The organism is Citricoccus sp., assembly GCF_035445025.1.
In the GTDB taxonomy this organism is placed as follows: Bacteria; Actinomycetota; Actinomycetes; order Actinomycetales; family Micrococcaceae; genus Citricoccus.
Window position 1 is genome coordinate 46,502 of sequence record NZ_DAOMPX010000007.1, and the last position, 40,820, is coordinate 87,321.

The following is a 40,820-nucleotide window of genomic DNA, read 5'->3' on the forward strand; positions in this document are numbered from 1 at the left end:
GCCGGCTGCGGCCAAGCCCGCAGCGGCTCCGGCAGCCAAGCCGGCGGCAACTCCGGCAGCGGCCAAGCCGGCGCCCAAGCCGTCGATGCCGAAGCCGGCCCCCAAGCCCGGTGCGGCCCCGAAGCCCGGCCCCAAGCCGGGCGGCAGGAAGTAAGGCCGGCATCACACCTTCGGTCCGGCATCCCCGGACCGTCCAGATCGGCCCCGTGCACGGCGGGGCCCATGCAGCACTGTCCCGCCCCGGCGGGCAGCCAACACGAAGGAGAACGGCAGCCATGCCGAAGATGAAGACCCACAGCGGAGCCAAGAAGCGCTTCCGCGTGACCGGTTCCGGCAAGCTGATGCGTCAGCAGGCCAACCGCCGCCACTACCTGGAGCACAAGCCCTCCACGCTGACGCGCCGTCTGGCCAGCGACCAGCTGGTCTCGAAGTCCAGCGTCAAGACCATCAAGCGGATGCTCGGCATCTGAGAATCCCCGTGGCCTGAGGGCCGCAATCCAGCCAGCCGCCGCGCGGAGCGTCCCGCGGACGGCATCGATTTCGAAGGAGTACGCACGTGGCACGTGTGAAGCGGGCAGTCAATGCCCACAAGAAGCGCCGGGTGGTCCTTGACCGCGCCTCCGGTTACCGCGGTCAGCGTTCCCGCCTTTACCGCAAGGCCAAGGAACAGCTGCTGCACTCGTATGTCTACAACTACCAGCACCGCAAGAAGCGCAAGGGCGACTTCCGCCGGCTGTGGATCACCCGCATCAACGCCGCCTCCCGCGCCAACGGCATGACCTACAACCGCTTCATGCAGGGCCTGAAGCTGGCCGGCATCGAGGTGGACCGCCGCATGCTCGCCGAGCTGGCCGTGTCCGACGCCGCCGCCTTCGCCACCCTGGTGACCGCGGCCCGCGCGGCCCTGCCCGCGGACGTCAACGCCCCGGTTGCCGCCAAGTAGGCATTCCGGACTCCGTCCGCCGGGCGAGGCATCGCCCGCGCCCTCGCGACAGGACACCATGAACGAGCGCCCTGACCAGGACGTGATGACCAACCCCCGGGCTGACCGGGTGCGCAGGGTCGCACGGCTGGCGGGGCGCTCGTCGCGTCAGCGGGAGGGGTTGTTCCTCGCCGAGGGTCCCCAGCCGGCCCGCGAGGCGCTGCGCGCACACCTGGGCCTGCTCGGATCCCCCCAGTGGGCACCGGGTGACGTCGTGGAGGCGGTGTACGTCTCGACGAGGCTGGCCGATCGTCATCCGGACCTGACCGCCCTGGCAGCTGAGGCAGCCCGCGCGGGGGTCCCGGTGCGGCAGGCCAGTGACGAGGTGCTGACGGCCATGAGCGACGCGGTCACCGGGCAGGACGTCTTGGCCGTGTGCCGGATCCCCGAGTCCTCGGCGGAGTCGGTGCTCGCCGGTCTCACCGGCCAGCCGCGCCTGGCGGCCGTCCTGTGCCGGGTCCAGGACCCCGGCAATGCGGGGACCATCCTGCGCGCGGCCGATGCCGCCGGGGCCGACGTCGTGGTGTTCACGGCCGGCTCGGTGGACCTGTTCAACCCCAAGGTGGTGCGTTCCACCGCCGGATCGCTGTTCCACCTGCCCGTCGTGACCGGGGCGGACCTGCCTGCGGCCGGTGCGCTGCTGTCCGGCCGCGGACTCCAGTTGCTGGCCGCGGACGGGTACGGCACCGTGGTCCTGGACCGGCCTCCGCGGGGCCTGCTGGCGCGGCCCACCGCCTGGCTGTTCGGGAACGAGGCCCAGGGATTGTCACCGGCGGAACTGTCCCTGGCCGCCGAACGGGTGGCGGTGCCCCTCTACGGCAGGGCGGAGTCGCTGAACGTCGCCACGGCGGCGACCGTGTGCCTCTACGCCTCGGCCATGTCCCAGCACGCGGACCGGTCCTGACGTCCCGGCCGGCGACAGCACGAAGGGCGCCCCGAGGGGCGCCCTTCGTCGTCCCGCCGACGTGCCGGAATCAGACCCTGCTGCCGCGGCGGCGCGTGATGGCCTGCCAGATGAAGGCCACGATGATGCCACCGATGATGGCGAACACCCAGGTCCAGAAGCTCCAGAAGCTCTCGTTCAGGTCGAGGCCGAACAGCAGGCCACCGATCCAGCCTCCCAGCATGGCGCCCAGGATGCCGGTGACCAGCGCCCCCAGCCAGCCCCCTCCCTGGTCGCCGGGGAGGATGAGGCGCGCGATCGCCCCTGCGATCAGGCCCATGATGATCCAGCTGATGATGCTCATGATGTGTCCCCTTCGTGCTCGCCGTGCAGTGCGCTGACAGGGATAGTGTCAGCCGGGATGCACGGGCCCGTCCACGGTTGGCGGGCTGGACCGGACGGGCCATCGCCGGTGCCCCGGGCCGGCGGACTGCATGGCCCGCACGGTGCGGCATCGCCACACGTCAGCTGGGGGTTGCCGCGGATCGGGGACGCAACAGCAGCAGGGACAGCACGCACCCGACGGCGGCGAGGACGGCCCCGGCACCGGCCGGCACCTGGAGCCCGGCACCGGCGGAGATGACCGCCGCACCCACCCAGGCGCCCATGGCATTGGCCAGGTTGAGCGCCGAGTGGTTCAGGGCCCCGGACAACTGCGGCGCGTGCGGGGCGGCGTCCACGAGCAGCACCTGCAGGGAGGGGACCAGGGCCGAGGCGGCGGTGGCGGCGGCCAGCAGGGGGACCAACGAGAGCACCCACCACGGTGCGGTGACACTGAAGAGGGCCAGGGCCACGGCCACGGTCCCGAGCATCCACTGCAGGGTGCGGGTGGCCGACCGGTCGGACCAGGCCCCGCCCAGCAGGGTGCCGGCCACCATGCCGAGTCCGTAGAGGGCCATGATGACCGGGACCAGCCGCTCCGGCAGTCCGCCGATCTCCACGAACACCGGGGCGATGTAGGTGTACAGCGCGAACATGCCCGCGAACCCGATGGTGCCCACCAGCACGGCCCGCCACAGTGCGCCGGAGCGCAGCGCGGTCAGTTCACCGCGCACCGAGGTGCCGGCCGGTGCCGGGATGGCCGGGACCAGCCAGGCGACGGCGGCGATCGTCGCGGTTCCGAAGACTCCGGTGAGGATGAACATCCACCGCCAGCCCGCACTCTGTCCGAGCCAGGTGGCCACGGGCACGCCCACCAGGTTGGCCACGGACAGGCCCGCCATCACCCAGGCGGTGGCCTGGCCCCGGCGGGCCGGACCCGCCAGGTGAGCGGCCGCCAGGGCCGCGGCCGAGAAATACGCGCCGTGGGGGAGACCCGAGATGAAGCGGGCCACGAGCATGGTGGCGAAGTCCGGTGCCAGCAGGCTCGCGGCATGGCCGATGACGAACATGGCCATGAGGGAGAGCGCCGAGACCTTCCGGTCCACTCGGGCCAGGCCCGCCGCCAGCAGGGGCGCGCCGACGACGACGCCCAGGGCGTAGGCCGAGATCAGGATGCCGCCGGCGGGAAGGTCGACCTCGAGATCGGCCACCGCCTGGGGCAGCAGCCCCATGATCGCGAACTCGGTGGTGCCGATCGCGAACCCGCCCAGGGCCAGCGCCAGGATTCCCGGCAGGATACGGCGGGGCCGGGCGGGCCGGGCAGGTGGGGCGGAGGGGTCGGCGGCAGTGGGGAGCACCATTCCAGCCTACGGGCCAGGCCTCCGCGCGACCGGCCTAGGATCGGGACCATGACTGAACTCACGTCCACGTCCACCCCGGCTGCCGAGGCGGGAGCACGACCTCGAGGCCCCCGACCCGTCATGGGGGCCGCGGTGCTGGACCGGCTGGACCGTCCGACCCGGCTGCTGGTGGGACGGCGCAGCTCGCCCGAGGGCCTGGCCGGCCTCTGGGAGTTCCCGGGCGGCAAGGTCGAGCCCGGAGAGGACCCCCGGTCCGCCCTGCGGAGGGAGGTCCGGGAGGAATTGGGCGTGGACGTCCGCCTGGACCGCGAGGTGGCGGCAGCTCACCCCGAGGGCTGGCTGCTGGGCAACGGGGCCAGGATGCGGGTGTTCACGGCGGTCATCGAGCGGGGCGAGGCGCGTCCGCTGCAGGACCACGACCTGCTCGAGTGGCGCGCACTGGACCGGGACCGGCTCCAGGAACTGGAGTGGATCCCGGCCGACCGGCCGATCGTCGACGCGCTGGTGGAGATGCTGCGGGACGGACCGTGAGGGTGCCGGCTCAGAACAGTGCCGGCTGCGGAGAGTGCTGCGGAGAGTGCTGGGAAGACCGCCCGGGAACCCCGCGCGCGGTGGCCCTGGCCGACCCCTCCCCGTCCGCCGCGGTGATCCGGTGGGCGCCGCTGCGGTCCAGGCCGTGGCGGCGGGCGGCCGCGGTGGTGCGGCGGCCCAGGGCCTTCCGGTAGGAGGGTGCCGCATAGGAACCCCGGGCGTAGAGGGTGCGGTAGCCCTCGAGCAGTTCCGGATGGTCACGGGCGATCCAGTCCAGGTACCACTGACGGGCCCCGGGCCGCAGGTGCAGGGCACCGGCCAGCACCGACCGTGCCCCGGCAGCGGCCAACGCCGCCATGAGCTCCTCCACCTGCCGGTCGCTGTCCGTCAGCCAGGGCAGCAACGGCATGGCCATGACCGTGACGTCCGCCCCCGCCGAGGCCAGCCTCTCGATCAGCCGCAGGCGCGCCGCCGGGCTCGGCGTCCCCGGTTCGACCTGCTGTGCGAGGCCGGGATCGAGCATGGCCAGGGACACCGACACCTGCACGGGCACCTGACGCGAGGCCGCGGAGAGCAGGTCCAGGTCACGGTCCAGCAGCGTGCCCTTGGTCAGGATGGAGAACGGCGTGCCGGTGTCCGCCAGGGCGGTGATGATGCCGGGCATCAGCCGGTACCGGCCCTCGGCCCGCTGGTACGGGTCGGTGTTGGTGCCCAGCGCCACCAGCTCTCGTGTCCATCCGGGGCGGCCCAGTTCCCGGCGCAGCAGCTCGGGGGTGTTCACCTTCACCACGATCTGCCGGTCGAAGTCGGCCCCCGGGTCGAGGTCGAGGTACTCGTGGGTGCTGCGCGCATAGCAGTAGCGGCAGGCGTGGGTGCATCCCCGGTACGGGTTGACCGTCCACCGGAACGGCATGGGCGAGGAGTCCGGGACCCGGTTCAGGGCCGACTTGGACACGACCTCGTGGAAGGTGATCCCGGCGAAGTCCGGGGTGGTGATGGAACGCTGCAGGCCGGAGAGCGGCAGCAGGGCGGCTGGCGCGGCCGGAGTGCCGTCGCCGTCCTGACCGGTTCCGTCCCCGGCCTGCAGTGCCTGCGCTTCCCATCGCATGGACCGATTAGAACACATGTTCGAATCATGGTGCAAGGAAGGTGTCAGGAACGAGCGTGGGAACCCGGGGGCCGGCGCGTGGTGCCGTCCGTGCTGGTGAGAGTGAGGTCAGGCGCGCCGGCGCGGCCAGCGCACCGGGCGCTCGCGGTACCCGCCGGCCTCCAGTCCCGCGCGGCGCTCGAAGACGTTGCGGGAGGCGGTGTCCCCGGTGCGCAGCAGCGACCAGCCGACCGCCGCCGCGTACAGCACCAGGAACGGCAGCCCCGCGCACCAGGCGTACTGGGTGGCGTGCCGGGACTCATGGGCCAGCAGTTGCGGGGTGATGACCGTCCGGGCCCGGAACAGGACGACGTTGCCGACCGTGAACGCCCCGCCGTCCGGGAACGGCCACCGGTACCCGGTGGCCAGGACCAGCCCCAGCGGTCCCCGCCGCACGGAGCACCCGGAGCCCAGGGCCAGGACCAGTCCCAGGGGCGTCGTCAGGTTGATCGCGTTCCACCACCGCCGCAGCGCCAACCGCGCCGGGAGGCGGTCCGGCCCACGCCCGGGCAGCCGGCCGGCCCGGTCTTCGGACCGGACCGGCCGGCGTCGGGAAGTGTGACCGGCCATGCCGTCCAGCCTAGGTGCCCGGGGCGGTCCACTAGACTGGCCGGGGCCTTCTTCCCGAGTGGCCCACCCCGTGTCCGAACCCACCGCAGCATGAAGGTCGTTGCCCGCCATGACGGAAACCCCCCAGGACCTGGCCGAGACCCCGGTCGAGCAGCCGGACGGAACCACCGAGCAGGTCGCACCCGAGATCTCCCCGGCCGACGAGATGGCCGTGGGCGCCGCCGTGGAGGCCGCGCTCCAGGCCTTCTCCGCCGCCGCCGACCTCGACCAGCTCAAGGCCGCCCGCCTGGCCCACACGGGGGAGAAGGCGCCGCTCACCCTGGCCAACCGCTCCATCGGCAAGCTGCCCAAGGACCAGAAGTCCACGGCCGGCAAGCTCATGGGCGGCGCCCGCAAGGCGATGGAGTCCGCGCTCGCCGCCCGCACCGAGGTGCTGGAGGAGGAGCGCGCGGCCCGGTTGCTCGTCGAGGAGACGGTGGACGTCACCGCGGCGGTCCGCCGTCGTCGCGTGGGCGCCCGCCACCCGCTGTCGGTGCTGCAGGAGCGGGTCTCGGACATCTTCATCGGCATGGGCTGGGAGATCGCCGAGGGCCCGGAACTGGAATCGGAGTGGTACAACTTCGACGCCCTGAACTTCAAGCCGGACCACCCGGCCCGCGAGATGCAGGACACCTTCTTCGTGGACCCGCCCGAGGCCCACCTGGTGCTGCGCACCCACACCTCGCCGGTGCAGATGCGCGCCATGCTCGGGCGCGGTGCACCGGTGTACGTGCTGTGCCCCGGCCGGACCTTCCGCACCGATGAGCTCGACGCCACCCACACGCCGGTGTTCCACCAGTTCGAGGGACTGGCCGTGGACAAGGGTCTGACGATGGCCGACCTGCGGGGCACCCTCGAGTACTTCGCCCGGCAGATGTTCGGCCCGGAGGCGAGGATCCGGCTGCGCCCGAACTTCTTCCCGTTCACCGAGCCCAGTGCCGAGATGGACATCTGGCACCCCGGGGCCAAGGGCGGGCCGCAGTGGATCGAATGGGGCGGTTGCGGCATGGTCCACCCCAACCTGCTGCGCGCCGCCGGCCTGGACCCCGAGGTCTACTCGGGCTTCGCCTTCGGCATGGGCGTCGAGCGCACCCTGATGTTCCGCAATGAGGTCCCGGACATGCACGACATGATCGAGGGCGACGTCCGCTTCTCCCAGCACTTCGGAATGGAGATCTGATCACCCATGCGCATCCCGCTGTCATGGCTCCGTGAGTACGCGCAGGTCCCGGCGGACGCCACCGCCGAGGACGTCATGGCCGACCTGGTGAGGGTCGGCCTCGAGGAGGAGGACGTCCACCGTCCGCTGGACGGGATGTCCGGACCGATCGTGGTGGGTGAGGTGCTCGAGAAGGTGCCCGAGCCGCAGTCCAACGGCAAGACCATCAACTGGTGCCAGGTCCGGGTGGCCCCCGAGGGCCGGCCGCAGCCGCTGTCCGGCGAGGGCATCGACCCCTCCGGCGTCCAGGGCATCGTGTGCGGCGCGGACAACTTCGAGGTGGGGGACAAGGTCATCGTCACCCTGCCCGGGGCCGTGCTGCCCGGGGACTTCCGGATCTCCCCGCGCAAGACCTACGGGCACGTGTCCGCCGGCATGATCGCCTCCGCCCGCGAGCTCGGCCTCGGCGAGGACCACGACGGCATCATCGTGCTCTCATCCCTCGGCTTCTCCCCGGAGCACGGCAACGACCCCGAGGCCGGCACCGACGTGTTCGACCTGCTGCACCTGCGCGACGAGGCCGCGGAGATCAACGTCACGGCGGACCGCGGCTACGCCTTCTCCATCCGCGGCGTGGCCCGGGAGTACAGCCTGGCCACCGGTACCCCGTTCACGGACCCGGCCTCCCTGGTCACCGCCCCGGAGGCCGACGGTGACGGCTACCCCGTCCGCCTCGAGGACCGGGCGCCCATCTACGGGGTGCCCGGCTGCGACCGCTTCGTGGCCCGCACCGTGACGGGCATCGACCCGACCCGGCCGACCCCGCCGTGGATGAGCGCTCGCCTGCGCCTGGCCGGCATGCGGTCGATCTCCCTGGCCGTGGACATCTCCAACTACGTCATGTGGGAGCTGGGCCAGCCGCTGCACTTCTACGACGCCGACACCCTGCAGGGTGACATCGTGGTCCGCCGGGCCCAGGAGGGCGAGCGGCTGACCACGCTGGACGGCAAGGACCGCGCGCTCTCCGCGGAGGACCTGCTGATCACCGACGACCGTGGGCCCATCGGCCTGGCCGGCGTCATGGGCGGCGGGGAGACCGAGGTCTCCGAGGCCACCACCACCGTGCTGATCGAGTCCGCGCACTTCGACCCGGTGTCCATGGGCCGGACCCGCCGCCGGCACCGGTTGCCCTCCGAGGCCTCCAAGCGCAACGAGCGCGGCGTGGACTGGGAGGTCGCGGACGAGGCCGCCGAGCGCGCCGTCCAGCTGCTCGTCGAGCTCGCCGGGGGGACCCCCGGCCCGGGCATCACGGACGTCGGCACCCGGCCCGAGCCGACCGTCGTCGAGCTGCCGGCATCCTTCCCCGCGGCCGTGATGGGTGTGGAGTACACCGAGGAGCAGATCGAGCGGACCCTGACGGACCTGGGGGCCACGGTGGAGAAGACCACCGCGGCACGGCCGGGTCCCGACGGCGGCGCCGCCGGGACGGTCTTCACCGTCACCTCGCCGCCGTGGCGCTCCGACCTGGAGATCCGGGAGGACCTGGTCGAGGAGATCGGCCGGCTGGTCGGTTACGACGAGATCCCCTCCACCGTGCCGGTGGCGCCTCCCGGGCGCGGGCTGACCCGGCCCCAGGCGGACCGCCGCCGCGTGCTGCAGGGCCTGGCCGATGCCGGTCTGACCGAGGTGCTGGCCTACCCCTTCGTCTCCGCGGCCCAGAACCGGTTCTTCGGGTCCGCCACCGCCGAGGAGGGCGAGGCCCAGCGCATGGTGCACCTGGCCAACCCGATCTCCGCGGAGTTCGGCTACCTGCGCACCTCACTGCTGCCCGGCCTGCTGGAGATCGCCCGGCGCAACCACTCCCGCGGCTTCCGCGACCTGGCCCTGTACGAGTCCGGTTCGGTGTTCCTGCCCGGTGAGCACCTGGGCAGCGCCTCGATCCCCCCGCTGGGGGCGCGGCCCGCCGACGAGGTGCTGGCCGGCCTCGAGGCGGGCATCCCCGACCAGCCGCGCCACGTGGCGGCCGTGTTCACCGGCCACGACTCGGTCGCGGGGCCCGGTCACGCCCCGCGGGCCTGGGACTGGCAGGACGCGATCGGGACCGCGCTGGACGTGGGGGCGCTCCTGGGCGTGGAGCTGACCGTGACCCAGGGCCATCACCAGGCGTTCCACCCCGGACGCACCGCCCGGCTGTCCCTGGCCGGCGGTGACGGCACCGTCGTCGGGGTGGCCGGCGAGTTGCTGCCCACGTGGCTCGAGTCCGCGGACCTGCCGGCCCGGACCGTGGCCCTGGAGCTGGACCTGGATGCGCTGATCGCGGCCGCCGCAGGCGTGGTGGTGGCCCAGACGCTCTCCACCTTCCCCCCGACCAGCCAGGACGTGGCACTCGTGGTGCCGGCCGACACCGTGGCCGCGGAGGTGCTGGCCACCCTGCGCGAGGGCGCCGGGGAGCTGCTGGAGGACATCTCCCTGTTCGACGTGTATGCCGGACCGGGCGTGCCGGAGGGGCAGAAGTCCCTGGCGTTCTCGCTGCGGTTCCGCGCCCCGGACCGGACCCTGACCGCAGACGAGGCCTCCGGGGCCCGCGCCGCGGCCACAGCCCTGGCCGCCGAGCGCCACGGCGCCGTCCAGCGCTGAACCGGGCGGGTCGACGTCGTGACCGGGCCGGGGTGGCACGTGGTGGTCACCGGCCCTCGCGCCGGTGACCAGCGGCGCGAGGCCCTGGACTACCTGGCGGTGTCCCTGGGGCACCGGCCGGGCACCTTCGAGGTGGAGCACCGCTGCCCGGCCTGCGGGTCCGCCGAGCACGGAGCCCCGGTCCTGCGGTACAGCAGGCTGGCGCTCCGCCGGCACGGCCCGGACGCCGTGGACCCGGCCCGTGCGCTGCCGGCCGTGAGTTTCAGCCGGTCCCGCGGCTGGCTCGCCACGGCCTGGCTGGACGCCGCCCTGGTCGCGGACGGATGGCGGATCGGCGTGGACATCGAGGAGCTGGGGTCCTCGGCGTTCGCGACGGCGGACGAGCTCGGTGCCGTCGGCTTCTCGGTGGCCGAGGCCTCGGCCATCGCCGGTTTGCCTCCCGCCGACCGGCCCCTGGCGCGGGCACGGCTCTGGTCGGCGAAGGAGGCCCTGGTCAAGGCCCGGGGGACCGGCTTCCGGGGTGATCCGGCGGGGGTGCCGCTGGTCCCCGCCGATGAGGGACCCGATGATCCCGACGTCGAGGACCCCGGGCTGACGTGGGCGGTTCCGGGGGCGCCGGGGGCGGTGGTCTCGGCGGACCCGTACTGGCCCGGGGGATCCGCGCCCGAGGGGCTGGTCGGTGCCGTGGTGGTGCTACCACCAAGTAGTTAGCAGGTTTGTTAACTCCCTCGTCATGACCCACTGGGGCCTGTGTGTACGATGTGCTCAGACCACGACCACGGACACTGACATGCGGCCGGCGGCACTCTGATCTGCCCGGGCCGGTGGGAGGAACACCTTATGGCGGAAGCATCCGGCAACAACGCCGACCGGCCGTACCGGCAGTACCTGGACGACGTCCTCGCCGCGGCCTCGCCGGGGCTCGAGGAGGTCGTCAACTCCAAGGCCTTCGGGCACATGCTCTCCCAGACCGCCGGTAACCTGGTGGCCCTGCACCGGCTCGGCAATGACGCCCTGGACCTGGTGATCCGCAACGCCCGGCTGGCCGGCCGCTCCGACGTCACCTCCCTGCACCGCCAGCTGTCCCGCAACGAGGACAAGCTCGAGATGGTCCTGGAGAGCGTGGAGCGGCTCGAGGACGAACTGGCCGAGGAGCGCCGCCGCAACGCCGCCCTCGTGGAGGAGGCCGCCGAGCGCGACGCCGCGGCCCCGGCCCGGCCCGCCCGCCGGACCTCCCGGTCCACGGGTGCCGCGTCCCGGTCCACCACCGGCGACGCCGACCAGGGGAAGTGATCGGCGTGGCGTCGATGTTCCGGGACATGCTCCGCCTGCCCGCCACGCTCCTGGAGTACTCGAACATCCAGCTGACGACGCCGGACGCGGTCGTGGGCGCCACGCCCAAGGACGTGGTGTGGACCTACCGCAAGACCACCCTGTACCGGTACCGGAGCAATCGGCGCACCCATCCGGTGCCGATCCTGCTGACGTTCGCCCTGATCAACCGGCCCGACATCTTCGACCTGCGGCCCGGCAACTCCTTCGTGGAGTTCCTGCTGGCGGAGGGCTTCGACGTCTACCTCGTGGACTGGGGCTACGCGGACGAGGAGGACGCGGACACCGGCCTGGAGGACTACGCCCTGACCTACCTGCCCCGGGCCGTCCGGGAGGTACGGCGCAGCAGCGGCGCCGAGGAGATCACGCTGATCGGCTGGTGCATCGGCGCGGCGCTCAGCGGAATGTACCTGTCCGTGACTCCCGATGCCCCGGTGCGCAACTGGGTCCCGCTGACCATGCCCTTCGACGCCAGCAACTCCACCTACGAGGCCATGCTCGGCAACGAGGAGCTCGACACCGACTGGCTGGAGCAGCACGCCGCGTACCTGCCGGGCGCGTACGTGGACACGGTGAACAAGTTGCTGAAGCCCGTGCCGAATTACATCGGGACTCCGCTGCGGCTGTTCCGCCAGGTCCAGGACGGCACCGCGGACAAGGCCTCGTACCAGCCGATGGCCAAGTGGGTGGCCGACAACCCGAACTTCGCCATGCGCGCCTTCCGGCAGTGGGTGACCTGGGTCTACAAGGAGAACCGGCTGGCCACCGGCCGCATCCGCCTGCGGGGGCACCGGGTGGACCTGTCCAGGATCCAGCAGTCCATCCTGGTCGTGACCGCCTCGAGGGACCACATCGCGCCCCGTGACGGGACCCTGCCGCTGCTCGACGTCCTGACGAGCCCGGACGTGGACCACCTCGACGGGGTCGGTGGCCACATCGGCCTGATGGCCGGTTCCCGCGCCAAGGGGGACATCTGGCCCCGCATCCGTGACTGGCTCGAACCCCGCAGCCAGGACCGCCGCTCCGACTGACTGTCGGACGTACCATCCCATCCCCGGAGGAGAGCCACTTGACAGCTCAGAACCAGACCAACGGAGTCCGCGGCAGCAAGCTGGCCGATCGCGTGGCCCTCGTCACCGGCGGCACGCGCGGCATCGGCGCCGCCATCGCCCGCAGCCTGGCGCAGCAGGGGGCCGCGGTGGCCCTCGGCTACGGCGGTGACACGGGCCGCGCCGAGCAGTTCCTCCGGGAGATGCAGGAGACCTTCCCGGAGGGGCGGTTCTCGATCCACCAGGGCAACGTGGCCAAGGCCGATGACTGCCGGGCGACGATCGACGCCGTGGTCGCCGAGCACGGCAAGCTCGACATCCTGGTCAACAACGCCGGGATCACCCGTGACAAGACCGTCCTGAAGATGGAGGACGACGACTGGGACGCCGTCATCCAGGTCAACCTCTCCGGCACGTTCTACATGGCCCAGGCCGCGCTGAAGCACATGCTGGAACGGGGCACCGGACGGATCGTCAACGTGTCCTCGATCATCGGCGAGATGGGCAACATCGGGCAGGCCAACTACGCCGCCTCGAAGTCCGGCCTGTTCGGGCTGACGAAGACGCTGGCGCGGGAGGCGATCTTCCACCTGCAGCGGGCCGGCAAGCTCAACGACGACTCGATCGGCGTCACCGTCAACACGGTCACTCCGGGCTACGTCAACACGGAGATGGTCGAGGCGGTCCCGGAGAAGGTCCTGGAGAAGATCAAGGGCAACATCCCCATGGCCCGGCTGGCCCACCCCGACGAGATCGCGCGCGTGGTGCACTTCCTCGTGGCCGACAAGTCCTCCTACATCACCGGGCAGATCTGGGGCGTCAACGGCGGCATGGACATGTGAGACGGTGGCCTGCAGTACCGGCTTGCAGAGGTTAGCAAGACCCTGCTAACTTTGTTAACGCAGGCAGGTCCACCGCTGCCATCGACATCAACCCAAGGAGACATCATGGCTGCTGCCAACCCCAATGCCACCAACGCTGCCGCTGACAACGCCAACCGCATGGCCGAGGAGGCCACCAAGCGCTTCGAGGAGAACACCGAGCGCATGAAGGAGTTCAACTCCGCCGTGGCCGAGTCCACCAAGGCCGGCAGCCGCACCGTTGTCGACAACTACGAGAAGGCCGCCAAGTCCTTCTTCGAGATGCAGCGCCAGATCGCCGGCACCTCCCAGAACGAGTGGATGAAGAACACCGCGAACACCCAGATCCAGTTCTCGGAGGAAGTCACCAACGCCTGGATCAAGGCTGCCCGCGAACTGCTCAAGTGACCCGGTCGGCGTCCTGCCGATCCTGCGCTGACGAACGGCCCCGTCGAGTTTCGACGGGGCCGTTCGACGTCTGGACCATAGACGATGGGGCCGTTCGACGTTTGGACCATAGACAATCCCGTACTGGCGCGTAGGATTCAACGTCAAGTGACGCGCGTCACCCGCTCGTCACCCGCTCGTCATCCGCACGACACATGAGCCATGTTTCCCAAGGAGTCCCCGTGTACACCTCGTCTCATCGTCCCGCCACCCCCGGCATCACCGATTCCCTCATCTCCGGCACCTTCGGCACCTGGACAGCACTGAACAAGTTCGCCCTCGACTACTGGAGGGACGCCTGGCAGCGAGGGGCGACCCCGCTGGACGTGGCCGGTGACTTCGTCACGTGGGTGTCCGCCATGTCCGACCGGCGCCGCCCGCCGTGGGCCCACCAGAACACGGTCCTGCGCGAGTGGCCCATTGCCCGCCTGCGTGACTTCTCCGCGGCGGACGCGCCCGCGGACATCCTGCCCACGGTGATCCTGCCGCCGCAGGCGGGCCACGACTCGAGCATCGTCGACTTCGCCGACACCCAGAGCCAGGTCATCACGGGCCGGGACAACGGCTGTTCCCGGATCCTGGTCCTCGAGTGGATCGGTGCCACCCAGGAGACCAAGGACACGGGTATCGACGACTACATGGCCCTGTTGCGGGAGGTCACCGACCTCCTGGGGGGCAAGGTCAACATCGTCGGTGACTGCCAGGGTGGCTGGCTGGCCACGATCTTCGCGGCCACGCACCCGGAGCGGGTGAACACGCTGGCCATCGCCGGCGCCCCGATCGACTTCCACGCGGGAGAGCCGCTGATCCATGAGTGGCTCCAGCACCTCACCCCGAGGGGTGACCTGTCGTACTACCGTTCGGTCGTGGAGGCCAATGACGGCGTCCTGCCGGGGCGGTTCCTGCTGGACGGCTTCAAGGCCCTGCAGCCGGACCAGGAGGTCAGCCGCGTGCTCGAGCTGGCGACCCACCTGCGCGATCCCGAGCACATGGAGCGCTACCGCAAGTTCGAGGACTGGTTCCAGTGGACCCAGGACCTGCCCGGCGCCTTCTACCTGTGGGTCGTCGAGCACCTGTTCATGCGCAACTCCCTGACCAAGCGCCAGCTCGAGGTCGAGGGCAAGATCGTGGACCTGGCCAACATCTCGTGCCCGCTGTTCCTGATGGCCGGACAGACGGACCACATCACCCCCGCGGACCAGGTCTGGGCACTGGCGGACCACGTCTCCACCCCCGCCGACCGGATCGGCCGGCAGTCCTCCGAGAGCGGCCACCTGGGCCTGTTCATGGGCCGCGACTCGCTGGAGAACCACTGGAAGGTCATCTTCGCCGAGATGGGGGCCCTGTCCAACAGGACGCCGGAGGACGATCCCGAGGTCCTGACCGATGAGCCGACCCACAAGCGCCCCACCCGGCGGGGACCGCGCAAGGCCGCCACGAAGGTCTCGGTCGCCCAGGCGGTCCCCACCGGTTCCGTCGACTGACGCGCTCTCAGCCCGGGCTGGCTGCGCCGGCCGGGTCGTCGCCCTCAGGGCCGGCGTCCCGGCCGGCGTCACCCTCGTTCGCGCGGACGAACGACCGGTAGATCTCCGTCAGGGAGGCCCGCTGGGCCGTGGTGAGCTCGCTGGCGGCCTGGATGGCCGCCTCCAGGCCACTGACGGTTCCGCCGCCCTCGCCCGGCCCGTAGAGGTCGTGCACGTTCACCCCCAGTGCCGTGGCGATCCCGGCGGCCACGGCCTCGGAGGGGGCGCGCAGCCCGCGCTCGATCTGGGACAGGTAGGGGTTCGATATCCCCACCATGGCCGAGACCTGTCGCATGGACATGTCGGCCAGCTTGCGTTGCTGGCGGATGTACGCGCCCGCCAGCCGGCGTTGTTCCTGAGTGCTCACGCATCCATCTTACGAAGTCCCGCGCCGCGGGGACGTGGGGAAGGGCGGCAGGCTCTGCTGGCAGAGCCAGGGGCGCAGCACCTCGGAGGCGTGCCCGGCGGGGTGGCCCGCCGCCGCGGCGTGCCGGTCGGCGTGGGCGAGGAACATCGCGGTGTCCACGGTGGCATGCCGGTGCTCGCGGACCCAGGCGCGCAGCAGCTCCGCGAATACCTCCTCGCCGAGATCCTGGCGCAGAGCGAACAGGGCCATGGCGCCACGCTTGTAGATGCGGTCGTCGAACATCAGCTCGGGGCCGGGGTCGGCCACCACGAGGTCCTGGTCCTTACCGGACAGGCCCCGCCAGGCGGTGCGGGCGTAGGAGGACAGGGCACCGCGGCCGGACTCGGCGCCCCACAGCCACTCGCTGTAGCAGGCGAAGCCCTCGTGGAGCCAGATGTCCTTCCACTGACGCAGCGTCAGGGCGTTGCCGAACCACTGATGGGCCAGCTCATGGGCCACGAGACGTTCGGCGGCCCACGACCCGGTCAGGTGGTTCGAGCCGAAGATGGACAGAGAGGCGGCCTCGAGGGGGATCTCGAGCGGGTCGTCCGTGACGACGGCGGTGTAGCGGGCGAAGGGGTACGGGCCGAAGTGCCAGCTGAAGCAGGCCATCATCTCCGTCTGCAGGCCCAGCACCGCCTGGGCGCGGTCCTGCAGCGCCGGGGAGGCGGCCAGGAAGACCGGCGCGGCGTGGTCCGGCCACTCCTCGTGGCGCCCATCCTGCTGCCTCTCGTCCCGCCCGGGCAGCAGCCCGTCCAGCAGGCCCTGGACCGCCTCGCGGACGGGCCCCGGGGCGGGGCGCCGGCCGGGGGTCCGCTCGGGCACGGCCACCAGCTGGTACCGGCCGATCTGCACCGTGACGAGGTAGGTGGGCGCAGGCTCGCGCAGCTCCCAGGTCCATTCCTCGCGCGAGGACCGGCGGCGGTGCCCGGTGGGCAACCCGTTGCAGACCGGGAGGTAACCCGCGTCGGTGCTGATGGTGAAGTGGTAGGTCGACTTCACCGAGGGGTGGTCCACGCAGGGGAACCAGGTGGACGCCCCGTTGGGCTGACCGGCCACCAGCACGCCGTCCTCCAGTTCCTCCCAGCCGATCTCGCCCCAGGTGCCGTGCATCATCCGCGGGACCCCCGAGTAGGTGACCTGCAGGGTCAGGGGAGTGCCGGCGTCCAGCGGCGAGGCCAGGTCGATCACGAGCCTGCTGTTGCGCGTGGCGTACTTGGTGACCTTCACGGAACGGTCCCGGGAGACCGCCGTGACCCGGGTCGCCGAGAGGCCGTGCAGGTCCAGCTCGATCCTCTTGGCCCGGTTCAGCAGGGTGCCCTCGAGACGCGCCGTGCCCGAGACCCGGTTGGCGGCCAGCTTCACCTCGAGGGTGAGGTCGTAGTGGCCGACGCCGTAGTCCGGGGTTCCCGATCCGGGGAGGTAGGGATCGGGGATGGCCGGTCTGACGTCACTCACGGGTGGGTCTGCTCCTGACGGTCTCGGGGGTGGTCCTGGGCGGGCCGGTCTGATGGATCCGCGGCGGTCCGGGCCGCGGCCTTCTGCGCCTTCGCGGCCCTCGCCGCAACAGCCCGGGCCGCCTTGGCCTCCCGGCGTTCCAGGCGCGTGATCGCGGCGGCCAGGCCCTTCACCTTCGGGCCCTTCCACGGTGCCACCGGGTTGCCGATCCACCAGGTGTGTCCCGGCACCATCTCACCGCGCATCACCAGCGATCCGGCACCCACGGTACCGCCGTCACCGATCGAGGCGGCCGGGAGGATGACGGAGTTCGGTCCCAGGGTCGCGCCGTCGCCGAGCCGGACGGTGTCGATCGACATCACCCGGTCGTGGAACAGGTGGGTCTGGACCACGCAGCCGCGGTTGACGGTGGAGGAGTCACCCAGGGTGACCAGGTCCGCCTCCGGGAGCCAGTAGGACTCACACCACACACCGTGGCCGATCCTCGCACCCAGTGCCCGCAGCCACCACACGAGTGACGGCGTTCCCGAGGACAACCGGCCGAACCAGGGGGCGGAGACCATCTCGATGAACGTGTCCACCACCTCGTTCCGCCAGATGAACGAGCTCCACAACGGGTGCTCGCCGGCAGTGATCCGGCCGACGAGGACCTTCTTGGCAAGCACCGAGGACCCGGCGGCCAGCGCGCCGGCCAGCATCAGCACCACTCCGCCCAGCAGCACGGGCAGCCACCAGCCACCCGGGCCGGCCCCCTCTGCGGCCCCACCGCCGAGCTGGGCCAGTCCCTCCAGGGCGAGGGCCACGAGGACGGCGATGACGGTGGAGACCCAGACCGGGATGCTGCGGAGCAGTTCCCATCCGGTGCGGGCGCGCTTGAGGGCGGCCGGGGGGTCGTAGGTCAGGGCATCCTCGGCCTCGACCTCGGTCCGTCGCAACCGGACGGGCGGGGAACCGAGCCAGGAGGAGCCGGCCTTGGTCTTCTTCGGCGTGGCGGACAATACCGCCACGAGGGAGTTCCTGGACAGCTTGCGGCCGGCGGCCACCATGCCGGAGTTGCCCACGAACGACTTCCGGCCGACCCGGGCCTGGCCCACGTACATCCAGCCGCGCTGGAGCTCGTAGGAACCCACCATCGTGTCGTCCGCCAGGAAGGCGTCATCCCCGATCTGGGTCAGGGCGGGCTGCAGGATGACGGTCGAGGCCTCGACGTTGGTGCCCACCTCGGCGCCCAGCCAGCGCAGCCACACCGGGGTGAAACGGGAGGCATAGAGCGGGAACAACAGGTCCCGCGCCGTGTCCATCACCCGCTCGGTGGCCCAGAGCTGCCAGCCGACCCGCGAGCGCACGGCGTGGTAGCCCTCGCTCACGCCCACCGAGAGCAACCGGACGACGACCACGGTGAAGGCCATGTTCAGCCCGAACCACACGATCGCGAGCAGGGGGCTGACCGCCAGCAGGCGCCAGCCGGAGCCGAAGAGCGTCTCGGGGGCCGCCCCGGCGCCACCGGGCTGCCAGTCGGGCCACCAGGTGAGCGACCACAGCCCCAGCAGGGCGGCCAGCGCGGCCGCGGCGAACGGCAGCAGCGCCACGAACCCGGACCCGACGGCGGACAGGGCGAGCCAGCCGGTGGCCCGCGGCGGGTCGATGTTCGGCCCGGAGTACTTGGCCTTGCCCAGGCGCTGGGCCGGGGACCCGGCGTAGTCGAGCCCGTCCTTGACGCGGCCGGACACGGTGGACCCGGGCTGGACCCGGGCGCCCGTGCCGATCGAGGCCCCGGGCATCAGCGTGGAGCGGGACCCGATCACGGCGTCCGGGCCGATGCTGATCCTGCCGATGTGCACGACGTCCCCGTCGATCCAGTATCCGGACAGGTCGACCTCGGGCTCCACGGAGGAGCCGTCCCCGAGCTCGAGCAGGCCGGTCACGGGCGGCACCGAGTGCAGGTCGACGTTCCTGCCGATCCGGGCACCGAGCAGCCGGGCGTAGGTGGGCACCCAGAGCGCTCCGCCCAGGGAGACGGGGTCCACCAGGTCGGAGACGTGCTGGGCGAGCCAGAGGCGCAGGTGGACCTTGCCGGAGCGCGGGTAGGATCCCGGGATCACCCCGCGCAGCAGCCACCGGGCGGCCACGACCGAGATGAGCATGCGGCCCGGCGGGGCCACGAAGACCAGCCAGGCGGCCAGGATCCACCACCAGGACACGGTGGGGGCCCCGGGCAGGATGCCCCAGCCGGCCGCCAGGTTCGACCCGGCGGCCAGGTACACCACCCAGCGCATGGCCACGAGGATCACCAGCGGGATGCCCATCAGGGTCTGGAAGACCTGGGCCTTGCGCGTGGTGCGGACCACGGGCCGCGGTTCGACCGGCTCGGCCGGCTCGACCGGACGGCCGTCGTTGCCGGTGACGGCCTCCAGCAGGGCACCGGCCCGCGGGTGCGCATAGATGTCCCGCACGGTGACGGTGGGATAGCGGACGCGCAGGCGGGAGACGAGTTGGGCGGCGGCCAGCGATCCGCCGCCGGAGGTGAAGAAGTCGGTGTCCAGGTCATCCGGGGCGACGCCGAGCACCTCGGTCCACTGGGACAGCACCCAGCCGCCGGGGGACCCCGGGTCCACGGGCAGGTCCGCGTTCGGTCCGGACCCGGAATGCCCCGAGCCCTGTCCGGCCTGGCCGGGCAGGGGCCAGGGCAGTGCCTTGCGGTCCACCTTGCCGGAGGTCTTGGTCGGCAGGGTCTCGACGGTCACCAGCCGGGGCACGAGCGCCCCGGGCAGCTCGGCCTCGAGCCGGGTCCGGAAGGCCTTCAGGTCGGGTTCCGGGGCCGACGGTGACATGGCCAGATAGCCGATGAGCAGCTGGGTCCCGGCCGGTGCCGTCTGGACGGCCGCCGCGCCGCCGGCGACGCCGGGCAGGGACTGCAGGGCGGCGTCGATCTCGCCGAGTTCGATGCGGCGTCCGCCGAGCTTGACCTGTTCATCGGCCCGGCCGGCGAACAGCAGGCCCTCCGGGTCCCACACCACGAGGTCACCGGAGCGGTAGGCGCGGTCCCAGCCAAGGGTGGGCATCGGGGCGTACTTCTCGGCGTCCTTGGCCGGGTCCAGGTAGCGGGCCAGGCCCACGCCGCCGATGATCAGCTCACCGGTCTGGCCCTCGGCCACGGGGATCCCGGTGGTCGGGTCCACGACGGCCAGGTCCCAGCCGTCCAGGGGCAGGCCGATGCGCACCGGGCCCGTGCCGTCCATCCGGGCGGCGCTGGCCACGACGGTGGCCTCCGTGGGGCCGTAGGTGTTCCACAGCTCCCGGTCGTCCTCGGCGAGGCGGGCCGCCAGCTCGGGCGGGCAGGCCTCGCCGCCGAAGATCAGCAGGCGGACGTTCTCCAGGGCCTCCGGGGGCCACAGGGCGGCCAGGGTGGGCACGGTGGAGACCACGTTGATGGACCGGGACACCAGCCAGGGCCCGAGGTCCATGCCGGAGCGCACCAGTGACCGGGGCGCGGGGACCAGGCAGGCGCCGGAGCGCCAGGCCAGCCACATCTCCTCACACGAGGCATCGAACGCCACGGAGAGTCCGGCCAGCACCCGGTCGCCCGGGCCGAGCGGATCGTCCGGAAGGAAGATCCGCGCCTCCGCGTCCACGAAGGCCGCCGCGCTGCGGTGGCTGACGGCGACGCCCTTCGGGGTGCCGGTGGATCCGGACGTGAAGATGATCCAGGCGTCGTCTCCGGGCTCCGCCGGCCGTGCTGCGGGGAACGGCTTGGGCCGGGCCGAGGAGGTCCGGACCGTGCCCCCGCCGCTGAGGATGGCGGCCACCCGGGCCTCGGAGAACACCAGGCGCGCCCGTTCCTCGGGGTCATCGGCGTCCACGGGCACGTAGGCCGCACCGATGTAGAGCGTGGCCAGGATGGAGACGTAGAGGTCCACCGTGCCGGAGGGGATCCGGATGCCGATCCGGTCCCCGGCGCCAAGGCCGGCCTCGTGCAGGGCACGCCCCGTGGCCTTGACCTCGTCCAGCAGCTCGGCATACGACAGGACGGTCTCCCCGTCGTCGAGCGCCGGGGCCTCCGGGTGCTGTTCTGCGGTGGACACGAGCACGTCCACGAGGGTGCGGACCGGAGGAGCCTTGGCGGCGGCGGGCAACTGGGGCTGGTGCGTGGACACGGCGGGGCTCGGCCTGCTCTCGTCAGAGGTGGATGCTGGGAAACGACAAAAGAATGCGTGCCAGTTTATCGTGTTTCCGCCCCACCGGCCCGGTGGTGCGTGTCACTGGGGCAGGAGCAGGGACTTCCCCGTGGTCCTCCGCCCCTCCAGATCCTGATGGGCACGGCCCGCCTCCGCCAGCGGGTAGGTGGCGCCCACCCGGAAGGACAGCGAGCCGTCGTCGAGCGCGGAGAACAGCTCCCGGGCCCGCCAGCGGGTCTCCTCGGCGGTGCGAGTGTAGAACGCCAGCGACGGGCGCGTGACGAACAGTGACCCGGCGGCGTTGAGACGCTGCAGGTCGAAGGGAGGCACCTGGCCCGAGGAGCCGCCGAACAGCACGAGCATGCCCCGGACCCGCAGGGACCGCAGGGACTCCTCGAAGGTGTCCTTGCCGACGCCGTCGAACACCACGTGCACGCCCTCACCGCCGGTGAGCTCGCGGACCCGGTCCGCGAAGCCGGAGTAGTCGAGGACCTCGCTGGCACCGGCCTGCCGGGACAGCTCCTTCTTCTCGTCCGAGGACGCGGTGGTGATCACGGTGGCGCCCAGGGACACGCACAACTGGGTGAGCAGGAGTCCGACGCCCCCGGCCCCAGCATGGATCAGCACCGTGTGCCCGGTCTCCACCGGGAAGGTGGAGCGGCACAGGTAGTGGGCGGTCATCCCCTGCAGGGGGATCGCCGCCGCCGTGACGGGATCCACGCCGGACGGGACCGGCAGGAGCTGCTCGGCCGGTGCGGTGAAGAACTCGGCGTAGGTGCCCGAACCGGCGGCGGTGGCGACGAGGTCGCCGACGGAGACCCCGTTCCCGACGCCGGAGCCCACGGCCACGACCGTGCCCGATCCCTCCGAGCCCGGGACGAACGGGTGCGGCATCCGGTAGACGCCGGACCGCTGGTAGGTCTCGATGAAGTTCAGGCCGGCTGCCGCGGTGCGCACGAGCACCTGACCGGAGGCGGGGGAGGGAACGGGGACCTCGGTCCAGCGCAGGACCTCGGGACCGCCGGAGGCGTCGACGCGGATGGCGTGCTGGGTGGTGGGCACAGGGTTCACCGTCATGGTGCCCACCGTAGTCGTGGGCACCGACCGGTGCGAGGGTCCGGATCCACGATGGCCCTGTCTGCATAAATATTGGCAGGTCTGCATACTTCCCCTATCATGGGCGCATGAGCCTGAAAGTCGCCGTGTCCGGAGCCAGTGGCTACGCCGGGGGAGAGGTCCTGCGCCTGCTGCTGGGCCATCCCGAGGTCGAGATCGGGGCCATCACGGCCCACTCGAACGCCGGGGAACGCCTCGGTGCCCTGCAGCCGCACCTGCACGCGCTCGCCGACCGGGTGCTCCAGGAGACCACCGCCGAAGTGCTCTCGGGGCATGACGTCGTCTTCCTCGCCCTGCCGCACGGGGCCAGTGGCGGCATCGCCTCCGAACTAGAGGCCCGCTCACCGGGCACCCTCGTGGTGGACGCCGGGGCGGACCACCGGCTGGAGTCCGCCGAGGCCTGGCAGCGGTTCTACGGTTCCGGGCACGCCGGGACCTGGCCGTACGGCCTGCCCGAACTGCCCGGACAGCGGGAGCGGCTGACCGGCGCCACCAGGATCGCCGTCCCGGGCTGCTACCCCACCACCTCCCTGCTGGCCCTGGCCCCCGGGTTCACCGCGGGGCTGCTCGAGCCGCGGGACGTGGTGATCGTGGCCGCGTCCGGGACCTCCGGGGCCGGCAAGTCGCTCAAGCCCCACCTCCTGGGCAGCGAGGCCATGGGGTCGATGAGCCCCTACGGCGTGGGCGGGGGCCACCGCCACACCCCCGAGATCGAACAGGGGCTGTCCCAGGCCGCCGGGGAACCCGTCACCATCTCCTTCACCCCCACCCTGGCGCCGATGCCCCGGGGGATCCTGGCCACGGCCACCGCACGCTACCGTCCGGGGGTCTCCGCCGAGCAGATCCGGGCGGCGTGGCAGCGGGCCTACGACCACGAGGCCTTCGTGCACCTGCTGCCGGAGGGCCAGTGGCCGACCACCGGCTCGGTCCTGGGCTCGAACCACGTGGTGATGCAGTTGGCCGTGGACGAACACGCCGGACGCGTCATCGTCACCGCCGCCCTCGACAACCTCGCCAAGGGCACCGCCGGAGGCGCCATCCAGTCCATGAACCTCGCCCTCGGCCTCCCGGAGGACTCGGGCCTGACCCAACAGGGGGTTGCACCATGAGCGTCACCAGTGCACTCGGCTTCCGCGCGTCCGGCGTGGCCGCCGGACTGAAGTCGACCGGGAGACCGGACGTCGCCGTCGTCGTCAACGAGGGTCCGGACCGCCACGCGGCCGCCGTCTTCACCACCAACCGCGTGGCCGCCGCCCCGGTGCAGTGGTCCCGGCAGGCCGTCAGCGACGGCCGGGCCGATGCCGTGGTGCTGAACTCCGGCGGGGCGAACGCCTGCACGGGCGCACCCGGCTTCCAGGACACCCATGCCACGGCCGAGCGCGCGGCAGAGCTGCTGGGCGTCTCCGCCGGAGACGTCCTGGTGTGCTCGACCGGGCTGATCGGGGAGCGACTGCCCATGGACCGGCTGCTGACCGGCGTCCAGGACGCCGTCGACGCCCTGTCCGCCGACGGGGGGCCGGCCTCGGCCGAGGCGATCATGACCACGGACACCGTGCCGAAGACCCACGCGATCGGCGGGGACGGTTACACGATCGGCGGCATGGCCAAGGGGGCGGGCATGCTGGCCCCGGGGCTGGCCACCATGCTCGTGGTGCTGACCACGGACGCCGTGCTGGAACCCGGCACCCTGGACGGTCTCCTGCGCGAGGCCACGCGCACCACCTTCGAGCGGGCGGACTCCGACGGGTGCATGTCCACCAACGACACCGTCATCCTGCTCTCCTCCGGGGCCTCGGGCACCACCCCCGAGCCAGGTGAATTCCAGGAGCGGCTGCGGGCGGTCTGCGCCGACCTGGCCCGCCGGCTCATCGGCGACGCCGAGGGAGCCAGCCACGACATCGCCGTCGAGGTGGTCAACGCCGCCTCGGAACAGGACGCGGAGGAGGTCGGCCGCGCCGTGGCCCGGTCCAACCTGTTCAAGACCGCGATCTTCGGCAAGGACCCCAACTGGGGCCGCGTGCTCTCCGCCGTGGGCACCACGCGGGCCGCGTTCGAGCCGGAGGACCTGGACGTGGCCATGAACGGCGTGCAGATCTGCCGCGGCGGCGGCATCGGTGAGCCGCGCGAGCTGGTCGACCTCGAACCCCGCGAGGTGCACGTGCTCATCGACCTGCACGCCGGGGACCAGCGCGCCACCATCTGGACCAACGACCTCACGCACGAGTACGTGCATGAGAACTCCGCCTATTCGAGCTGAGGGAGCGACCGTGACCGCACAGGAAGCCACCGGACCGGACCGGGACCGGGCGACCGCCAAGGCCGGGGTGCTGATCGAGGCCCTGCCCTGGATCCAGCGCTTCGCCGGGACCACCATGGTCATCAAGTACGGCGGCAACGCCATGGTCTCCGAACCGCTGCGCCGGGCCTTCGCCGAGGACATCGTCTTCCTGCACCACTGCGGGATCCACCCCGTGGTGGTCCACGGCGGCGGGCCGCAGATCAACGCCATGTTGGACCGGCTCGGCATCGACTCCGAGTTCCGCGGTGGGTTGCGCGTGACCACGGCCGAGGCCATGGACGTGGTGCGGATGGTGCTGACCGGGCAGGTGGGCCGCGAGCTGGTCGGACTGGTCAACGGCCACGGCCCCTACGCGGTCGGGATGTCCGGTGAGGACGCCGCGCTCTTCCGGGCCGTGCGCACCGGCACGGAGGTGGACGGCGAGGACGTCGACCTCGGGCTGGTGGGTGAGGTCACCGGCGTCAATCCCGTGGCCATCCGCGACCTGATCGACAACGGCCGGATCCCGGTCGTGTCCTCCGTGGCCCCGGAGATCGGCCCGGACGGCGTCCCCACCGGGGACGTGCTCAACGTCAACGCGGACACGGCGGCCGCCGCGCTGGCCGTCGCGCTGGGCGCGGCCAAGCTCGTGGTGCTCACGGACGTGGAGGGACTGTACGCGAACTGGCCGGACCGGGACTCACTGGTGTCCTCCATGACGGCCTCCGAGCTGCGGGCGATGCTGCCCGGGCTGCAGTCCGGGATGATCCCGAAGATGACCGCCTGCCTGAACGCCGTGGACGGTGGGGTCCCGCAGGCCCACATCGTGGACGGACGCGAGCCGCACTCGATGCTGCTGGAGATCTTCACCGCAGCCGGGGTGGGCACCCAGGTGCTGCCCGACGCCCCCACTGAGACAGGAGCCCCATGACCTCGCCCGACTCCAACGCCGGTTACCTCGACCGCTACGGCCACGCGCTGACCGGGGTCTTCGGCGCACCCAGCACGGTCCTGGTCCGCGGCGAGGGTGCCAGCGTCTGGGACGCCGACGGCCGGCGCTACACCGACTTCCTCGGTGGGATCGCCGTCAACGCGCTCGGCCACGCCCACCCGGCCCTCGTGCAGGCGGTGACCACGCAGCTCGCGACGCTGGGACACGTCTCCAACCTCTTCACCTCCGGCCCGCAGGTCGACCTGGCGGAGCGGCTGCTGGAGCTGTCCCGCGCGCCGGAGGGTTCCACCGTGTTCTTCGCGAACTCGGGCTCCGAGGCCAACGAGGCCGCCCTGAAGCTGGCCCGACGCCACGGTGGCGAGGACCCGTCCGGCCGGCGCACCCGGGTCATCGCACTGCGCAACGCCTTCCACGGCCGCACGATGGGTGCGCTGTCCATGACCTACAAGCACACCTACCGCGAGCCGTTCGAACCACTCGTGCCGGGCATCGAGTTCATCGAGGGCGGGGACGTGGAGGCGCTGCGCGAGGCCGTGGACGAGACCGTGGCCGCCGTCGTCATCGAACCGGTCCAGGGCGAGTCCGGGGTGCACGGCTGGCCGGCCGGGTACCTCCAGGCGGCGCGGGACCTCACCCGCGAGCACGGGGCCCTGCTGATCTTCGACGAGGTCCAGACCGGCGTCGGGCGGACCGGTCACTGGTTCGCCCATCAGTCCCCGCAGGTCACGGGGCAGGATGACCCGGTGATCCCGGACGCCATGACGCTGGCCAAGGGCCTGGGCGGGGGCATCCCGATCGGCGCGATGGTCAGCTTCGGTGCGCGGACCTCCTCCCTGCTGACCGCCGGACAGCACGGCACCACCTTCGGCGGCAACCCCGTGGCGACCGCTGCCGCCCTGGCGGTGCTGGGCGTCATCCAGGACGAGGACCTGCTGGCCCACGTGCGGCGCCTCGGCGCACGCCTCGCGGAGGCCCTGCGGGGTCTCGGCCTCGTCACCGGGGTGCGCCAGTACGGGCTGCTGGTCGGCGTGGACGTCACCGCCCCGGCCGGGTCCCCGGTGCCCGACGGCGGCCTGGCGCCGGCCATGGTGCGCGCCGGCCTGCGGGCAGGGTACCTGCTCAACGCCACGGGGCCGGACACGCTGCGCCTGGCACCGCCGCTGGTGATCGGCGACGACCTGGTCGACGCCCTGATCGCCGACCTCCCGAGCATCCACGCCGCCGCGCTGGCGGAGGCCCCGGCCCCGTCCGGCCAGGGCGGTTCCGACCTGAGAACCCAGGAGACCCACTGATGAGCCCTGCACCGGTCCACACACCGAATCCCGCCCTGCGCCACTTCCTGGTGGACACCGACCTGACGCCCGCCGAGCAGTCCGAGGTGCTGGACCTGGCCCAGGAGATGAAGGCCGACCGGTTCCTGCACCGGCCCCTGGCCGGGCCGCAGACCGGGATCGTCTTCTTCGACAAGACCTCCACCCGGACCCGGGTGTCCTTCGCCGCCGGGATCGCCGACCTCGGCGGCCAGCCGTTGATCGTGAACCCCGGTGAGTCCCAGCTGGGGCACAAGGAGACCATCGCGGACACGGCCGCCGTGCTGTCCCGGATGGTGTCCGTGATCGTGTGGCGCACCTACGCCCAGTCCGGCCTCCAGGAGATGGCCGAGAACGCCACCGTCCCGGTGATCAACGCCCTCTCGGATGACTACCACCCGTGCCAGTTGCTGGCCGACCTGCTGACGGTGCGTGAGCACAAGGGCCGCACCCAGGGCCTGGTCATGACCTACCTGGGCGATGCGGCCAACAACATGGCCAACTCCTACCTGCTGGCCGGGGTGACGGCGGGGATGCACGTGCGCATCGCCGGGCCCGGGTCCTACCTCCCGGACCCGGCGGTCGTGGCCGCGGCGGAGGAGCGCGCGGCACAGACGGGCGGGTCGGTGCTGGTCACCACGGACGCCGTGCGGGCGCTGTCCGGGGCCGACGTCGTCGTCACCGACACCTGGATCTCGATGGGCCAGGAGGCCGAGAAGGAACAGCGCCAGGACCTGTTCCGGGATTACGCCGTGGACTCCGCCGCGATGGCCCAGGCCGCGCCGGACGCGATCTTCCTGCACTGCCTGCCGGCCTACCGGGGCTTCGAGGTCTCCGCGGAGGTCCTCGACGGCCCGCAGTCCGTGGTCTTCGACGAGGCCGAGAACCGGTTGCACGCCCAGAAGGCGCTGATGGCCTGGCTGCTGTACCGGTCCGGCCTGGCGACGCCGCCGCAGGGTCGATGAGCGCCCCGTCCACCAAGACCGCCCGCCAGGCCGCCATCAAGGACGTCCTGGCCGAGGTGGCCGTGCACAGCCAGTCCGAACTGCTGGACAGGCTGCGCTCCCGCGGGGTCTCGGTGACCCAGGGGACGCTGTCCCGCGACCTGGTGGAACTGGGCGCCTACCGCGTCCGCAGCGACGGCGGCCAGCTGGCCTACGCGGTGCCTCCCGAGGGCCCGGTGGCCGGGGAGGCTCCGGGCCACCGGGCCCCGGAAGCGATGGAGCACCGCCTGGCGACACTGTGCCGCGAGCTCCTCGTCTCGGCGGAGTCCAGCGGGAACCTCGTGATCCTGCGGACCCCGCCGGGGGCCGCGCAGTTCCTGGCCTCCGCCATCGACCAGTCCCGGCTGCCGGATGTCCTGGGGACCATCGCCGGTGACGACACCATCATGATCGTGGCCCGGGCCACGGACGGGGGAGTGGCCGTGGCCGGCCGGTTCCTCGGCTACGCGGGCTGACGGCTGATCCTGCCGTCAGGCCGGGCGGATACCAGGCACCGTTCCCGACGACGCCGGACACGCCGACGCCGGCCGAGGTGACTAGGCCGGCGTCGGTCGTGGTGCCACGGGGCGGCGTCCGGGAGGACCCGTGTCGGTGTCACATGCCGGGGACGGCGAAGACCTCGTCCTTGGCGGGCATGTCGACCGGCTCCACGGCGTCCCAGTCGGAGAAGTCCACGGTCCCGGTTCCGGCATCCGGGCTGGCGCTGGCCTGGGGGGAGGCCGGGGTCGAGGCGTCCGCCGACCCGCCCTCACCCTGCCCGGCCTGGTCGACCTCCACGCGGACGAGCCTGTTCTCCTGGGTGATGTAGATGGCCACCGGTTCACCGTTCTCGGCGCTGGTGCCGGAGTACTTGTAGACCTCCTCGCCGTTGTGCTCCACGACCTCTGAGGTGTACTCCGAGTCCTGGAACTGGTCGGAGCCGGGGATGTCCTCACTGACGCTGGACCAGAAGCTGGACATGGTGAAGCCGCCGTCCTCCGCGGGCATCTCCAGCCACTTCTCGCCCACGAGTTCCTGCAGCCCGGCGCCGCCCATCTCCTGGTAGAAGGCGCCATTGGGCTTCAGGTAGGTCTTCTCGGCGTTGCCGATGACCTCGACCTGCGCATCGCCCATGGAGACGGAGCCCGAGTAGGAGGAGTCGTCGATCTGACCGGACATCGCCACGGACATGTCCTGCCCGCCCTGGGTGACGTTGCCCTCGATGGCCACGGACTTGGCGTTCTGGATGGACTGGCTCACCTCGGGCCACACGTCCTCGAGTGCGGGGGCGCTGGTGCCGCAGCTCGAGAGGGTCAGCGCCGCGGCCGCGCCCAGTGCGGTGATGCCCAGGGCGCGGAACCGGCGGCGGACGGGGGTGTGGCTGCTGGTGGTCTGAGGCATGGATGTTCCCCTTCGAGACTGCTGATCCGGTGTGATGCGGCGCGCGGGGCGATGACTCGTCGACGCCGCGCGCGGTGATGACCGCTGTCTCACCCTAGCGGCCGGCGTCCTTAACGAGAGAACGCGCCGGATGGGGAGGACTCCCCATCCGGCGCGTTCCGTCAAGACTGACGGCCGTCGATCAGGCCGGCAGGTGCAGGGTCTGGCCGACGAAGATCAGGTTCGCGTTCGACACGGTGTCGGCGTTGGCGGCGTGCAGTGCCTTCCAGCCGCCCTCGACGCCGTAGGAACGGGCGATCTTGGCCAGGGTGTCGCCCGGCTTGACGGTGACGGTCTTGGCGGAACGCTCGACCGGGGTGACCGAGGAGGCGCGCTCGGCCTGCTGCACCTGTGCCTGCTGGACGGCGGCGCGCTCGGCGGCGGCGGCCTCCTGGGCGGCGGCGCGCTCGGCAGCGGCCTTGTTGGCGGCGGCACGCTCAGCGGAGGCGTTGGAGTCCGCCGACTGGGTGGTCACGTTGGCGTTGGAGGGCGTGCCGTACAGGCCCAGCTTGGCGGAGCAGGCAGGCCAGGCGCCCCAGCCCTGGGCGGCCAGGGTGTTCTCGGCGACGCGGATCTGCTCGGCCTTGGAGGCCTGGTGCGGCATGCCGGAGCCGCCGAAGGCGCGCCAGGTGGAGGGGGAGAACTGCAGGCCACCGTAGTAGCCGTTGCCGGTGTTGATGGACCAGTTGCCGGTGGACTCACACTGGGCCAGGGCGTCCCAGGTGGAGACCGGGGCGGCGGTGGCGGGGGCCGAGAGGGCGGTCAGCCCGGCGCCGGCGATGGCGACGCCGGCCAGGCCGGCGGCCGAGCGACGGACGATGGAGCGGCGGGCAGTCGTGGCAGTGGAGGTGTTCTGCATGATGTTGGGAGATGTCGGCCCACCCCTGCTCGAACCGTCCCCGGTCGTCACAGCAGCACCGTCCGCCGTCCGTGATGGAATACACGGCGCGAGGCTCCCAAGGGACGGTGCTGGTGGGGGAGGCCCGCTGTCGTTCTTTCCTGCCGGATCACGAAACGATCACGGAGCAGGTCTGAAACCAGTGAAAGGCATCAGGACGATAACGTCAAATCCGGGGCGGCTTCTTCAGGCAATTCCCATGGAACGCTCAGGAGCGTCGCTGGTGGGAGTCCAGGGGCAAGGCGCGGCGTGCTTCCCGGTCAACCGGGGGACGGCGCAGTGTGGGTGGTGACGCCGGAACGAGCGGTCACGGGGTCGAGACCGGGCCGTGATCCTCGTCACGCGGCGCCTCGTCGAGCAGGCTGCGCATGGCCTCGAGTCCGAACTGGTCCACCGCCGCGCGTGCGCTGACGGGGCCGGCGTCGGGATCCGCTCCGGCGGCCAGCAGGGCGCGCACCGACTCCTCGTTCTGGACGAACACGGCGCAGGTCAGGGCCGACTGGCCGCGCTGGTTGACCCGGTGGACGTCCGCCCCGCGATCCACCAGGGCACGGACGAGCCGGGGGTGGTTGTTGTAGGTGGCCAGGATCAACAGGGTGTCCCCGTTGTGGTTGGACAGGTTCACCGGCACCCCCTGGTCCACGGCCGCGAGCAGTGGCTCGGAGTCGCCGGCGCGGGCCAAGTCGAACAGGGAGTTGAGGAACTCCAGCTGCTCGTCCGTGAGCTCAGGGGCTCCGTGGGTCGCCGGGGTGCCGGGTCCCGGGGTGGAGTGGTCCGGGTTCTGGGGTCCGGGGATGTCGCTGCTCATGGGTCCACAGTACGGTGAGTGTGGTCGGGGTGCCGCGTCGCGGAGGGTCTCCACGGCGTCGTCCGTGCGCAACGATGCATAAATATGTAGACTCTTGCATAGAGTCCACCAGGGCCGCCTTCCCCCCGCGTGGGGACCGGCCCGCCACTGCAGGAGAGCTTGAGGAGCACGCAATGACAGAACGCATCGTCCTGGCCTATTCGGGCGGACTGGACACGTCCGTGGCCATCGGCTGGATCGCCGAGGCCACCGGGGCCGAGGTGATCGCCGTGGCCGTGGACGTGGGCCAGGGTGGGGAGGACCTCGAGACCGTGCGCCAGCGTGCCCTGGACTGCGGTGCGGTCGAGGCCTACGTGGCCGACGCCCGGGACGAGTTCGCCGAGCAGTACTGCATGCCGACCCTCAAGGCCAACGGCCTCTACATGGACGCCTACCCGCTGGTGTCGGCCATCTCCCGCCCGGTGATCGTGCGCCACCTCGTGGCCGCCGCCCGCCAGTTCGGCGCCTCCACCGTGTCCCACGGGTGCACCGGCAAGGGCAACGACCAGGTCCGCTTCGAGGTGGGCATCCAGACCCTCGGGCCGGACCTGAAGTGCATCGCCCCGGTCCGGGACCTGGCGCTCACCCGGGACAAGGCCATCGAGTACGCCGAGCGCAACGAGCTGCCGATCGTCACCACCAAGAAGAACCCGTTCTCCATCGACCAGAACGTCTGGGGCCGCGCCGTGGAGACCGGTTTCCTGGAGGACATCTGGAACGGTCCGACCAAGGACGTGTACGACTACACCGACGACCCGGCGTTCCCGCCGGCGCCGGACGTGGTGACCGTGACCTTCGAGCAGGGCGTCCCGGTGGCGCTGGACGGCCGCTCGCTCTCCCCGCTGCAGATCATCGAGGAGATGAACCGCCGGGCCGGTGCGCAGGGCATCGGGCGCATCGACATCGTCGAGGACCGTCTCGTGGGCATCAAGTCCCGCGAGATCTACGAGGCCCCCGGTGCGATGGCGCTGATGACCGCCCACCGCGAGCTGGAGAACGTGACCCTGGAGCGCGAGCAGGCCCGGTTCAAGAAGACCGTGGACCAGCGCTGGACCGAGCTGGTGTACGACGGCCAGTGGTTCTCCCCGCTGAAGAAGAACCTGGACGTCTTCGTGGACGAGACCCAGAAGTACGTCTCCGGGGACATCCGGATGGAACTGCACGGCGGCCGCGCCACCGTCCAGGGCCGTCGCTCGGACACGGGGCTGTACGACTTCAGCCTCGCCACCTACGACGAGGGCGATGCCTTCGACCAGTCCTCTGCACGGGGCTTCATCGACATCTTCGGCCTCTCCTCCAAGGTCGCGACCGAGCGCGACCAGCGGGTGGAGGGCGCTGGGTCCGTGGACTCCCTCGAGGACGTGGCGAAGCTGTCGAACGAGAGCACCGGGGCCTGAGACGTGGCGGATCAGGGCGCGGAGAACACGCCGGGGCCACAGCGCCACGGCACCAATGAGGGCTCGCTGTGGGGCGGCCGCTTCGCCGGCGGCCCCGCGGACGCCCTGGCGGCGCTGAGCAAGTCGACGGACTTCGACTGGCGACTGGCCCGCTATGACATCGCGGGTTCCCGCGCCCACGCCCGGGTCCTGCACACCGCGGGGCTGCTCGACGACGCCGAGCTCGAGGGCATGCTGGCCGCGCTCGACCGCCTGGAGGCCGACGTCGTCTCCGGCGCCTACGTCGCCGCGGACTCCGATGAGGACGTGCACGGCTCGCTCGAGCGCGGACTGATCGAGCGCGCCGGTCCGGAGCTGGGCGGCAAGCTACGTGCGGGGCGCTCCCGCAACGACCAGATCGCCACCCTGGGTCGGATGTTCCTGCGCGACCACGCGCGACTGATCGCGGCCCGCCTGCTGGACACCATCGACGCGCTCATCGCCCAGTCGGAGACCCACCCGTACGCGCCGATGCCGGGACGCACGCACCTGCAGCACGCCCAGCCGGTGCTGCTCAGCCATCACCTGCTCGCCCACGCCTGGGCGATGGCGCGGGACGTGCAGCGGCTGGTGGACTGGGACGGCCGTGCCGCGGTGTCGCCCTACGGCTCGGGGGCCCTGGCCGGGTCCTCGCTCGGCCTGGATCCCAATGCCGTGGCCGCAGACCTCGGTTTCGACTCCGCGGCGTGGAACTCGATCGACGGCACCGCCGCGCGGGACGTCTTCGCCGAGTTCGCCTGGGTGTGCGCCATGATCGGCGTCGACCTCTCCCGGATCAGCGAGGAGGTCATCTTCTGGGCCACGAAGGAGGCCGGTTTCGTCACCCTGGACGACGCCTACTCCACCGGATCCTCGATCATGCCGCAGAAGAAGAACCCGGACGTCGCCGAGCTCGCCCGGGGCAAGTCCGGGCGGCTTATCGGCGACCTGACCGGGCTGCTGGCCACCCTCAAGGGACTGCCGCTGGCCTACAACCGCGACCTGCAGGAGGACAAGGAGCCGGTCTTCGACGCCGCGGACACCCTCGAACTGCTGCTGCCGGCCGTGTCCGGGATGATCGCCACGCTGACGTTCCACACCGACCGGATGGCCGAGCTGGCCCCGCAGGGGTTCGCCCTGGCCACGGACATCGCCGAGTGGCTGGTCCGCCAGGGCGTGCCGTTCCGTGACGCGCACGAGCTCTCGGGCGAGGCCGTGAAGGTCGCGGAGTCGCGGGGCGTGGAGCTCTGGGACCTGACGGACGAGGACTATGCGGCGATCTCGCCCGCACTGACCCCCGCGGTCCGTTCCGTCCTGTCCACCGAGGGGTCCCTCTCCTCCCGCAATGCCCAGGGCGGTACGGCCCCGGAGGCCGTCGCCGCCCAGCTGGCCGAGCTCCGGCGCCAGCTCGTGCCGCTGCGCGAGTTCGGGGCGTCCGGCCCGCTGGCGTGAGGGAGCCCGGCATCCATGCCCGGTGACCTGAGCGTGCTCGAGCGGGGTGGCCTGCGGGCCGCCCCGCTCCTGCTCGGTTCGACGCTGACGGTCGCCCGGGGCGGGACGGTGGTCGGCGTGCGGCTGACGGAGGTCGAGGCCTACGAGGGTCAGCGCGATCCCGGTTCGCACGCCTACCGCGGTCGAAGCCGCCGCAATGACACGATGTTCGGCCCCGCCGGTCACGTCTACGTCTACTTCACCTACGGCATGCACTGGTGCATGAACATCGTCTGCGGGACGGAGGGAACCAGTTCCGCCGTCCTGCTGCGCGCCGGTGAGGTGACGCTGGGACTGGACGCCGCCGTCGCCCGGCGCGGCGCCCCGGCCGGACCGAGGCTGGCCTCCGGTCCGGCGCGCCTGGCCCAGGCCCTCGGCATCGGGGCCGGTGACGACGGCTCGGTCCTGTTGTCCGGGCCCGGCCCGGACGACCACGCGGCGCAGGCCCCGGACGGCATCTGGCTCTCCGGCATCCGCTCGCGACGCCGGCCGGGCACCCTGACCGGGCCCCGCACCGGCGTCTCCGGGCCCGGGGGAGGACCGGAGTTCCCCTGGCGCTTCTGGCTGCCGGACGAGCCCTCGGTCTCGCCCTACCGTCCGGCGGCGCCGCGTCGTCGCACCTCACGGGCGTGATCCACGGGGTGGGCCCCGTCGCGCGGGGTCGGGCATTAACGGTGTGTTCACCGCAACCGCTGTACCATGGATGGTCACTCGTTCCGTGGTGCCCCCGGGGCGTGCCGGACCCCTCCGGTCGTCAGGCTCCCCCGGGGAGCACCGTCGATAGCCCTAAGGTGTGCAAGGCATGACTGATGTGGTCCCGGTCCACCAGACCGAACTGGAGCACGAGCGCCACTACGTCGCCCGGCTCTACCAGCGTCTGGACGAATTGCGGGCGGAGAAGGAGCGCCAGTTGGCGCGCGTGCGCAAGGAGGGACCCCAGGGCTCGGTGCAGAACGTCTCCGAACGCGACGCCTTCGCCACGCTCTACGAGGACCGCCTCGCGCAGTTGTACGCCGTGGACGACCGGCTGGTGTTCGGCCGGCTGGACCTGGACGGCGGGGACGAACGCTACATCGGGCGCATCGGCCTGACCGACGAGGACCAGCAGCGGCTCATGGTGGACTGGCGGGCGCCCGAGGCCGGGGCGTTCTACCAGGCCACGGCCCACCACCGGCTGGGGGTGCGCCGCCGCCGTCACCTGATGCTGCGCGGGCGCACCGTGGTGGACCTCGAGGACGACGTTCTGGACGCGAGCCTGCTGGACGGTGAGACCGGCCACCACGGGGCCGGCGCCCTGCTGGCGGCAGTCTCGGCGCGGCGCACCGGACAGATGGGGGACATCGTCGCCACCATCCAGGCCGAACAGGACGCCGTCATCCGTTCCCCGATCAAGGGCGTGCTGGTGGTCCAGGGCGGCCCGGGCACCGGCAAGACCGCGGTGGCCCTGCACCGCGCCGCCTACCTGCTCTACACCCACCGGGAACGGCTGAAGTCCGCCGGTGTGCTGCTGGTCGGCCCGTCACAGTCCTTCATGCGCTACATCGACCGCGTGCTGCCCTCCCTGGGTGAGACCGGCGTGGTGATGTCCTCCCTCGGCCGGCTCATGCCCGGCATCAAGGCCGTGCCGGAGGCCGACCGCCGGGTGGCCCGCATCAAGGGCCGGCTGTTCATGGCCGACGTGGTGGCCAACGCGGTGGCCAACCGCCAGCGGCTCCCCGCGGGTCCGCGCACGGTGGACGTCGGCGGTACCGTCCTGACCATCCGCCCCAAGCAGGTCCGGCGCGCCCGGGACCGGGCCCGGGCCACCGGCAAGCCGCACAACGAGGCCCGGAACACCTTCGTCAAGATCATGGTCCGCGAACTGGCCGACCAGTTGAAGGACAAGCTGGAGAAGTCCTCGGGCGCCGGCAACAACATCGACCGGTCCTACCTGGCGGAGGATGTCCGGACCTCCCGGGACGTGAGGATCGCCCTCAACCTGTGCTGGATGCCCCTGACCCCGGAGAAACTGCTCGCGGACCTGTTCTCCAAGCCGGAGCACCTGGACATGGCGGCGCCGTTCCTCGACCCCGAGGACCGCCGGCGCCTGGTGCGCCCGGCGGACGCGATGTGGACCGAGGCGGACGTCCCCCTGCTGGACGAGGCGGCGGAACTGCTCGGGGAGCTCGATCCCAGCGCGGGCCGCGGCAAGGCGGGACAGGAGGTCGAGCGCAAGCGGAACCTGGCCAACGCCGAGGCGTCCCTGAAGAACGTCAACGCCATGCTGGAGGACCTCGGCGTGGACGGCGTGGTGACCGCCGAGGCCCTGGCCGACGTCAACGAGGAGGGTGACCGCTACGTCTCCGCGTCCGAGCGGGCCTCCACCGACCGCACCTGGACCTACGGGCACGTCGTGGTGGACGAGGCGCAGGAGCTCTCGCCCATGCAGTGGCGGTTGCTCATGCGGCGCTGCCCCATGAAGTCGTTCACGATCGTGGGGGACATCGCCCAGGCGTCCTCGGCGGCCGGCGTCACCTCCTGGGCCGAGGCCCTGGAGCCCTTCGTCCAGGACCGCTGGCGCCTGGAGGAGCTGACGGTCAACTACCGCACCCCGGCCCGGATCACCCGGCTGGCCGCCCGGGTGGCCCAGGAGGCCGGACTGCCGGTCTCCTCGCCTCAGGCCGTGCGCGAGGGCGACTGGCAGCCCACGGTGCAGCAGGTGCCCGAGGCGCAGGCGGTCGGCGCGCTGATGGCCGGGGTGGCCGAGGACCTCGAGAGGATCGACGGCGGCCTGCTCGCCGTGATCGCCCCTGCCTCCCTCGAACGGCGCATCGCCGCCCTGCTCGTCGAACGCTACGGTGACCGGGTCGGGTCCGGTGGCGGTGGCCTGGGCCAGGACATCGTCTCCACCACCCCGGGAGAGGCCAAGGGGCTGGAGTTCGATGCCGTCGTGCTGGTGGAACCGGCACAGATCGTCGCCGAGACCGGTGGGGTCGTCGGGGACCTGTACGTCGCCATGACCCGGTCCACCCAGACCCTGCGCGTCCTCTCCACCGGCGGGTTGCCGGCGGGGCTGGGCGACGCCTGACCGGCCCCCCGCACCCTCCGCCGACCCCCGCCCGTCCCGGACCGTCCCCCAGGACCGTCCCACGCCCCGCATTCCGAAACGACGCACGCACCGAGAGGCAGCATCCGTGACCACCACGTCCACCGCACCGCAGGACCGCCAGCCGGAGGGCGCCCCGGCGCAGCCCCGGCCCGTGAACCCTGCCCTGGCCGGCCAGTCGAACGATCCCTCGTTCCCGAACATCTGGCAGGAGCTGAAGTGGCGCGGACTCGTGCACGTCTCCACGGATGAGACCGCGCTCGAGGAGGTGCTGTCCGGGGACCCGATCACGTACTACTGCGGTTTCGACCCCACGGCCCCCTCGCTGCACCTGGGCAACCTCGTCCAGATCCTCGTCCTCCGCCGGCTGCAGCTGGCCGGTCACCGGCCGCTCGGGCTGGTCGGTGGCTCCACCGGGCTCATCGGTGATCCGCGGCAGACGGCCGAGCGGGTGCTCAACGACCGCGAGACCGTCGGCGAGTGGGTGGGTTACCTGCGCGGTCAGATCGAGCGGTTCCTGTCCTTCGAGGGGGACAACGCGGCCCGCATGGTCAACAACCTGGACTGGACGGGGCAGCTCAGCGCCCTGGACTTCCTGCGGGACATCGGCAAGCACTTCCGGGTGGGCACGATGATCCGGAAGGAGACCGTGGCCAAGCGCCTGCACTCGGACGAGGGCATCTCCTACACGGAGTTCTCCTACCAGGTGCTGCAGGGCATGGACTACCTGAACCTGTACCGCGACTACGGTTGCACGCTCCAGACCGGCGGTTCCGACCAGTGGGGCAACCTGACCTCCGGGACGGACCTGATCCGCAAGGTCGAGGGAACCGCGGCACACGCCTTCGGCACCCCGTTGATCACCAACGCGGACGGCACGAAGTTCGGCAAGTCCGAGGGCAATGCCATCTGGCTGGACGGGCGCATGTGCTCGCCGTACACCTTCTACCAGTTCTGGCTGAACACGGCGGACGCGGACGTCATCAGCCGGCTGAAGGTCTTCACCTTCCTGCACCGGGACCGGATCGAGGAGCTCGAGGCCAAGGTCCGGGACGAACCGTTCCGCCGCGAGGCCCAGAAGACCCTGGCCTGGGAGGTCACCTCCCTGGTGCACGGGGAGGAGGCCACGCGCAAGGTCATCGATGCCTCCGCGGCCATATTCGGCCAGGGCGACCTGGCCGCCGTGGACGAGGCCACTCTCGCCGCCGCCACCGCCGAGCTCCCGACGGCGGCTCCCGGCCTGGGTGCCGGTGGCCCGGTGGGCATCGTCGAGCTGCTGGTGGCCACCGGGCTGTCCGGTTCCAACTCCGAGGCCCGCCGCACGGTCGCCGACGGAGGCGCCTCGGTGAACAACGTCAAGGTCACCGACGCCGAGCAGGCCTTCGGGAGCGATCAGGCCCTGCACGGGCGCTACCTGCTGGTGCGCCGAGGCAAGAAGAACATGGCGCTGGTGGACCTGTCCGCCTGAGTGACGGTTCCGTGTCCACGCGGTGAAATCCCCGAAGGGGTGGGTCTGACGACCCCGAAGGTCCCGGACGGATGGCAGAGTGGACGACGTGACCGATTCCGTGCGACCCGGCCGCCCCGCGTCCGCCGACCCCGCGGCGCCGACCGCGGCGGACCTGGAGGAGCTCCTCGCCCAGGTGCAGGAGCTCATCGACGGTGCGCGCGCCGCCGAGGCCGACCAGGCGGACCGGATCGGCCGGGTCCGGCCCGAGCACCGGGACAGTGCCGCCAACCTCGTGCACTACGTCTGGCTCCGCGGCCGGGACATCCGCACGCTGCAGGGTCGTCTCGCCGACCTCGGCCTGTCCTCCCTGGGACGGCTGGAGTCCCGGGTACTGCCCACGCTGCACTCCATCGCCGCCAGCCTGGAGGGCCTCCGGCTGGCGCGTGCCGTCTCCACGGGTGAACCCGGCGCCGCCGTCCGGACTTCCGGCGCCGCCGTCGGGACCGGGGCGGGCCGTGCCACCGGATGGCCGGACATGGATGCCGGACCGGACCGGCTGGAGCAGAACGCGACCAGCCTGCTCGGCCCCAGCCCCGAGGAACGCGTCTCCCGGATCATGGTGACCTTCCCGTCCCAGGCCGCCACGGATCCGGAACTCGTGGCCGAGATGCTCCGCGCCGGCATGGACATGGCTCGTATCAACTGCGCCCATGACGGTCCGGAGCAGTGGCGGGCCATGATCCGGCACCTGAGATCCGCCCAGGGGCTCCCGCCCGTGGACGGTGCCGGCGGCCCCGGGCGTCCTCTCCACGGGGCGTGTTTCAGCCGCGGGGGAGAACCGGCACCGGACCGCTGCCTCGTGGCCATGGACCTGGCCGGCCCCAAGCTGCGCACCGGGCCCATCGCGCCCGGTCCCGAGGTGCTCAAGATCAGGCCGGAGCGTTCGGCCACCGGGCAGGTCGTCGAGCCGGCCACCGTGGTCCTGGTCGCTCCCGGACAGGAACCGGGCGCACACGGAGCGTCCGGCGGCGGAGACGGCATCGGTGGTGATGGCACGGGCGGGGACGGTGTGGACCCGGCGCAGCGCATCCCCGTCCGGGACCCTCGGTGGGTGGACGGTCGCGCCGTGGGGGAGACCCTCCGCTTCACGGACGCCCGCGGCTCGGCCCGGACCATGACGGTGGCCGCCCGCGAGCCGGGCCGGCTCACCTGCGAGATGGCGCAGACCGCCTACTTCATGCCCGGGGTCGTGCTCTACGCGGCCGACGGCACGCTCACCGAGGTCGGAGCACTGCCGCCGAAGGAGCAGCGGCTGTTCATCCGTCCCGGCGAACGGCTCGTCCTGACCCGGTCCCTGGAACCGGCCCAGCCGGTGCCCGGCGGTCCTCACCGGATCGGTTGCTCGCTGGCCCAGGTCTTCGACGACGCCGAACCGGGCCAGCGCATCCACGTCGACGACGGGAGGATCAGTGGCGTGATCACCGAGGTCAGTCCCGAGGAGATCGAGGTGCGCGTGGAGTCGGCCGGGGTGTCGGGGAGCAGGCTCAAGGCGGAGAAGGGCATCAACCTGCCGGACACGCACCTGGACATCCCGGCGCTGACCGAGGAGGACCTCGCCGCGCTGCCGTTCGTGGCGGAGCACGCGGACATCGTCAACCTGTCCTTCGTCCGGACCCCGGCAGACGTGGCGGACCTGATGGAACGACTCACCGGCCTCGGGCGCGAGGACCTGGACGTGGTGCTGAAGATCGAGACCGTGGAGGCCTTCGAGAACCTTCCGCAGATCCTGCTCGAGGCCATGCGCTGGCCGGACATCGGCGTGATGATCGCGCGCGGTGACCTGGCCGTGGAGGCCGGCTTCGAACGGATGGCCGAGGTCCAGGAGGAGATCCTGTGGCTGTGCGAGTCCGCCCACGTGCCGGTGATCTGGGCGACCCAGGTCCTGGACTCGCTGGCCCGGACCGGGCTGCCGAGTCGTGCCGAGGTCACCGATGCGGCGATGGCCGAGCGCGCCGAGGCCGTGATGCTGAACAAGGGCCCCTTCGTGGTGGACACGATCGCCTTCCTGTCCGGCGTCCTCGGACGGATGCAGGAGCACGTGTCCAAGAAGCGCACGCTGCTTCGGGAATTGCGTTCCTGGGACCTGTTCTCCGAGGCGGTCACCAACCGCGGACCCCGGGGGACCGCAACCACCAGGCCCCCCCGGGACCGGATCGCCGACTAGGCCGCGACACCCGCGGGAGACGTGCCTCACAGTGGCGGACGGACGTCAGCCGGTGGACGGGAAAAGCCCGGAAATCCGGGGATTCCAGGGGTGCAGACCGCCCCGGGCGCCGATTTGGCACCGGCGCCGAAGCGTGTGTATAGTTCTTCAAGTCGCCAGCCGCGAAAGCGGGAAATCGGCGGCCGAACCCAGACTGAATGAAGGCCTAGACTGGTGCGCCCTGAGGGTGTAACATCGGTGGCCCGGAGGAAGTCTGGGGGGACCGCGGTGAGCACCGGGTGAACATGGCGGAAACGCCGGTTTGACGGAATGGAAACCGCAGTCTAAAGTAATATACCGCAGATGAGAAAAGCGAAGATGTTCCGGGTTTTCCTGGTTTCTTGGTGAGTAC

At 71.6% G+C, this 40,820-nt stretch carries 35 protein-coding genes; 24 read left to right on the top strand and 11 right to left on the bottom strand.

The features are described from left to right. The first annotated feature begins 275 nt into the window (after nucleotides 1-275). From rpmI to PLJ28_RS04280, 3 genes are all read left to right on the top strand, one after another. Nucleotides 276-470 carry a 50S ribosomal protein L35 gene (gene rpmI, locus PLJ28_RS04270; protein ID WP_010144525.1) on the top strand — a complete coding sequence of 65 codons (195 nt, stop codon included), beginning with the start codon at nucleotides 276-278 and terminating at the stop codon, nucleotides 468-470. Nucleotides 471-556: 86 nt separating this feature from the next. Continuing rightward, nucleotides 557-943 carry a 50S ribosomal protein L20 gene (gene rplT / locus PLJ28_RS04275; RefSeq protein WP_029139186.1) on the top strand — a complete coding sequence of 129 codons (387 nt, stop codon included), beginning with the start codon at nucleotides 557-559 and terminating at the stop codon, nucleotides 941-943. 58 nt (nucleotides 944-1,001) lie between these two features. After that, nucleotides 1,002-1,886: a TrmH family RNA methyltransferase gene (locus PLJ28_RS04280; protein WP_298045269.1), complete on the top strand. Its 885-nt coding sequence runs from the start codon at nucleotides 1,002-1,004 to the stop codon at nucleotides 1,884-1,886. Between the two features lie 70 nt (nucleotides 1,887-1,956). Here PLJ28_RS04280 and PLJ28_RS04285 read toward each other — a convergent pair whose 3' ends face one another. Together PLJ28_RS04285 and PLJ28_RS04290 are read right to left on the bottom strand one after the other, a co-directional pair. Then, nucleotides 1,957-2,229, bottom strand: coding sequence for a GlsB/YeaQ/YmgE family stress response membrane protein (locus PLJ28_RS04285; protein WP_183526824.1), 273 nt, complete (start codon nucleotides 2,227-2,229; stop codon nucleotides 1,957-1,959). A gap of 160 nt (nucleotides 2,230-2,389) precedes the next feature. Further along, on the bottom strand, nucleotides 2,390-3,607 hold the full coding sequence (locus PLJ28_RS04290; protein WP_298045265.1) for an MFS transporter: 1,218 nt from the start codon (nucleotides 3,605-3,607) through the stop codon (nucleotides 2,390-2,392). A 120-nt stretch (nucleotides 3,608-3,727) separates the two neighbouring features. Between PLJ28_RS04290 and PLJ28_RS04295 the strand changes: the two genes are divergently transcribed. Further along, the gene (locus PLJ28_RS04295) at nucleotides 3,728-4,138 is read left to right on the top strand and encodes a (deoxy)nucleoside triphosphate pyrophosphohydrolase (protein WP_298045317.1); all 411 of its coding nucleotides are present in this window, start codon (nucleotides 3,728-3,730) and stop codon (nucleotides 4,136-4,138) included. Nucleotides 4,139-4,148: 10 nt separating this feature from the next. Here the strand turns inward: PLJ28_RS04295 and PLJ28_RS04300 are convergent, their stop codons facing one another. Together PLJ28_RS04300 and PLJ28_RS04305 are read right to left on the bottom strand one after the other, a co-directional pair. Next, on the bottom strand, nucleotides 4,149-5,246 hold the full coding sequence (locus PLJ28_RS04300) for an Rv2578c family radical SAM protein (RefSeq protein WP_324589897.1): 1,098 nt from the start codon (nucleotides 5,244-5,246) through the stop codon (nucleotides 4,149-4,151). A 108-nt stretch (nucleotides 5,247-5,354) separates the two neighbouring features. Then, nucleotides 5,355-5,855: a hypothetical protein gene (locus PLJ28_RS04305; protein WP_298045262.1), complete on the bottom strand. Its 501-nt coding sequence runs from the start codon at nucleotides 5,853-5,855 to the stop codon at nucleotides 5,355-5,357. A 205-nt stretch (nucleotides 5,856-6,060) separates the two neighbouring features. Here PLJ28_RS04305 and pheS point away from each other — a divergent pair, with 205 nt between their 5' ends. From pheS to PLJ28_RS04345, 8 genes are all read left to right on the top strand, one after another. Next, a complete protein-coding gene (gene pheS / locus PLJ28_RS04310; RefSeq protein WP_324589902.1) occupies nucleotides 6,061-7,074 on the top strand; it encodes a phenylalanine--tRNA ligase subunit alpha in 1,014 nt (337 codons plus the stop codon). 6 nt (nucleotides 7,075-7,080) lie between these two features. After that, complete coding sequence (pheT, locus tag PLJ28_RS04315; RefSeq protein ID WP_298045259.1) at nucleotides 7,081-9,690, top strand: phenylalanine--tRNA ligase subunit beta; 2,610 nt, start codon at nucleotides 7,081-7,083, stop codon at nucleotides 9,688-9,690. 42 nt (nucleotides 9,691-9,732) lie between these two features. Continuing rightward, nucleotides 9,733-10,401, top strand: coding sequence for a 4'-phosphopantetheinyl transferase family protein (locus PLJ28_RS04320; RefSeq protein ID WP_324589898.1), 669 nt, complete (start codon nucleotides 9,733-9,735; stop codon nucleotides 10,399-10,401). Nucleotides 10,402-10,530: 129 nt separating this feature from the next. After that, nucleotides 10,531-10,983, top strand: coding sequence for a hypothetical protein (locus PLJ28_RS04325; RefSeq protein WP_183526810.1), 453 nt, complete (start codon nucleotides 10,531-10,533; stop codon nucleotides 10,981-10,983). 14 nt (nucleotides 10,984-10,997) lie between these two features. Next, entirely contained in the window at nucleotides 10,998-12,053 is a 1,056-nt protein-coding gene (locus PLJ28_RS04330; RefSeq protein WP_141566051.1) for an alpha/beta fold hydrolase, read from the top strand. 38 nt (nucleotides 12,054-12,091) lie between these two features. After that, nucleotides 12,092-12,913, top strand: a complete 822-nt coding sequence (locus PLJ28_RS04335; protein ID WP_183526806.1) for a beta-ketoacyl-ACP reductase — start codon at nucleotides 12,092-12,094, stop codon at nucleotides 12,911-12,913. A 105-nt stretch (nucleotides 12,914-13,018) separates the two neighbouring features. Further along, nucleotides 13,019-13,339: a hypothetical protein gene (locus PLJ28_RS04340; RefSeq protein ID WP_298045256.1), complete on the top strand. Its 321-nt coding sequence runs from the start codon at nucleotides 13,019-13,021 to the stop codon at nucleotides 13,337-13,339. Between the two features lie 221 nt (nucleotides 13,340-13,560). Further along, nucleotides 13,561-14,862 carry an alpha/beta fold hydrolase gene (locus tag PLJ28_RS04345; RefSeq protein WP_183526800.1) on the top strand — a complete coding sequence of 434 codons (1,302 nt, stop codon included), beginning with the start codon at nucleotides 13,561-13,563 and terminating at the stop codon, nucleotides 14,860-14,862. A gap of 7 nt (nucleotides 14,863-14,869) precedes the next feature. Here the strand turns inward: PLJ28_RS04345 and PLJ28_RS04350 are convergent, their stop codons facing one another. From PLJ28_RS04350 to PLJ28_RS04365, 4 genes are all read right to left on the bottom strand, one after another. Next, complete coding sequence (locus tag PLJ28_RS04350; RefSeq protein WP_221243366.1) at nucleotides 14,870-15,268, bottom strand: helix-turn-helix domain-containing protein; 399 nt, start codon at nucleotides 15,266-15,268, stop codon at nucleotides 14,870-14,872. Between the two features lie 9 nt (nucleotides 15,269-15,277). Continuing rightward, on the bottom strand, nucleotides 15,278-16,765 hold the full coding sequence (locus PLJ28_RS04355; RefSeq protein WP_324589899.1) for a M1 family metallopeptidase: 1,488 nt from the start codon (nucleotides 16,763-16,765) through the stop codon (nucleotides 15,278-15,280). Then, nucleotides 16,762-20,919, bottom strand: coding sequence for a Pls/PosA family non-ribosomal peptide synthetase (locus PLJ28_RS04360; RefSeq protein ID WP_298045252.1), 4,158 nt, complete (start codon nucleotides 20,917-20,919; stop codon nucleotides 16,762-16,764). The genes PLJ28_RS04355 and PLJ28_RS04360 overlap by 4 nt, the downstream gene beginning before the upstream one ends. A 102-nt stretch (nucleotides 20,920-21,021) precedes the next feature. Continuing rightward, nucleotides 21,022-22,017, bottom strand: coding sequence for a quinone oxidoreductase family protein (locus tag PLJ28_RS04365; RefSeq protein ID WP_324589900.1), 996 nt, complete (start codon nucleotides 22,015-22,017; stop codon nucleotides 21,022-21,024). Between the two features lie 107 nt (nucleotides 22,018-22,124). Between PLJ28_RS04365 and argC the strand changes: the two genes are divergently transcribed. Genes argC through PLJ28_RS04395 form a run of 6 tightly spaced genes read left to right on the top strand, consistent with a single transcriptional unit; the run spans nucleotide 22,125 to nucleotide 28,055 of the window. Beyond that, nucleotides 22,125-23,165 carry an N-acetyl-gamma-glutamyl-phosphate reductase gene (gene argC / locus PLJ28_RS04370; RefSeq protein WP_183526787.1) on the top strand — a complete coding sequence of 347 codons (1,041 nt, stop codon included), beginning with the start codon at nucleotides 22,125-22,127 and terminating at the stop codon, nucleotides 23,163-23,165. Continuing rightward, a complete protein-coding gene (gene argJ / locus PLJ28_RS04375) occupies nucleotides 23,162-24,313 on the top strand; it encodes a bifunctional glutamate N-acetyltransferase/amino-acid acetyltransferase ArgJ (protein WP_183526784.1) in 1,152 nt (383 codons plus the stop codon). Before argC ends, argJ begins: the two co-directional genes overlap by 4 nt. A 10-nt stretch (nucleotides 24,314-24,323) precedes the next feature. After that, complete coding sequence (argB, locus tag PLJ28_RS04380) at nucleotides 24,324-25,265, top strand: acetylglutamate kinase (protein ID WP_183526781.1); 942 nt, start codon at nucleotides 24,324-24,326, stop codon at nucleotides 25,263-25,265. Beyond that, nucleotides 25,262-26,578 (top strand): acetylornithine transaminase, encoded by a 1,317-nt coding sequence (locus PLJ28_RS04385; RefSeq protein ID WP_298045248.1) that lies wholly within the window; start codon nucleotides 25,262-25,264, stop codon nucleotides 26,576-26,578. Before argB ends, PLJ28_RS04385 begins: the two co-directional genes overlap by 4 nt. Continuing rightward, entirely contained in the window at nucleotides 26,578-27,561 is a 984-nt protein-coding gene (gene argF / locus PLJ28_RS04390) for an ornithine carbamoyltransferase (RefSeq protein ID WP_183526775.1), read from the top strand. Before PLJ28_RS04385 ends, argF begins: the two co-directional genes overlap by 1 nt. Further along, on the top strand, nucleotides 27,558-28,055 hold the full coding sequence (locus tag PLJ28_RS04395) for an arginine repressor (protein WP_298045246.1): 498 nt from the start codon (nucleotides 27,558-27,560) through the stop codon (nucleotides 28,053-28,055). Before argF ends, PLJ28_RS04395 begins: the two co-directional genes overlap by 4 nt. 139 nt (nucleotides 28,056-28,194) lie before the next feature. Here PLJ28_RS04395 and PLJ28_RS04400 read toward each other — a convergent pair whose 3' ends face one another. The 3 genes from PLJ28_RS04400 to PLJ28_RS04410 all read right to left on the bottom strand — a co-directional run bounded on the left by PLJ28_RS04400 (nucleotide 28,195) and on the right by PLJ28_RS04410 (nucleotide 30,725). After that, on the bottom strand, nucleotides 28,195-28,980 hold the full coding sequence (locus tag PLJ28_RS04400) for a hypothetical protein (RefSeq protein WP_183526769.1): 786 nt from the start codon (nucleotides 28,978-28,980) through the stop codon (nucleotides 28,195-28,197). A gap of 181 nt (nucleotides 28,981-29,161) precedes the next feature. Next, the gene (gene rpf / locus PLJ28_RS04405; protein ID WP_255459449.1) at nucleotides 29,162-29,878 is read right to left on the bottom strand and encodes a resuscitation-promoting factor Rpf; all 717 of its coding nucleotides are present in this window, start codon (nucleotides 29,876-29,878) and stop codon (nucleotides 29,162-29,164) included. A 346-nt stretch (nucleotides 29,879-30,224) separates the two neighbouring features. Then, on the bottom strand, nucleotides 30,225-30,725 hold the full coding sequence (locus PLJ28_RS04410) for an ankyrin repeat domain-containing protein (RefSeq protein WP_298045244.1): 501 nt from the start codon (nucleotides 30,723-30,725) through the stop codon (nucleotides 30,225-30,227). Between the two features lie 173 nt (nucleotides 30,726-30,898). Here PLJ28_RS04410 and PLJ28_RS04415 point away from each other — a divergent pair, with 173 nt between their 5' ends. The 6 genes from PLJ28_RS04415 to PLJ28_RS04440 all read left to right on the top strand — a co-directional run bounded on the left by PLJ28_RS04415 (nucleotide 30,899) and on the right by PLJ28_RS04440 (nucleotide 40,429). After that, nucleotides 30,899-32,161, top strand: coding sequence for an argininosuccinate synthase (locus PLJ28_RS04415; RefSeq protein WP_183526764.1), 1,263 nt, complete (start codon nucleotides 30,899-30,901; stop codon nucleotides 32,159-32,161). Nucleotides 32,162-32,164: 3 nt separating this feature from the next. Continuing rightward, the gene (gene argH / locus PLJ28_RS04420; RefSeq protein WP_183526761.1) at nucleotides 32,165-33,631 is read left to right on the top strand and encodes an argininosuccinate lyase; all 1,467 of its coding nucleotides are present in this window, start codon (nucleotides 32,165-32,167) and stop codon (nucleotides 33,629-33,631) included. Between the two features lie 15 nt (nucleotides 33,632-33,646). Beyond that, nucleotides 33,647-34,303, top strand: coding sequence for a DNA-3-methyladenine glycosylase (locus PLJ28_RS04425; protein WP_183526759.1), 657 nt, complete (start codon nucleotides 33,647-33,649; stop codon nucleotides 34,301-34,303). Nucleotides 34,304-34,472: 169 nt separating this feature from the next. Continuing rightward, the gene (locus PLJ28_RS04430; protein ID WP_183526757.1) at nucleotides 34,473-36,737 is read left to right on the top strand and encodes a HelD family protein; all 2,265 of its coding nucleotides are present in this window, start codon (nucleotides 34,473-34,475) and stop codon (nucleotides 36,735-36,737) included. A gap of 172 nt (nucleotides 36,738-36,909) precedes the next feature. After that, nucleotides 36,910-38,223, top strand: a complete 1,314-nt coding sequence (gene tyrS, locus PLJ28_RS04435) for a tyrosine--tRNA ligase (RefSeq protein ID WP_298045315.1) — start codon at nucleotides 36,910-36,912, stop codon at nucleotides 38,221-38,223. 88 nt (nucleotides 38,224-38,311) lie between these two features. Continuing rightward, on the top strand, nucleotides 38,312-40,429 hold the full coding sequence (locus PLJ28_RS04440; RefSeq protein ID WP_324589901.1) for a pyruvate kinase: 2,118 nt from the start codon (nucleotides 38,312-38,314) through the stop codon (nucleotides 40,427-40,429). Nucleotides 40,430-40,820: the final 391 nt, after the last annotated feature.

Excerpts from the sequence above, each read along its gene's own strand:
- rpmI (WP_010144525.1), top strand. The coding sequence starts at position 276 with ATGCCGAAGATGAAGACCCACAGCGGAGCCAAGAAGCGCTTCCGCGTG.
- PLJ28_RS04280 (WP_298045269.1), top strand. The coding sequence starts at position 1,002 with ATGAACGAGCGCCCTGACCAGGACGTGATGACCAACCCCCGGGCTGAC.
- PLJ28_RS04285 (WP_183526824.1), bottom strand. The coding sequence starts at position 2,229 with ATGAGCATCATCAGCTGGATCATCATGGGCCTGATCGCAGGGGCGATC.
- PLJ28_RS04290 (WP_298045265.1), bottom strand. The coding sequence starts at position 3,607 with ATGGTGCTCCCCACTGCCGCCGACCCCTCCGCCCCACCTGCCCGGCCC.
- PLJ28_RS04295 (WP_298045317.1), top strand. The coding sequence starts at position 3,728 with ATGGGGGCCGCGGTGCTGGACCGGCTGGACCGTCCGACCCGGCTGCTG.
- PLJ28_RS04300 (WP_324589897.1), bottom strand. The coding sequence starts at position 5,246 with ATGCGATGGGAAGCGCAGGCACTGCAGGCCGGGGACGGAACCGGTCAG.
- PLJ28_RS04305 (WP_298045262.1), bottom strand. The coding sequence starts at position 5,855 with ATGGCCGGTCACACTTCCCGACGCCGGCCGGTCCGGTCCGAAGACCGG.
- pheS (WP_324589902.1), top strand. The coding sequence starts at position 6,061 with ATGGCCGTGGGCGCCGCCGTGGAGGCCGCGCTCCAGGCCTTCTCCGCC.
- pheT (WP_298045259.1), top strand. The coding sequence starts at position 7,081 with ATGCGCATCCCGCTGTCATGGCTCCGTGAGTACGCGCAGGTCCCGGCG.
- PLJ28_RS04325 (WP_183526810.1), top strand. The coding sequence starts at position 10,531 with ATGGCGGAAGCATCCGGCAACAACGCCGACCGGCCGTACCGGCAGTAC.
- PLJ28_RS04330 (WP_141566051.1), top strand. The coding sequence starts at position 10,998 with ATGTTCCGGGACATGCTCCGCCTGCCCGCCACGCTCCTGGAGTACTCG.
- PLJ28_RS04340 (WP_298045256.1), top strand. The coding sequence starts at position 13,019 with ATGGCTGCTGCCAACCCCAATGCCACCAACGCTGCCGCTGACAACGCC.
- PLJ28_RS04365 (WP_324589900.1), bottom strand. The coding sequence starts at position 22,017 with ATGACGGTGAACCCTGTGCCCACCACCCAGCACGCCATCCGCGTCGAC.
- argC (WP_183526787.1), top strand. The coding sequence starts at position 22,125 with ATGAGCCTGAAAGTCGCCGTGTCCGGAGCCAGTGGCTACGCCGGGGGA.
- argJ (WP_183526784.1), top strand. The coding sequence starts at position 23,162 with ATGAGCGTCACCAGTGCACTCGGCTTCCGCGCGTCCGGCGTGGCCGCC.
- PLJ28_RS04385 (WP_298045248.1), top strand. The coding sequence starts at position 25,262 with ATGACCTCGCCCGACTCCAACGCCGGTTACCTCGACCGCTACGGCCAC.
- argF (WP_183526775.1), top strand. The coding sequence starts at position 26,578 with ATGAGCCCTGCACCGGTCCACACACCGAATCCCGCCCTGCGCCACTTC.
- PLJ28_RS04395 (WP_298045246.1), top strand. The coding sequence starts at position 27,558 with ATGAGCGCCCCGTCCACCAAGACCGCCCGCCAGGCCGCCATCAAGGAC.
- PLJ28_RS04400 (WP_183526769.1), bottom strand. The coding sequence starts at position 28,980 with ATGCCTCAGACCACCAGCAGCCACACCCCCGTCCGCCGCCGGTTCCGC.
- rpf (WP_255459449.1), bottom strand. The coding sequence starts at position 29,878 with ATGCAGAACACCTCCACTGCCACGACTGCCCGCCGCTCCATCGTCCGT.
- PLJ28_RS04410 (WP_298045244.1), bottom strand. The coding sequence starts at position 30,725 with ATGAGCAGCGACATCCCCGGACCCCAGAACCCGGACCACTCCACCCCG.
- PLJ28_RS04415 (WP_183526764.1), top strand. The coding sequence starts at position 30,899 with ATGACAGAACGCATCGTCCTGGCCTATTCGGGCGGACTGGACACGTCC.
- PLJ28_RS04425 (WP_183526759.1), top strand. The coding sequence starts at position 33,647 with ATGCCCGGTGACCTGAGCGTGCTCGAGCGGGGTGGCCTGCGGGCCGCC.
- PLJ28_RS04430 (WP_183526757.1), top strand. The coding sequence starts at position 34,473 with ATGACTGATGTGGTCCCGGTCCACCAGACCGAACTGGAGCACGAGCGC.